Raw genomic sequence first — 57671 nt, forward strand, 5'->3', positions numbered from 1 at the left:
CACGCACCGAGTCCGCCGAGGAGCTCTTGTTGTCGTAGGTCACGATCTCGATCTTGCGGCCGAGAATGCCACCCTTGGCGTTGATCTCGTCGGCAGCGATCTGCGCGCCGCCGGGCGTCGCGGCCCCCGCGATCGACTGCACTTCGGCGATGACGCCGATCTTGATCGGGTCGTTCGACTGCGCGTAGGCGGGAGCGGCGAGGCACAGCGCCAGCGCGGAAGCGAGGAGGAAGCTGCTGCTCAAATTCGGGGATGGTCGCATGGTCGTTTTTCCCTTTGCTTGTTTTGTTGTTGGTATGGGCGAATCAGAGAAAATCGGCGCCAGCCTCCGCGGCGAAGCGGCCGGGATCGCCCTCCCAGACGATCCTTGCATGCTCGAGCACATAGACGCGGTCGGCATGTGGAAGCGCGAAGGTCACGTTCTGCTCGCCGAGCAGCACCGTGATCGACGTCGTCTGCCGCAGCCTCGTGAGGGCCTTGGACAAGAGTTCGAGGACGACGGGGGCGAGGCCCAGCGTCGGCTCGTCCAGGATCAGGATCTGCGGCTGCATCATCAGCGCGCGGCCGATCGCAAGCATCTGCTGCTCGCCGCCGGACAGCGTTTGCGCCATCTGGCCCTGACGCTCTTTCAGGATCGGGAACAGCTCGAACAGCCAGGCCAGCTGTGCCGCGCGCTTGTCGTCGGCCAGATGTTGCCCCCCGAGATCGAGGTTTTCCCGCACGCTCATCTCGCCGAACAGCTCGCGCGATTCCGGGCACTGCACGAGGCCGCTGCGGGCGATTTTCGCTGGGCTCGTGCCGCGCAGCTTCTCGCCGTTGCGTACGATCTCACCGGTATAGGGCAGGAAGCCAGAGATGGTGTTGAACAATGTGGTCTTGCCGGCGCCGTTGAGGCCGACGATCGAGACGAACTCGCCCTCGTGGACGTGGATCGAGACGTTCTCCAGCGCCTGCGCCTTGCCGTAGAACACGCTGACATTCTCGACCTGGAGCAGCGGCACCTTGTCCTTGAAGCTGGTCTCGGGCCGCGCATGGGTCTCGATGGCGCCGCCGAGATAGACCCGCCGCACCGTCTCGTTCTTCATGACGTCATCGGCCTTGCCGGTGACGATCTCCTCGCCGAGATACATCGCGAGCACGCGGTCGACCAGCGCCGCGACGCTCTTGACGTTGTGGTCGACCAGCATCACCGCGCGGCCCTCGTCGCGAAAACTGCGGATCAGGTCGGAGAAGATTTCAACCTCGGCCCGCGTCAGCCCCGCAAAGGGCTCGTCCACCAGCACCACCTTCGGATCGCGCGCGATCGCCTTGGCCAGCTCGAGCCGGCGCAGGTCGGCGAAGGGCAGCGTCGGCGGGCGGCGGTTCATCACGTTGCCGAGTCCGACGCGGTCCGCGATCCATTTGGCACGCTCGACCAGCGCCTTGTCCGGAAACAGCATGAACAGGCTGTCCGGCAGCAGCGCGACCATGATGTTCTCCAGCACGGTCTGCCGGTTCAGCGGCCGCGAATGCTGGAACACCATGCCAAAGCCTTTGCGCGCGATCTTGTGCGCGGGAAGGCCGGCAACGTCCTCGCCCTCGAAGATCACCTCGCCTGATGTCGGGCGCTCGATGCCCATCACGCTCTTCATCGCGGTCGACTTGCCCGAGCCGTTCGGCCCGATCAGGCCAAAAATCTCGCCGCTATTGACCTCGAAGCCGAGGTTCTTCACCGCCGTCAACCCGCCGAAGCGCTTGGTCAGGCCGCGGACTTCGAGCACGGCCCTGTTTGAAGTTCGCATATCCATCACGAGCGCGCCTCACGCGAGAGGGCCGCTCCGAGGAAGCCGCCGGGGAAGAACAGCACGACGAGGAGCGCGACCGCCGAGACGATGAAGGTTGCGAGCTCGCCGGTGGGGCGCAGGAATTCGCCGGCGACGATCAGGAAGATCGCGCCCAGCGCCGCACCGAGCACGGTGCGGCGGCCGCCGAGCACGGCCGAGACGATCACGTTGACGCCGACCGCGACGTCGACCACGGTGCCGACCGAGGCGGTGCCGAAATAGAACACCAGCAGCGCGCCTGATAACCCCGAGAAGAACGCGCTGACGATGAAGGCGGCGAGCTTGTGCTTGACGATGTTGAAGCCGAGCGCACCGGCCTGCACCGGGTCCTGGCCGCTGGCTTGCAGCACCAGGCCAACAGGCGATTGCGAGAGGCCATAGAGGATCGCCGCCGAGATCGTCATGAAGCCGAGCGCAATCCAGTAATTGACACCGGCGTTAATGGAGATGACGTCGGGAATGGTCAGGCCGATCTCGCCGCCGGTCAGGTCGGCAAACACCACGATGAAATTCTGCAGCATCAGCACCGCGACCAGCGTGGTCAGGCCGAAATACGGTCCGCGCACCCGCAGCGCCGGCAGCGCCAGCACGAGGCCGGCGATGACGGAGGCGAGCGCACCGAGCACGATGCAAGCGTAAACCGACCAGCCGAACTGGGCATTCAGGATGCCGGCGGTGTAGGCGCCGACGCCGATCAGGAAGGTCGGGCCGAAATTGACCTCGCCGGCGAAGCCGAACAGCAGGTCCCACGCCATCGCGAACACGCCGAAGTAAAAGGCGACGGTGAGCAAGCCGAGCACATAGCCCGAGACATAAAGCGGCAGCGTGGCTGCGATCACCACCAGCGCGAGCGAGATGAAGAACAGGCGGGTCGTAAAGAAGCTGGCCATCTCAGCGCCTCCCCAGAAGGCCCTGGGGCCGTATGTACATCACGAACACGAGCAGCAGCAGCGCCGGAATGGTGCGGTAGGCCGGCGAGACCAGATAGGCCGTGAGCGTTTCGAGATAACCGACCACAAAGGCCGCGATCAGCGAGCCGGAGACGCTGCCGAGGCCGCCGAGCACGACGATCGAGAACGCGCTCGCGGTCAGCGGTCCGACGCTGTAGGAGCTGACGCCGAGGAACATTCCGAGCAGCACGCCGGCGATGCCGGCGAGAATGCCGTAGATCGCCCACACCACGACGTAGATGTTGGTGAGCTCGAGGCCGAGCAGGGTGACGCCGCGTGGGTTCATCGAGGCCGCGAGCACCGCCTTGCCGGTGCGGGTGCGGTTCACCAGGAGCCACAACAGCGCGATGACGAAGCAGCACACGATCGCGGTAAAGATCTCGTTGCTGGGCGTGCGTACGCCGAGGATCTCGACGACGCCCTCGACGATCGGCAATACGGTCTTGGCGTTGTTGGTGAAGAAATAAGCGATCACCTCCTGGATCATGATCCCCCACAGCAGCGTGCCGGTGAGGACGAAGATCTCCTTCTCTTCATTCGGGATGCGACGGGAGTCCTGGATCGGCTTCACCACCGCGAAATAGGTCGCAAAGGATGTGAGGAGGGCGACACCGACCCCGATCAGCGCGCCGGCATAGGTGCCGACATTCAGGATGCTGGCGGCGGCCCAGGCGGCTACCGCTGCGGCCACCATGATGGCCCCATGAGAGAGGTTGAGGACGCCGGACACGCCGAAGATCAGCGTGAAGCCGGTGGCTCCGAGAGCATAGAGAGCGCTGATGGCAAAGCCATCGATCAGAATCTGGAAAGCACGCATCTAAGGTTGGCAATCTGATTTATGAGAGACGATGTTGCTGGGGCAACGTGCGGGGGCCGCATGTGGAAGCTCCCGGGAGCTGGTCCCGGGAGCGTGTCCTGCTAGTTCGAGAGCTTGATGAAGCTCGGGAACTTGATGTCGACCTTGGCGACTTCCTTGGGCCAGACCGCGCTCTGCTTGCCGCCCTGCCATTGCAGCATCAGCCCGGTGATCAGGCCCTTGCCGTATTTGATCGAGTGCGTGAACGGATCGTCCTTGCCGTAGAACTGGACGCGGCCGATCGTACCTTCCCAGTCGGTCGTCTCAAGCGCGGCGACCAGCTTGTCGGCGTCGGTCGAGCCCGCGCGCTTCACCGCGTCGGCGATGTAGTAGACCTCGTCATAGGCGGTGTAGCCGGCATACGAGGGATAATTGCCGAACTTCTTCTTGAAGGCTTCGGCGAACGGCACCGATTTGGGCGTCACCGCGACGCCCGGGCCGGAGACGCCCTGGTAGAGCACGCCTTCGGCCGCCTGATTGGTGTCCTTGCCAAAAGTCTCGTTGGTGGCCTGCGAGGCGATGCCGAACATCGGGATCGGCACCTGCTGGTTCTTCCACTGCACCGTCGGCTGCACGCCGACGTGGGAGATGCCGGTGATGATCACGTCGGGCTTGGAGCCTTCGATCTTGTTGAAGATTGGCGTGAAGTCGGTGGTATCGGGCGAGAAGCGGATGTGGTCGAGCACCTTCAGCCCGATCTTGGGCAGGCATTCCTCGTAGCCGATGTCGAGCGGCTTGGTCCAGGCGGCGTCCTCGCTCATGATGACGGCGGTCTTCATGTGCATCTTGTCGACCAGCAGGTCCTTGGCGCCGTCGCAGACCGAGAGCGCCAGCGCGGCGGAGGTCAGATAGCCGTGGAAGGTGTACTTGTTCTTCTCGTAGTCGGCATGCACGCTCTTGCTGATTTCGTTGGAGGCTGCACCGGGCGTGACGAACGGCGTCTTCAGCCGCGAGGCCCAGGGCTCCAGTGCCAGCACGACTTCGCTGATGTAGCTGGCGATGACCGCGTTGACTTTGTCCTCGTTTACCGCGCGCTGGAATGCGCGCACCGAATCTGCCGAGGACGAGTGATTGTCGTAAGAGACGATCTCGATCTTGCGGCCGTCGACGCCGCCATTGGCGTTGATCTCGTCGGCGGCGAGCTGTGCCGCCTGGGGGATGGAGGCGCCGGCAATCGCCTGCGCTTCCGCGATCACACCGATCTTGATCGGGTCGGCCGCAAGTGCCGCGCCTGACGTCATCAACACAGCGGCCGCGGCGGTACCGAGTGTTATCCGCAACGCAACAGAGAGCGGTTTCTTCATCTTGTTCTCTCCCTTAACAGGCCTCTTATGAGCCATTATGCGCGCGACTATACCGGCGGAGACATTCTCGGCAAGTGAAACCGCGTCCAGGATTGTGAGGCACGGACTAAAGTCTAGCGCTGCGCAAATAGCGGGCAGGAAAGCTGTCGGACCCGTTTCACGCGCAGGCATGCAGATTTCGTCGGTAGGCATGCGCAGCTATCGCAGGCGCACAGCAACCCGATCGCTGAATGGCGATGCCGTCGCGTCGGCTCAGCGCGCTTGCAGCAGCGACGGATCGAGCGGCGCGAGGCGGGCCGGATCGAATGCTGAGATGTCGACGTTGCGTGTCGCACCCTCCGCGATCAGTTGCGCCATGGCCTCGCCCGTGGCGGGCGCATTCAGGATGCCCCACACATTGTGCCCGGTCGCAACGTACAGACCTTCACTTTGCGGCACCTTGCCGATCAGCGGCAGGCCATCCTGTGTCACCGGCCGGAAGCAGGCTTGCCGCGCAATGATCCTCTCGGATCGGAACCGTGGCGACAGCCGCTCGGACATGGTTTGCAGGCGCGCGATCGCGTCGTGGTCCGGCGTCACGGCAGCCGGATCGAGCGGCAGCGGCGCGATGTCGGAGAGAGCGGTGATATGCGTGCTGCCGTCGGCGCGAGGAAAGACCTCGATCGATACGGCACTGCCATTCTCTTCAGACTCCAGGAACAGCGCATCGGTCGGCGCATCCGTGCCGGTGTCGTACACGATGCTCGGGCTGCGCTGGCCGTAGACGGCGGGCAGGCTCATCCATTGCGCGGCGAGCAGCGACCATGGTCCCATCGCGATCACGATGGCGTCCGCCTCGACGATGCGGCCGTCGACCTCGACGCCTGTCGCGGTCGTGCCATCTGCATCACGCATGATGCCGGTCACCTGGCCGGGACGAAACTCGGCGCCTTCCGCGAGCGCCGCGTTCATCACGGCTGAGGTGAATTTCTTGGGGTGAACGATCGCAGTGGACTCCATCGTGCCGATGCGCTGCGCGATGATGACGCCGTTGCTGAGCCAGCCGAGCGCGGACGGTGCATCCCGGCGCGGATGGCCATCGGCGGCAACGAAGCCGCTATAAGCGCTCATCGGGCGATAGCCCCAATCGCCTGCGATCTCGTCCGGCAGTTGCGCATGGATCGCGAAGCTCCGTCGCGCCAGCGCATCGAGCGGCGAGCCCTCGCACCAGTCGCGTGCGAGGAAGCCGCCCGCCTTGCCTGACGCCGCGGCCGCGACGTCCGCCCGCTCCACGACGACGACGTCGATGCCGCGGCGGCGGAGAAACCAGGCGGTGCAGGCGCCGATCACGCCGCCGCCGCAGATCACAACGCGCATGAATGCTCTCTTACACAATGAAATCCTTCGCATGGAGATCCGCGGTATGGACCCCTTGCAGCGTGATCGTATCGGTCGCCGTCAGGTGGATCACCGCATTTCCTGTGCTGTCATCGCTGATCAGGCTTTTTAGCGCCGCCCAGTCTGCGAAGCCGTAATCGTGCAAATTGATCACATCGTGCTCGCGCGCCGTGCTGCCGACAGCCTTGTTGCCCTGGTCGAAATCGTTGATCACGTCCAGGCCTGAACCTTTGTTGAAGACGAATCTGTCGTCGTTCGGTCCGCCCCAGAGCTCGTCATTTCCGCGACCGCCATTCAGCATGTCCTTGCCGCCCGTGATCGAGCCGGCCGTGAACGGAGCGTAGGTCTGTGCATCGCCATACAGCAGATCGTCGCGGCTGCTGCCGAGGAGGATATCATCTCCGCCGCGCGCATTGCCTGACATGTTCGAGGCATCCCCGACGAGCACGATGGACGTGGAGTCCGGGTTGCCGTCGACGGTAGCGATCAGGATATCGTTGCCGCCACGGGTATCGTCGCTCATGTAGCCGGCGTCTCCGACCAGAGACGCGCCCCCGGAATGGGCGGCGGCACCGACGGTGTAGATGAGGATGTCGTTGCCGCCGCGCGCATCGCCGCTCATGGAGACGAGGGCGTCGCCCGATATCGAAGCGCCGCCGTCACTGCCGACCTGGGTCACGCTGAGGATATCATTGCCGCCGCGCGCATGATCGCTCATGGAACTACCGGAGTCTCCGCTGAACGTGCCGGACGCTCTGTTTCCCATCGATGCAACGACGACATCATTGCCGCCCCTCGTGTCGGCCGACATGGCGGTTTCGGCGTCGCCAAAAACACCGAGGGTCGCGTAGATCGATGTCGATGCATCGACATGAAGTACATCGTTGCCGCCATGGGCGTCGCCGGACACCGCCTGCGCATCGCCGTCCAGGAACACGTAGTCCCCGAAGCCTGTGACGGTCGCAGCGAGCTGGTCGTTTCCGCCGTGAGAATGTCCTTGCAGGGTCTGGTCGTCCCCAACGAATATCAGGACCGCGTTGCTCCCATCGACGGTCGCGATCATCTTGTCGCTGCCGCCGCGGCCGTCGTTCGGCAGGCCCGGGTCCCCGAACTCAGTGACAAATTGCTGGTCCCCAACGCTGACGATGATGGTGTCGTTTGGCATACGGCGCATCGCGCAACTCCCGGTTCAAGTCGGACGCGAGAACGAAGAGCATCATGCCTTCGCACCGCGCTGCGGCTTTGCCGCGCGATTCAATCTTCGTTGGATTGATGGCGGAGATTTGCTCGGGGCGTAGCTTGATTGCGATCAGGGAACCGCGGGCGCCGGCGGTCCACGCCGACGCCCGTGCTTGCGATCGCGCGCGCGGGCTCAGCCCGGGCCTGCGCCTTGCGTGGCGGTATACACCGCGTAGAGCGATTGGCTCGCGGCCATGAACAGGCGATTGCGCTTGGGGCCGCCGAAGCAGATGTTGCCGCACACTTCGGGCAGCCGGATGCGGCCGAGGAGCTTGCCCTCCGGCGACCACGTCGTCACGCCGCTGTAGCCGACGGCGCGGCCGGCATTGCTGGAGGCCCAGACGTTGCCGTTGACGTCGCAGCGCACGCCGTCCGGCCCGCACTTCACACCGTCGATCACGCACTCGCTGAACCGCTTCTGGTTCGACAGCTTGTTGTCGCCGCCGACGTCGAAGACGAAAATCTCATCCTTGCCGCCGGGACCGGTGTCGCCGGGTCCCTTGCCGGTTGATACGACGTAGAGCTTCTTGAAGTCCGGCGAGAAGCACAGCCCGTTCGGGTCGGGCACCTGCTCCTCCGTGACGACGAGATCGACGCGGCCGCTAGGGTCGATGCGATAGCAATTGGTCGGCAGCTCGCGCTTGCCCGGCGCGAAGCCGGCGGGCTGGCCAATTCGCGGATTGAGCTTGCCGCCGGAATTGCTCGGACCGCTCGGGGCGTCGGGCTCACCTTCGTAGAGCTGGCCGCCATAGGGCGGATCGGTAAACCAGTAGCTGCCGTCAGGATGCGCGACGACGTCGTTCGGCGAGTTCAGCTTCTTGCCGTTGTAATTATCGCAAAGCACGGTCGCGGTGCCGTCATGTTCATAGCGCGTCACCCGCCGGGTCAAATGTTCGCAGGAGAGTTGACGGCCCTGGAAGTCGAACGAGTTGCCGTTGGAGTTGTTGGACGGCGAGCGGAACACGCTGACGCGACCGTCGTCTTCGCTCCAGCGCATCTGCCTGTTGTTGGGAATGTCGCTCCAGAGCAGATAGCGGCCCTGTGCACTCCACGCCGGGCCTTCAGCCCACAGCAGGCCCGTATAGAGACGCTTGATCGCCGTGTTAGGCTGCGCGAGATCGTTGAAGGACGGATCGACCGCGATCACGTCGGGGTCCCAGAAATAGGTGGTCGGCGCGCCGTGGGGACCGAAATCGCGTGGCGGGGTGGTGATCGTCGTCGGCGGCGCGGCAGGTCCGGTCTGGGCCAGCGCGGAGCCGGCGCCGGCAAGAGTGGCGGCGCCGAGCGCAAGTCCCTGAACGAGCGTTCGTCGTGAAAGCGCAGCATCCTGGTCACGCTGCTTTTGGCGTGTCATCGCATCCTCCCGGTCATGTTCGGCTAGCCGGTTGATCCGGCCGAGCAGGGCAAGGTTAGTCCGGTCCGATGACGGTTGCGAGGGGGAGGTACGCATCCTCAGCGAGAGCGGGGCGGCAAAAGCGCTGCAACGTCGAACATGGAAACGACAAATTCATCCGGCGTGACGGGGTTTACCGGAATTGCGTTCAGGGCATCGCCGAGCTGTGGAGCATGTCAAGCCTTGACCTCCTGCGCGATGCTGGCAGAACGTCATCCGGGGCGTAAGACGGAGTTTACTGTGGTCGCTGTCGTCGTACTCGTTTTGCTGCTCGGGATTGCATTTGCGGCCGGCTATTTCACCCGCGACTACGTCTCCCGCAAAAGGCGAGCCGAGGCGCGCCGCTGGCGTGAGTACAGCGAGCCGGATTGGCTCAGTGCCAACGCACCGGCCAACACGAACGATATCGCGATCGCTGGCAAGGCTACGCCGGTTGCCACCAGCGAGCTCGGTCAGATGCTGAACCGCTGGGAGAGCAGGGCTCGGGCTCGCCGTACGGCATAGCTCGACGGTCTCGCCTGGCTCCAATCGGCCAGACACACCGGCACCGGTCCTTCCACGCATCCGGCGGGGCGATCATGTCAGCCCTTCTGTCCATCTTTTGGCGTTGCAGTTGCGGCCATTTCTCGTCTAGAAACGGCGCATCGAGCCTCCCGGCAACCAACCGTCAACGGTTTTGACCGAGGATTTGAAGGCTCAAAGGGTCTGGCAATGCTGATTCGCGGCCAAATTGATGGGATTTCGGGGGAGGTGGCTCTGGCCGCCGCCACGATCCCGGCTGCGCTGCTGCCCACCCTCCTGATTGGCGGGCTTCTTCTTACCTGCCCCTGAGGGCCGGCTGGGCGCCATGCGCCTGGGCGCTCAGGGGTTGGTCGAGATCACCGGACACCTCAAGCGCCCAGAAGACTGACGGCGCAAAAGCTCAAAAGGAATTTTCGAAATGGCCTCCGTGAACAAGTCCGAGAAGGACCGCGTCATCATTTTCGACACCACCCTGCGCGACGGCGAGCAGTGCCCCGGCGCCACCATGACCTTCGAGGAGAAGCTCGAGGTCGCCGAGATGCTGGATGATATGGGCGTCGACGTCATCGAGGCCGGCTTCCCCATTACCTCGGAAGGCGACTTCCAGGCGGTCAGCGAGATCGCCCGCCGCTCCAAGAACGCCGTCATCGCCGGTCTGTCGCGCGCCCATCCGGCCGACATCGACCGCTGCGCAGAGGCGGTGAAATTCGCCAAGCGTGGCCGCGTCCACACCGTGATCGCGACTTCGCCGCTGCATATGCGGGTGAAGCTGAACAAGACTCCGGAGCAGGTGCTCGAGACCTCGGTTGCCATGGTCGCGCGCGCCCGCAACCAGATCGATGACGTCGAATGGTCGGCCGAAGACGGCACCCGCAGCGAGATGGACTATCTGTGCCGCATCGTCGAAGCCGTCATCAAGGCCGGCGCCACCACGGTGAACATTCCGGACACTGTCGGCTACACCACGCCCGACGAATACACCCAGTTCATGAAGACGCTGATCGAGCGCGTGCCGAACTCGGACAAGGCGGTGTTCTCCGTGCATTGCCATAATGATCTCGGCATGGCGGTGGCGAACTCGCTGGCCGGCGTCATCGGCGGCGCTCGCCAGGTCGAGTGCACCATCAACGGCATCGGCGAGCGTGCCGGCAACGCCGCGCTGGAAGAGATCGTGATGGCGATCAACGTCCGCAACGACAAATTCCCGTTCTGGAACAAGATCGACACCACGCAGCTGACCCGCGCCTCCAAGGTGGTGTCGGCGGCGACCTCGTTCCCGGTGCAGTACAACAAGGCGATCGTCGGCCGCAACGCGTTCGCGCATGAGAGCGGCATCCATCAGGACGGCGTGCTGAAGGACGCTTCGACCTACGAGATCATGCGGCCCGAGATGGTCGGCCTCAAGCAGTCCTCGCTGGTGCTGGGCAAGCATTCCGGCCGCCACGCCTTCGTGCACAAGCTGGAGGAGATGGGCTACAAGCTCGGGCCGAACCAGCTGGAAGATGCGTTCACGCGGATGAAGGCGCTGGCCGACCGCAAGAAGGACATCTACGACGAGGACATCGAGGCGCTGGTCGACGAGGAGATGGCGGCTTCGCACGACCGCATCAAGCTGACCTCGCTGACCGTGATCGCCGGCACCCATGGCCCGCAGCGCGCGACCATGAAGCTCGACGTCGACGGCCAGATCAAGATCGAGGAGGCTGAGGGCAACGGTCCGGTCGACGCGGTGTTCAACTGCATCAAGCGCCTGGTGCCGCACGAAGCCAAGCTCGAGCTGTACCAGGTCCACGCAGTGACCCAGGGCACCGACGCGCAAGCCGAAGTCTCGGTGCGGCTGTCGCAAGAGGGACGTGCGATGACCGCGCGCGCGGCGGATCCGGATACGCTGGTGGCCTCGGCAAAGGCCTATCTCGGCGCGCTGAACAAGATCGTCATGAAACGCCAGCGCGACACCGTGACGACCGCGGCGGCGAGCTGACGAACGAAGTTCGTCATTCCGGGGCTCGCGAAGCGAGATCCCGGAATCTCGAGATTCCGGGTTAGGTCCTAACGGACCTCCCCGGAATGACTCTGCATGTGGCGGCGAATAGCTGCCCTGCTAAGGGCCAATAGCGGCTCCGCCTTCCAGCCGCTATTGATGCAACCGGTATAGGATCGGCCGCCCGCGCGCCGGGTGGCCCAAACAACAACAGGGAGAGATTATGCGCACCTTCGCGATCGCTGCGTCCATGGCGGTCCTGGCACTTGGCTTGACCGGGCCGGCGTCGGCCCAAGCGCCTATCATCATCAAGTTCAGCCACGTGGTGGCCACCGACACGCCGAAGGGCAAGGCGTCGGAGAAATTCAAGGAGCTCGCCGAGAAGTATACCGGCGGCAAGGTCAAGGTTGAGATCTACCCGAACTCGACGCTCTACAAGGACAAGGAAGAGCTCGAGGCGCTCCAACTCGGCAGCGTGCAGATGCTGGCGCCGTCCAACTCCAAGTTCGGCCCGCTCGGCATCCGCGAGTTCGAGGTATTCGATCTGCCCTACATCCTCCCCGATCTGAAGACGCTGCGGAAGGTGACGGAAGGTCCGCTCGGTGCCAGGTTGCTCAAGCTGCTCGAACCGAAGGGTATCACCGGCCTTGCCTATTGGGACAACGGCTTCAAGGAGATGAGCGCCAACAAGAAGCTGGTGACGCCGGCCGACTATCAGGGCGTCAAGTTCCGCATCCAGTCCTCGCGCGTGCTCCAGGCCCAGTTCAAGGCGCTCGGCTCGCTGCCGCAGGTGATGGCGTTCGGCGAAGTCTACCAGGCGCTCCAGACCGGCGTCGTCGACGGGCAGGAGAACACCTGGTCGAACATCTATACCCAGAAGATGCATGAGGTGCAGAAGTACATCACCGAGAGCAATCACGGCTACATCGGCTACGTCGTGATCGTGAACAAGAAGTTCTGGGACGATCTGCCGGCCGACATCCGCGACCAGCTGACGAAGGCGATGAAGGAAGCGACCGACTTCAACAATACGCAGTCGCAGAAGGAGAACGAGGACGCGCTCGCCGAGATCAGGAAGAGCGGCAAGAGCGAGATCATCAAGCTCACGCCGGAGCAGGATGAGGCGATGCGTAAGGCCATGGAGCCGGTCTACAAGGACGCCGCAGGCCGCATCGGCCAACCGTTGATCGACGAGTTCCAGAAGGAAGCGAAGAGCACGACGAACTGATTTGAACGGACCATGAATGGGGCTTCCGTGCCGGGCGCGGAAGCCCCTTTTGTTGCGAATGATTTCCGATTGCGACTGAACTAAAATTCAGGAGCGTTACATCTTCGAAAGAACGCGCTCCCTGTCCAAGTTGTAAGTTGCGCGTAAGCCGCGCTGCGCCCATCCTCATGGCATCCTTCCAGAGGAGAGTTCGCATGAGGAAATTCACCATCGCCGCCATCGCCGTGCTCAGCATCGCCGGCTCGGGCGCGGTCTATGCCCACTATCATCGCCCGTGGATGCACGAGCACATGCGCCACATCCGCATGAACCCGGAAGACCGCGCCGCCATGGTCGACGCGCGGATCGCCGCCGTCCATGCCGGGCTGAAGCTCAACGCCGATCAGGAGAAGCTGTGGCCGCCGGTCGAGGCCGCCGTGCGCGACTTCGCCAAGCTGCGCATGGACCGCGCGAATGCGCGGATGAATGCCGGTCCCGGCGATGCCGGCAAGGACGCCAATAAGGACGCCAACAAGGATGCCGACAGGCCGGAAGATCCGGTCGCCCGCCTGCGCCAGCGCGCCGAGGACATGGGGGCGACGTCGGCGGCCCTGAAGAAGATCGCCGATGCCGCCGATCCGCTCTACAAGACTCTGGACGAGGGCCAGAAGCGGCGCCTCGCCGTGCTGACCCGCCACCGCGGCCCGTTCGGAGGCGGCGAAGACGGCCCGCGCCGCCACTTCATGGAGCGTGGCATGGACCGCATGATGGAGCGCGGTATGGACCACTTCCACCGTGACCGTTTCGACCGCGACGGCGGCCCGGACGGGGACCGCGAGGGCCGGCTCTGAGCCTGCAAGGGTGGCCCCGCTCAACCCTGGCGAAGCCGCTGGAATCCAGCGGCTTTTCGCTTTTTTGGGGGATGTGGGCACGCCCTTGGCATACCCTTGTCATAGCCTTGGAAAACTTACGTGCCATCGCTTGCCAGACCCGGATCGCTTTGCTAAACGACCGGCCTCGCAAGGCTTTAACCGCCTTTCGGGCGCATAGCTCAGTTGGTAGAGCAGCTGACTCTTAATCAGCGGGTCCCAGGTTCGAGCCCTGGTGCGCCCACCACTCTAAGATATTGGCCCGCAAGGGCTTTTTTAAATTCCTCCGCAGAACAAGCCGGGTCTCGTGCGACGCTTTTGATGGTCGCGCGCCGTGCGACGAGTCGGATAATTAGGACCGAAGCCCCTCCACCTGTAACACGAAATCTACCGGTCTGCGTTCAGCTCTTCATACCTTCCTTCAGCACCTGCAATTCAAGCCTATCGATACCGAAATCGGCGCGAGCCGCATTGCGGGCGCGGCAGTGCTTCACGATGGTCTGCGCGCTTCGGTATGAATGTCCAGTAGAAGGCGCGGAGCTTCGGTTTGCACCTGAAGCGAAGGTCGGTATCGGCTGTTGCGCCTCCCCGATGTGAATCTATCGGGGGCGCTTCGCGACGCTCCCCGGTCCGGTGGTCCGCCGAGGCTTCGGCCCATTTTTCCTGCCACAGGTCAAACAGTGGGTTTTGCTCTACCTACGAACCTCGAGAATGCCATATCCATTAATGAGGGCAAACCTACAATTTTGTACGTTCGCGCGCTTAAGGACGTTGCCGGCGAGTCTCTTTCCGGCGGAGACCCTCGTCAGCTTCTTCAGGTCGAGGCGACATCGGCAAAAACGACGGCTATTTTGTTGAGCCTATATGGCCAAATTGGCGAGAGCACATTAGTGACCTCAACCATTTCCGTGAATCGGCGCCAAGCCGTTGCCTGTAGAATAAGGGCGAGCACCGGCGTCGGAAACCAGCGCCGATCAACGATTTGCTTCTCAGCTCAGCTCAACGCGTGAGCGGCCAATCCGTAGACCCACGGCTCGTTTTCCTTTCGGTTCAGGAATCGCCGTCCCTTGGACATGGTTGTGACCGTCTCGCTTATAGCGAGGCGGCTCTGCTGAAGATAATCAGCAAATAGGCCCGTCTGCTCCCGAGTATCGACGCGGGCGAAACGGCCGGTGAGATCCTTAAGATGCACGGCCGTGAGATGGATCGCGTCATAATCATTGCTGGCGACAATGGGACCGATCACGTGACCACGCCCGAACTCGCGCTTCATGGAGTAGCCGACTGTCTTGCCGTCGCGGCGCAGTACACAGATTGACGCACCTTCCGAAAGCAGAGCAAGCAGCTCCCGGCGGCTCGTGCCGAACGCACGCTCATCCAGCGCTGCAATCTCATTGAGTGTTTCGGCTGACGCCGATCTCAATTCGCCATCCAGAACTGATATCGGTGGAAGGGGTGATACGACCTCTCCCTGCCACTGATACACGACCGCTTCCTTGGTGAAGCCCAGCGACAGATAAAGATGATAGGCAGCATCGGTCGAGTTCAGGGTAAGATTCCGATCCCCACACCGTTCGAATACCTGTTCCATAAGCCATCGGCCGGTACCTTGTGCTTGGGTGCGCGGCGATGTGAGTACCAGGCCGATGGTGGCGAATTCGCGTCCGTGCGGGAACCACATTGCGCTTCCGAAAACGCGCCCGATGCCGTCAACAGCGACGATGCCTTGACCGGCGCGGCGCAGGAAATCCCAGTCCTTTGGCCGATGCGGCCAGCCGACCGCAATCGAGAGCGCGTGGAGCAGCTTCACATCAACGTCTCGAATGTCGCGCGCGACCAATTCGAAGGACTTCAGGCGTACGGATCGTCCCATCTCAGTTCATTCCTTCGCGGAATGCCAAAGTCTATGGCTTGGCGTGCTTTATGAACCTGCTGCCCAGTTGCGACAGCAAACGTGTTTGCCGCAGCATTGCACGGAAGGCCAGCAGGTTTCACCTGTTTTGGTACAAGTGTTCGAAATGTTCGGCATATAGCGCACCGAGATTCGGCAGAGAAAGCTTCTGCTTGCCGCTAGGCTGTAGATGTCCGGCGAGGTCGCTGCGCGCCAACAAGTCATTGAGCATCTCGCCGCGTGACACGAAGGGTCCCTCGATGGGGTTTCTTTTCAATTCCGATGCCGCTCGGGGCGCAATATTCCGCCAGATATTTGCGCGCGAGCTCCCCGATCTGGAATTCTACCAGGGGAGGAAAAGCATCGACCCGGAAAAGGTGCGGTATCTGCTGACCTGGAAAGTGCCGGACGACGTCTCGCGTTATCGCAATTTGGAGGTGCTCTTTTCCATCGGTGCCGGAGTCGACCAGTTCGTGCCCGAGATCATACCCGACCATGTGATGCTGGTGCGTATGGTCGAGGATGGCATCATACGCATGATGCAGGAATACGTCGTGCTCGGCGTGCTGGCGCTCCATCGCGAGATGCTCGCATATCGGGAGCAGCAGAGAAGGGGCAGGTGGCAAGATCTTGTCACCCCACAGGCGACCGAACGCCGCGTGGGTTTCCTGGGCGTTGGGATGCTGGCGCAAGCGGCAATCGATCGCCTCAAGCCCTTTGGATTTCCCCTTGCCGCATGGAGCCGCAGCAAAAATGTGGTCGAGGGCGTCACCTGCTTTCATGGCGACGATCAGCTGGGCAGTTTCCTGAGAGGAACGGATATTCTCGTCTGTCTTCTGCCCCTGACGGAGCAAACCCGCGGCCTCCTGAACTCAAAACTCTTCTCGTTTTTGCCGATGGGAGCGCGACTGCTGCATGTCGGCCGCGGCCCGCAGCTCGACCAGGCCGCACTCATCGAGGCGCTCGACGGCGGCCGCCTTGCAGCAGCTATGCTCGATGTCACCGACCCCGAGCCGCTGCCGGAAGGCCATGCGCTCTGGTCGCACCCGAAGGTGATGATAACTCCGCACATCGCATCCGTGACGCAACCGCATTCGGCGGCACAATCCGTCGTAGAAAACATCCGGCGCCACCGCGCTGGAAAAAATCCGATCGGGCTTGTCGATCGAACACTCGGCTATTAACCAAGGATGATGTCATGTCCCTTCTGATTTCTATCGATCCCGATCCGGACTTCGCACCAAAGAACGCCTTGCCTGTTCCGGAACGGCTCATTTCGGGCAATCCATCCTTCAAGACCTGGGCGCAGGACGCCTCCAAAGCCGAGAAGGTGCTGACCGGCGTCTGGGAAGCAACGCCCGGCGAGACCCATTCCATTAAGGGCACCACTTACGAGTTCTGCCACATCATCTCGGGTCTCATCGAAATTGAGGAAAAGGGTGGTGAGACGAAGACTTACCGCGCCGGCGACAGCTTTGTGATGAAGCCGGGCTTTGTCGGCATCTGGCGCACGATCGAGACCGTGCGAAAGATCTACGTCTGCGCTTATGACTGAGCACAAAGCTCGAAGTGCGCTCCTAATATAGGCGCGCTGCCAGAATAATCGGCTTTTCGAGTCGCGTCTTATGCGATTCAACGCCGCCAGGCGCTTAATTCTCGATGAAAAATGCGGCGTTCGATCCTGTATTGCTCGGATGAGAAGATTCGATCTCACCGATGGCAAATCCAACAGCGTGCTTGTCGAACTCACGTCGAGCAGACTCGCTCGTGGACAAGGAACATGAGCCGATTACGCATCGCTGTGATGGCGGGGTTGGCCCCGAAGGGAAAAGAAGATGATCGCATTGAAGGACAAGGATCTGTTTCGCCAGCAGGCGTTGATCGGCGGCAACTGGCGGGATGCGAACGCGAAATCGACCGTTGATGTCATCGATCCTGCCAGCCAGAACGTCCTTGGCACTATCCCCGACATGGGGCGTGACGAGACTGCGGCTGCAATCAACGCTGCGGCTGATGCGTTCAAACGTTGGAAGAAGACTACTCACGCAGAACGCGCGGCACTTTTGGAGCGTTGGTATGAGCTCATGCGGCAGCATGAGCAGGATCTGGCGCTCTTGCTGACTTTGGAACAGGGCAAACCGCTTGCTGAATCGCTCGGAGAAATCCGCTATGGGGCATCCTTCGTAAAATGGTTTGCGGAAGAGGCTCGCCGGATCAACGGATCGACCATCCCGTCACCTACTGCCGATCGCCGCATTCTGGTGCTGAAAGAGCCGGTCGGCGTCTGCGGGATTATCACGCCCTGGAACTTTCCCAGCGCCATGATCACGCGCAAGGTGGCACCTGCGCTTGCTGCGGGCTGCACCGTGGTCATCAAGCCATCTGAATTTACGCCGTTTTCGGCACTCGCGATCGGCGTACTTGCGGAGCAGGCAGGGATCCCGGCGGGCGTCATTAATATAGTGACTGGCATGCCCGCGGAAATCGGCCAGGAATTGATGGCCAATGAAACTGTTCGCAAGATCTCGTTTACCGGGTCGACTCGCGTCGGCGCATTGCTGATGAAAGGCGCCGCCGACAACATCAAGAAGCTCAGCCTCGAGCTCGGCGGCAACGCGCCGTTCATCGTCTTTGATGATGCCGATCTCGACCGGGCCGTTGAGGGCGCGATTGCGTCGAAGTTTCGTAATGGTGGACAGACCTGCGTTTGCTGCAATCGCATTTTGGTACAATCGGGCATTTACGATGCCTTTGCAGAAAAGCTGGCCAGACGGGTTGCGAAAATGAAGGTCGGGGCCGGCACCGAAGAAGGCGTCGAAATCGGACCAATGATCAATGGCGCGGCGATAGAAAAGATCAAGCGGCACATCACAGACGCTCTGGACAAGGGCGCGAGGATCATCTCGCAGAGCGAATATATGCCGGAAGGTAGGCAATATGCCCGCCCCGTCGTGCTCGGTGAGGCAACGGCTGACATGCTCTTGGCCTCAGAAGAGACGTTCGGACCAGTCGCGCCGCTTTTCCGCTTCAAGACGGAGGACGAAGCGATCGCGATCGCGAACGGCACGCCCTTCGGTCTTGCCGCCTATTTCTATACGGAAAGCCTCAAGCGCTCATGGCGCGTTGCCGAGGCGCTGGAATTCGGCATGGTAGGCCTGAACACCGGCCTGATCTCGACCGAGGTCGCGCCTTTCGGCGGCGTAAAACAATCGGGGCTGGGGCGCGAAGGATCCCAGCTCGGGATAGATGAATATCTCGAGATCAAAACGCTTCATGTCGGCGGATTGGAATAAGGGGACGATTCCTGGTTTCAGGAGAGGAATCGAAGGGTTCTTCGATTTTGCGGCGGACCGCGTCCGCGCGATAAACAGCATGATGCCTCAACAGCGAAGTAACACAATTCTGTCGGATGAGTAGTTCAAACACAGAAAAAGGGGGCGGTTGAACCGCCCCCTTTATTCATCACGCAACAGTCTCTACTGAAATTTTCGAAGGTCTACGTGCCGCGAAAGAGCCCGAAAAGGATACGCCTTCACGCGCTTCTTCGAAGGGGCTCCAAGCCGACTGCGGCGGCGAGCCCGCCGATGTCCGCGACCTCAGTGTATTCATAGAAGGGGTTCGCGGGCTCGTGACCGCGGTTCACCCACACCTTGCTCTTGATGCCCAGGTCGTAGGCCGTCATCAGGTCGTACCGGAAGGACGAGGAGACGTGGGTAATATCTTCCGGGCCGCAGCCCAGCTTGTCGAGCATGTACTCGAAGCCCTTCATGTGCGGCTTGTAGGCGCCGGTCTCCTCGGCCGTGATGATCATGTGGAAGGGCGCGCCGAGCTTTTCGACGTTCGACATGATGAGGTTCTTCATGGAGTTCGACAGGATCACCAGCGGTAACTCCGTGGCGACTTTGGCCAGACCGGCCGGGACGTCGGGATGTGGACCCCATGTGTGGATCTCTTCATTGATGCGCTGGGCATCCTCCGGCCGAAATACGACACCGTTGCGCTTGCACGCGCGCTCTACCGAATTATGCACGACCTCGAAGTATGACTTCCACGCGCCAAGAACCTCGTCCAGGCGATAGGCAGCGAAATCCTTGATGAAACTTGCCATCGTCGTGGCAGAAAGCCGGGAGCCGTAGACTCGCCTTGCCGCACCGGCCATGTCGAAATTCGTCAGCGTGCCATAGCAATCGAAAGTGATATATTTCGGTCGGAACTTGGTCATGACGTGGAATCCTCCAATCTTCTCGGCACCGCGCGCCGGTACGACAAGCATCATAAGGAGCATCTCGTAAGATAAAGCGCCGCTTTCGCTGAAGCCGGAAGCAGATTGTGTCGTACCGGATCGAAGCTTTGGCAGAGAGTTGCGCCAAGCAACCGCTCGCGTTGAGCAGCACCGTCATGCGCCGGGCCTGCTCCGGCATAAGCTGCGGCATCGATCACCAACGAAAGTCAAAACTCCTGCGATCCGGGCGCGGCTTGGGAGGAACTGCCGTCCTGGATATCCTAATCTGCCTTCGGGTTGATATGGAGGACGACATGTTGAGCAATTCGCTGATCGAGCTGGATCGTGCGCATCTGGTTCACCCGGTCTCATCCTATCGCACTCACGAGGCCTTGGGTGTGCGGGTGTTAAGATCGGCGAAGGGCGCGACGCTGACCGACGTCTCGGGCCATCAATTGCTCGACGGCTTCGCCGGCCTGTGGTGTGTCAATGCCGGGTACGGACAAGACAGCATCGTTGATGCAGCCACGAGACAACTGCGCGAACTGCCCTATGCGACGGGCTATTTCGGGTTGGGCTCCGATCCAGCCATCCGGCTGGCCGCCAGGTTGGCCGAATTAGCGCCTGGCGATTTGAACCATGTTTACTTCACGCTGGGTGGCTCCGATGCCGTCGACAGCACGATCCGATTTATTCGGTACTATTATCATGCCAAGGGTACGCCGCAGAAGGATCAGTTCATTTCCGTCGAGCATGGCTACCATGGATCGTCGACGGCAGGGTCCGGCTTGACCGCGATCCCCTCCTTTCATGCGGGCTTTGGGGTACCTTATAGCTGGCAGCACAAAATTCCGTCGCACTATGCCTATCGTAATCCTGTCGGTTCCCATCCTCAGGCTATCATTGCTGCGTCGGTTGCGGCCCTGCGAGCCAAGATCGCCGAACTGGGCGCAGACCGCGTTGCGGCTTTTTACGTCGAGCCAATTCAGGGATCAGGGGGTGTCCTCGTGCCACCGCCGTCTTGGCTGAAAGCCATGCACGCTGTTTGCCGGGAGAACGATATTTTGTTCGTTGCCGATGAGGTCATCACTGGCTTTGGTCGTGTCGGCCCATTTTTCGCATGCGAAGAAGACGACGTCGTGCCGGATTTCATGACCACCGCAAAGGGTCTGACGTCGGGCTATGTGCCGATGGGAGCCGTTTTCATGTCCGACCGCGTCTACAATACGATTGCGGACGGAGCCGGCAGGACGGCGGTCGGCCACGGCTACACCTATTCCGCACATCCCGTCAGTGCAGCGGTCGGACTCGCGTGCCTGGATCTTTACGAAAGCGGCTTGTTGGCAAACGGCCGGAAGGCCGGGCACCGCCTGATGGAGGGCCTTCGCGCGCTTGCAGATCATCCACTTGTCGGCGATGTCCGTGGTCGCGGCATGCTGGCCGCAATCGAGCTCGTCACGGACAAGGAGCGCAAGACGCCCCTGCCGGCGGAAGCCGACGCGGCGCGCCGCATCTTCGACCGCGCATGGGACAACGGTCTCGTCATCCGCGCCTTTGCCCAGGGCGTGCTGGGTTTTGCGCCCCCGCTCTGCTGCACGGATGGGGACATCGACGGCATCATCGAACGAACTCGCATGACGCTCGACCAAACCCTCGAAGACAGCGACGTCCGCGCGGCGATGAAATGATGATCACTGCGCCTGTCATTCCGAGGCCAGCAAAAGCCTGAGCCGTAGCGCGACGCGACGATCTGTCCATGCCCCCCGAGGTGGAGGATTGTTCTTCAGCTATTGAATATGCTTTCGAGAGGCAGATGGGATTTCACGATCGGGGACTTCAGCACGACAAAACTGAAGTATTTGTCGATTCCGATATCCATCTCGACGAGACGTTCCATCAGCGCCTGATATTCGCTGATTCCCGCTGTGATAAACTTCACGAGGTAGTCATATCCGCCCGAAACCAGATGGCATTCGACGACTGAATCTATCTTTTCGATAGTCGTGAGAAAGCGCGCGAAATCGATCTGGCGATGATTTTTGAGCGTGATCTCGGCGAACACAGTCAGAGTTTGTCCGAGCTTGGAGACGTCGATCTGGGCGGAATAGCCGGTGATGAAGCCCTCCGTCTGGAGTCTCTTGACGCGCATCAGGCAGGGGCTCGGGGAAAGGTTTATAAGCTCTGCGAGCTCGACGTTGGAAGTCCGCCCGTTCTTCTGCAGTTCGCATAAAATCCTGATGTCGATCTTATCGAGCTTCATAAGCAATGCCATGAGATGGGAGCCATAGCGGCGTCAAGGCTTTGAGGCTTCAGCGTCATACGCACTGTCATAGCACCAACCAGCTTCCTTTCCCACCGGGCGGCGAGATTGCTTTTCAGAACTCGGCGACCTTGCCCCAGGCACCCGTTTTCAGCCGCTCCGGCCTGTATGGACGCGGGTCGACGATCGGCGCAGTACCCGTAATGATGTCGGCGATTAGGTGCCCCGCGCCGGGGCCAATCCCGAAACCGTGGCCGCTGAACCCTGCCGCGAGGATAAAGCCTGGAATCGCCCCCACCTCACCGATTGCGGGAACGCCATCCGGTGTGCTGTCAATATAACCGGCCCAGACATTGGAGATTGCGACGCGACGGAGTTCAGGCAGCAATTCGCAAGCTCGTTGATGTGTCAGCCGAATCTGCCGCATGTCGGGACGGGGACTAAGTGTCCGGTTCAGCTCCATCGGGGTCGTCTCATCGAGCGCCCACTTCGCCAAGGATTCATGACCTTGGCGCATGCCCTCGAATGCTCCAGGGGCGAGACTGCGCCAGCGTCGCGCGAACATAGGCACGAATTCGCGAGCGAACCTGAATTGCTGCGGCGTTGGATCGACGCGCGCACGCCCGCCGATCGCCGCAGTGTATCCGCCGTTGCTACGTCGCGTAAGCGACACGAGTGCGGTGTGCAGGGCATCAGGCAGGCCGGCTGCGCCAGGAGCCACGGCGAGAATGGACTGGCGCACGGACGCCTGCGGGAAGCGAATGCCGAGCTGGTTGCAGAACGAAGAGGCCCAGGCCCCTCCTGCCATGACCACCGTGTTGGTCCGGATTGTGCCTGTTTCGGTCACTACGCCGCTCACCCGGCCGGCACGGAGCTCTATGCCGCGAGCGGCGCAGTGCTGGTGCACCGTGCCGCCAGCCGTCATGATCGCACGCGCGACCACGGGCACAGCCTTCGAAGGGTCTGCCGTTCCGTCGGTTGGAGAGAATACGCCGCCTTTCCATTTGCGGCCCGTCGCTTTGCCTCTCTCGCTCGCTTCGTTCGTGCTCAACATCTGTGTCGTAACGCCGACCGTCTTTGCAAAATCGCGCCACTTCGCCCAGCCGGTCAGCTCATTTTCGTCATTCGACAGATAGAGAAGCCCGCAGCGGCGGAACCCCGTGTCTTCCCCGGTCTCCTGTGCTACTGTCTCCCAAAGATCGAGACTCTTGGTGGCAATCGGTAGCTCGCGCGCGTCGCGATTCTGTTGACGACACCATCCCCAATTGCGACTGGACTGCTCGGCGGCGACACGCCCCTTTTCGAGCAAGGCGACCTTAACGCCGCGGCGGGCGAGATAGTACGCCGTGAACACGCCCACCACGCCGCCGCCAATGACGACGACGTCAGCCTCTTGAGGCAGAGACGGGCTTGATTCAATATGGATGAGCGGCGCACTCATGAAGCGAGGACTCCCGGCGTTTGACCTATCGTAGCTGAGCATTCGCGGCAGGTGCTCTGCGGGAATTTGTGATTAGACGGAATATTCTGCGGTTTGCCGACTTCTGTTCAAGCTATTATTGTGAGAACACGTCGCTGGCGCCCACCTCATTCGCCAAAGCACCAGGGCATCAAGCTTTGAGCGCGTGCGGCCGTGCCGTGCACAACGATAGTGCGCTTGTGCGTAAAAGACAGGCCGCCTGAGAGTTCTCTCGTCGCGGCGGCAATCTCAATCTAGTCCGGTTCGGTAATTGATCTCCGACGTTTGGCGGCGCAGACTGAAATGCCAGATGGCACTTCGTTTTCAGAACTTCCTGCTGCCCATACGGCGCGTTTCGGCGACTCTGGGGTGATTGAAGCAGTCAAACTCGCGAATGCCGCGTCAATGTCGATCAATGGCAGAAGTTCTAAAGGGAAGCTGGATGAGCCTTGTCCAGGAACAGACCTCCACAAGAGCAATCAAGCTGGATGGGACTGTTAGCTCCAAGAACTTCGATTCAGTGATCGAGTTGGCCGCTCGTCCGATGTTTTGGCTTGAGCGACAGCTTTTTTTGCTGTTGAGCACCAAGCTTTGAATCATGTCGCACTCTCCGAACAGGGAATGGCAAAATGAGCGGCGAATTTTCGACCTGTCCGATCGTCGCGGCGGCAACAATGGCCGAAGAGCCAATCCGCAGCAGAACGACCCAACGCCGTTGAAAGGGGAGACTGTTCAAATGGCCTCTGCCTCTCAGGCTGTAGCTTCGGAAGATGTGGCACTCTCGGTGCGTGACCTGACCGTGAGCTTGCCGGCCGGGATGGAGCGGGCTCACGCCGTCGAGAACGTCTCCTTTGATCTGAAGCGTGGTCAGATACTGTGCATCATTGGAGAGTCCGGATCGGGCAAGTCGGTCACAGCCAATGCGATCATGGGGCTTCTGCCCAAGGCGATACGTGTTACCTCGGGTTCGATCGACCTGAATGGGACCAACATCGTAGCCATTTCGCCCGATAAGCTCCGCAACCTTCGCGGCCGCGTCGTCTCGATGATCTTTCAAGATCCGCTCTCAGCGCTCAATCCGCTGATGACCGTGGGCGCGCAGATCGAGGAAGTGATGGCAGCGCACGACGTTGGGACCGCGAAATCCCGTCGCAGCCGCGCCATAGACTTGTTGGTTGAAGTCGGTCTTCCCGATCCGCAACTCATGTATCACCAGTATCCATTCCGGCTTTCGGGCGGGCAACGGCAGCGGGTGATGATCGCCATGGCCCTGGCTCTTGAGCCCGCGATCCTGATTGCGGACGAGCCGACGACCGCACTCGACGTGACGACGCAGGCGCAGATCCTCAAACTGATCCGCGACATTCAGCGCCGCAAGGGAATGAGCGTGATGTTCATCACCCATGACTTTGGAGTCGTGGCGGAGATTGCCGATTCCGTTGTGGTGATGGAGAAGGGCCATTGCGTCGAGCAAGGCAGTGCCGAGCAAGTGCTCAAGTCGCCCAGTCACCTCTATACGCGCCGCCTGATCGCGGCCGTGCCGCACCTGACCGGCAAGGACCGCAATCCGTTGGAAGCCGCCGACAGGGCGTCAATCCTGAAGGTCGAGTGTCTGGTCAAGACCTATCGCAGCGGCAGTGCGCTTTTCCGCACGCAGCGCATCGTGACTGCGGTCAATGGTGTCTCGTTCGATCTCACGCAGGGCCGCACGCTAGGCGTTGTCGGAGAAAGCGGTTCGGGCAAATCGTCGCTCGGCCGGCTGCTGATCAAGCTCATGGAGAGCGACGGTGGCTCGATTCTGTTCGAAGGCCGCGACGTCGCCGGGCTTACCGAGGCCGAGTTTCGGCCGCTGCGGCCAAAAATCCAGATGATCTTCCAGGATCCTTTTGCGTCGCTCAACCCGCGCTCGACGGTCGGGCAAATTCTCACAGTAGGGCCGGTCGCGCACGGCGTGCCGCACAGAGAGGCTGGTGAGCGGGCGCGTGAGCTTCTGTCCCATGTGGGCCTGGATTCAGGCGCCTTTGAACGCTATCCGCACGAATTCTCCGGCGGGCAGCGCCAGCGCGTCGGCATCGCCCGGGCGCTGATGTTCAAACCAAAATTGCTGATCGCCGACGAAGCCGTCTCCGCGCTTGACGTGTCAATCCAGGCCCAGATCCTGAAGCTGCTGGACCAGATTCAGCGGGAGACTGGCGTCTCGATGATCTTCATCACGCATGATCTGCGCGTCGCCAGCCAGATCTGCGATGAAATTGCGGTTATGCATCGAGGACAGATCATCGAACGCGGACCGCCGTCGCAGATCTTCCTGGACCCGAAATCCGCCTACACGCGCGAGCTCGTCGCTGCCATCCCCGGCGAGCAGCCAAGGGGCGCTCGCGCGCTCGCGGGAGTCAATGAACACCGGCGGGACACAGCCAAGAACGAGGAGAGGTCATGACGGAAGCTTATTTTGACTCGAGCTATTCACGGCGCAATGCACTTCGATTGATGGTGGCCGGGGCTGCCGGCCTCGCTGCACCAGGCCTGTTGGGTACGCCCGCCTTCGCTCAGAAGGCTCCCGCCAAACCGAGCGGTCGCATCGTCGTCGGACTTGGACAAGAGCCGACAGTCTTCAATCCGCTGATGGTACACATTGAAGTCGATGATGGTGTCCATTTCTCGGTTTTTGACGCGCTGTTCCGGATCGACCCAAAAGGCGAGATTCAGCCCAACCTTGCCGTCGAAGTACCGAACCAGAAGAACGGCGGCATTTCGGAGGACGGTCTCAAATGGCACCTTCGTTTGCGTGATGATGTCCGCTGGCACGACGGCAAACCCTTCACGGCCGAGGATGTGAAGTTCACCCTCGAACTGATCACCAACCCGGACTTCCGGAGTTGGCGCACCGCCGGCCATGCCCTCGTGCGCGACATCACGGTGATCTCGCCCACGGAGATCTCGTGGCGAATGGAACAGGTTTTTGCGCCTTATCTGTCGTTCCTCACCGAAACCTTCATCGTGCCCAAGCACATCCTCGAGAAGGAGGCCAATCCAAACAACGCTGCCTTCAACCAGGCGCCTGTTGGCACCGGCGCGTTCAAGTGGGGCCAGCGGGTCGCAGGCGATCATCTCGAGCTCGTGGCTAACTCCGAATATTTCGGAGAAGGCCCTCACATCGAGAAGCTGATCTTCAAATACATTCCCGACCTCACCGTCCTCTACACTCAGTTCAAGAGCGGCGACGTGGACCTGATGGGGCAGCCGTACATCACAGCTGACCATTACGAGGAAGCCAAGGCGCTGGCGAACCGAGTTGTGACACTGGTCCCAAAGGCCTCATTCGAGTCCTTTTACCTGAATCTGGAGCGTCCACAGTTCAGGGAGCTTGCAGTCCGTGAGGCGCTCTATGCAGCCATCGACAAGGAATCGATTATCCAGGGGCTCTATTACGGCGTGCCGACTCCGACGGAGACCTTCATGCCGAGGCAGGCCATCTACTATAACCCCAATCTTCCAGCGCACGCATACAATCTGGACCGCGCGCGCCAGATCCTCGACCAAGCCGGCTGGATGCCCGGGCGGGATGGCATTCGGGCCAAAAGCGGCGTCCGCCTGTCCTTTGCCAGCTCGACCACTTCAGGCGATCCGCTTCGCGAGCAGGTGCAGCAGTTCTTGCAGCAGACATTTTCTCAGTTGGGCGTCGAGATGAAGATATCGAACTTGCCCGCCGCCGTGATGTGGGGCGAGTTCTGGCAGCAATCGCAATTCGATTCCGTGATCGTCGGTAGCACGTATCTGATCGGTGCTGACCCGGACGTGACCAATCGCTTGCACTCGCGTTCGATTAGAACGAAGGGCGGGCGTGGTTCGAATAATGCGCAGTATTCAAATCTAGAGGTCGATGCCTTGCTCGATCAAGGGGTTCGCAGCTTCGATCCGGACGCGCGGCGCACGATCTACCGTCGGGTACAAGAGCTTGTTCGTCGCGACCTGCCCTTCCTTCCGCTGTACCAGATCAATGCGGTCCAGGGTAACAAGAAAGGCATTTCCGGGGTCGCGCCGAACGTCAACACGCGCACTGAATCCTGGAACGCGCTGGCTTGGTCTTGGGCGAGTTGACGTATCGCCGCCCGGGGCCCGGATAGGCGCAGGGCGGCGACCGACTAGCCGCTGTCAAGTTAATATGGAGACTCGAATGCCCGGGTTCCTGCTCAATCGTTTTTCGCAGAGCATCGTGCTGTTGGTGATCGTCTCGATCATCGGCTTCACGGTGCTCAACTTCATGCCGGGCGGTCCTCTCGCGCAGTTCGGGCTGGATCCCGGCATGACTCAGAAGGACATTGAGCGACTGGCAGAGCAGCTCGGGCTGAACCGGCCGCTGTGGATTCAGTATTTTGATTGGGCTTGGCGGCTGGTTCAAGGCGACTGGGGACACTCTTTCCGCGACGGCACGCCGGTGCTGGCGGTGATTGGGCGTCACCTCTTCGCGACGTTGCTGCTCATGGGCACCTCCACGGCACTGGCCATTGCCATTGGTTCCTGGATCGGGATCCGCGGTGCCACCCACCGCTATTCCCTGTTCGATTATTGCGCGACGATCGGCGCCATGGTCGCGCTGTCGGTCCCGACCTTCTGGTTCGGCCTCGTCGGCATCTATATCTTCACGTTGAAGCTCGGTTGGGTGCCTGCAGGGAACATGTACACGATCGGCGACGGATCGGTGCTGGATTACTTGCATCACCTGATCTTGCCAAGCTTGGTGCTGTCTCTGGTCCATGTCGCGGTCTGGAGCCGCTACATGCGCACGGCGACTCTCGATGCGCTGAGCCAGGATTTCGTCAAGACGGCTCGCGCCAAGGGCCTGAGTGAGCGCCGCATCCTGCTGAAGCATGTCGTCGGCAACGCGCTGTTGCCGATGATCACGCTGGCTGGGGTGCAGTTGCCGAGCATTCTGACCGGCGCGTTGGTCACTGAGACCATCTTTACCTGGCCGGGAATGGGGCGGCTGTTTCTCGACAGCCTCGGCTACAGTGATTATCCGATGGTCATGGGGCTGTTGATATTCTCAGCCATCCTTGTCGTGCTTGGCAATCTCGTCGCAGACATCCTTGTCGCACTCGTCGATCCGCGCATTCGTCTCAGCTGAAGACGCAGGCTCGTGCCGTCAACAGGAGTCCCAATTATGACTGACATCGCCGCCCACCTCCCTCCAATTCGCTGGTGGCACAGCCGCGGGGTGCGCCGCTTCATGCGCCACCACCTGGCGCTGCTCGGATTCGCGATGATCGCCCTGCTCGTGTTGGCGTGCGTCTTGGGCCCCTATGCCTTGCCTTACGACTCGCTCCACATTGATATGCGCGCCCGTTTCGCTCCTCCGTTGAGTGGTCATCATTATTTCGGCACTGACCCGTTGGGGCGAGACTTGGCTGTGCGGCTGTTGATGGCTGGGCGCGTCTCACTGCTGGTGGGATTCTCCGCGATGTTGTTGTCAACGCTGATCGGAACGCTCGTTGGCGTGACCGCAGGCTATCGCGGCGGCTGGATCGGAGCGGCGCTGATGCGCACGGTGGATGGCTTTCTTTCCTTCCCCTCGATTTTCCTCGTGCTGGCGTTGGCGGCGACGCTCCGGCCCAGTCCGATGATGATCACTGTCATCATCGCTGTCACGAGCTGGATGGAGGTTGCCAGGATCGTCGAAGCCGAGGTCCGTTCGCTGCGCGAGCGCGAGTTTGTCCAGGCCGCGCGCATGGTCGGTCTGAGCGGCAGGCATATCATGCTTCGCGAAATTCTGCCCAATGCCACCGGTCCGATCATTGTGGCCGCAAGCCTCACCGTCGCCCGTGCGATTCTTCTGGAGGCCTATATCAGTTTCCTCGGTTACGGCATCCAACCACCGCTGCCCAGCTGGGGCAATCTGCTCAACGGCGCCCAGCAATATCTGGCCAGCGCTCCCTGGCTTGCCATCATTCCAGGCGCGGCGATTACGATCGCAGTGACCAGCTTCAACTTCATCGGCGACGGGTTGCGCGATGCGCTTGACGTTAGAGATGACCACATTTGACGGCTTGAGCCCAGGTGGCAGGCAGCGGACAGCGTTGAAGGCTATCCGGCAGAACCTCCTGATAGCGTAGACGTCGCAAGCACCGCGTTGGCTGATCAGAATCCGTCTTGTCAGTAATCCAAGGCCACCTTTAACACCCGAGAAGTCAGCGACATGCACGAGCCCAGAGCCGCAGAGAAGGACACGCCCTATTGGTGGGAAGCCGCACCACTTAGGTCGCTGCCTCAACAGACTCTTCCCAAGAAACTTGACGTACTGATCGTGGGCGCTGGCTATGCCTCTCTTTCGGCCGGGCTGGTGCTGGCGCGCGAGGGACGCTCGGTTGCGGCCTTTGACGCGATGACTCCGGGCGAGGGCGCCTCGACGCGCAACGGTGGAATAACCAGCGCAAGCATACGGCCGGATTACGCGGCGATCTCCCGACGCTTCGGCGAAGACAAGGCGTTGGCAATCGAGGCCGAAGGCAAGATCGCCCGCGAATTCCTTTACGATTTCATCAAGACTGAAGGGCTCGCCTGTGATTTCCGACTGGTCGGGCAGTTCAAGGGCGCGTTCGGATATGAGCAGTACGACACGATGGCGCGTAGCGCGGAAGTATTAGCGAAGAGGCTGCGGATCGAGTCTCACGCCGTACCCTATGCCGAGCAGCGCAGTTACATCGGCACCGATGTCTACCGGGGTGGAACAGTCCGGATGGATATCGGTGGGCTACAACCGGCGAAGTTTCACGCTGAACTGCTTCGCGTGGCGCTCGCTTCGGGCGTCGCGGTTCATGCGGACACGCCCGTCATCTCAATTGAGAGGGACGGCTCCGGATTCCGCATCGTGACCTCGGCCGGTTCGGTGCAGGCGCGTCAGGTTCTGGTTTGCACGAATGGCTATACTGATAGCGCCGTTCCCTTCCTGCGCCGCAGGCTGGTCCCGGTTCGCAGCCGGATCATTGCAACCGAGGAGCTCGCACCTGACGTCATGGCGCGGCTGATGCCCAAACGCATGATGATGACCGAGAACCGCCAGATCGGGTTCTATTACCGCCCATCGCCCGACGGCAAACGTATCCTGTTAGGGGGGCGCGACAGCTCTCGTGTCGGTAACCCGGTGGCTCCAAAGCTCCTGCTGCGCAAGGGGCTGGTGAACCTTTTCCCCGAACTCGAGAATGTTCGCCTTTCGCACAGCTGGTTCGGCAATGTGGCGATGAATCGCGACATGCTCCCGCGCATCTTCGAAGAGGACGGTGTGGTTTATGCCACTGGCTTCTGCGGTTCAGGCGTCGTCTGGGCGCCTTGGATCGGGATGCACGCGGCCCACAAGCTGATGGGAAACCACGAACGGGCGCGCACCGCCTTTGACTTCCGTCCGCCGGACTCCATCCCGCTCTATCGTGGCGATCCCTGGTTCATGCCCGCCATGATCTGGGGATATCGGATGCAGGATCATTTCGCGCTGTGGCGCGACCGCCGCTGACGGCTGGAAGCTCCATCGGGCATTCTCAAAGGTACAACCCGGGTCATGGAGCTGGCGGCACTGCCGCCTCTCGAAAGAAGAGCATCGATGCACTACGTATCCACGCGCGGACATTCAGGTCGCAGACAGTTCTGCGAGACATTGCTTGAAGGCCTCGCCGAGGACGGCGGGCTGTACGTACCTGAGACCTACCCGCGTGTGGACGCCGCTACATTGGATGCATGGCGTTCCTTGTCCTATCCCAGCCTCGCCTTCGAGGTCCTGTCGCTCTACGTCAGCGATATTCCGCCCGCTGACCTGAAGGCAATCTGCGAAAAGACCTACACGCCCGAGATATTTGGAGCCTCGAGCATCGTTTTGCTTCGAAAGCTGGAGACGCGGCTTTACCTCCAGGAATTGTCGAACGGTCCTACGCTGGCGTTCAAGGACATGGCCATGCAGTTGCTCGGCAATCTGCTCGAGTACGAACTGGCACGCCGGCACGACGAATTGAACATTCTTGGGGCCACCAGTGGCGACACCGGGAGCGCTGCGGAATACGCAATGCGCGGCAAGAAGGGGGTGCGGATCTTCATGATGTCGCCCCTCGGACGGATGAGCTCCTTTCAGCAAGCTCAGATGTTCAGCCTGCAGGACGCCAACATCCACAACATCGCCATAGATGGCGTGTTCGACGATTGCCAAGACATCGTCAAATGTGTGTCCAGCGATCTGGAATTCAAACGACGATATAAGATAGGTGCAGTGAATTCGATCAACTGGGCCCGACTGGTCGCGCAGGTCGTCTATTACTTCTCCGGCTATTTTCAAGTCTCCGAAGGGAGGTCAGCAGGCGTTGACTTTTCCGTGCCTTCAGGAAACTTCGGAAACATCTGCGCTGGTCATGTTGCGCGCATGATGGGACTTCCAATATCCCGTCTCGTCCTTGCGACCAACGAAAACGACGTGCTCGACGAGTTTTTCCGCACCGGCGTTTATCGCGCCAGAAGCCGAGCTGACACGCTTGAAACATCGAGCCCTTCCATGGATATTTCCAAGGCATCAAATCTCGAGCGGTTCATCTTCGATTTACTCGGTCGCAACGCCAGTCGGACGAAATCGCTGTTTGAGAACCAACTTCGGAAATGCGGTTCGTTCGACCTCAGCGGTGATCCCAGCTTCGTAACGGCGGCGGCGCGTTTTGGATTCCGCAGCGGCAGGAGCACCCATGCCGATCGACTGGCGACGATCCGTGACACGTGGGACCGCTACAACACAATGATCGATCCTCACACTGCGGATGGTGTGACGGTCGGGCGCATGCATGCGAACCCCGAGACGCCGATGCTTGTGCTCGAAACTGCACAGCCAATCAAATTCGCTTCGACGATCAAGGAAGCGTTAGGCCGGCAGCCAGATCGTCCGCAACGGTTCGATGGACTAGAAGGGCTGCCGAGGCGAGTCAAAGTCCTTCCCCCGGATGGACGGGCCGTGAAGAACTACATCGCCGACGTCGTGCAGGGTGCGACGTGCCGAAGGGTCGGTTTCGGATCGAGGAGTGTTTCAGCCTCGGCCATATCTACGGAGTTGTCATGCGACGAGGTTCGCAACGCAAAAGCGACCGCGACGTTGCAAGCACGCCTGAGGATGGCGACCGGTGTCAGCGGACGCGAGTAAAGTTGCGGTCGGCCCTCACGGGTTCGGCGGGTCTTGGCGCGAAGCTGACCTTGGCGCACGAGCCGCTGACAGCAGATTGTCTCTTCTACCGTATCATCAATGCAATACCCTGCCGAACTTTGCGTCAGTCTGATCGCGTAATGCTGTCGGAGCCAAGGTACGCTGCAATTCGTGTGAACATCGTCAGACGGACCTCGCCGTGTCAGGCACTGACGATTAGTCCGGTAACCCAAGCGAGAGACGTCGACGCATCATGGCAACCGCAGCTACCCAGGCCGGAGATCGCGCGAACGAAGACGTGGCCCTGATCCCTTTCGCGAGAGCGCACCTGAAAGGTGCGCTGAAGCTCTCGCAGGAGATGTCTTGGCCGTATCTGCTCAAGGATTGGGAATTTGCGCTGCAGCTTGGCCGCGGTTTCGTGGTGACGAGTGCGGGTGCTGTGGTAGGGACCGCGCTGTGGTGGCCTTACGGCGACACCCATGCTTCCGCCGGAATGATCATCGTCTCGAAAGCCGTTCAGGGACGGGGTTACGGGGCCCGGCTGATGGACGCGCTGCTCGCGGCGGCACGACCACGGATCATCACGCTGAATTCGACGGCAGAGGGCCTTGCGCTTTACGCACGCCGCGGCTTCGCGAGCATCGGCATGCTGCACCAGCATCATGGCGTTCCTCGCCAGCGCCGCGACACGCCGCCGCTCGCAAACGTCAGATTGATGGTTCCATCGGACTTCGGGGCGATCGTGGAGCTCGATCACGAGGCCTCCGGCTGGACGAGGCGCGAGATGCTGAACCGGCTGATCGAGGTCGGCGACGGCTACGTCCTCTTGCGTGACGGCACGCCCCGCGGCTACGCCATTTCCCGTCTCTTCGGCCGCGGGCATGTCATCGGCCCTGTGGTTGCCGAGAGCCCGACTGATGCGCGCGCATTGATCGAGGCCGCGCTCGCGCCCCTCGGGAGTGTCTTCGTCCGGATCGACACCTCTGCCTCCTCGCAGCTCGGGGACTGGCTCGAAAGCATCGGGCTGCAGCAGGTCAGCGACGCCACCACCATGGTCCTGGGGGCGCAGACGCCATCGACCGGGCCAGCGCGCAGGTTCGCGGTCGCCAACCAGTCGTTCGGCTAGGAGACCTTGAGATGCAACGCTGGGATATGCGCGGGATCGATGTCCACAACGCCGCGCCATGCGAAATAGCCGCGACGGTCGGCGCGTTGGCGACGCCGGCCCTCCTGCTCGACAAAGACCGGCTGGATCGCAATCTCGCCCGTCTGTCCTCTCGTATGGCCGCGGCTGGCGTCGTGCTGCGCCCCCATATGAAAACCGCGAAATCCATTGAGGTCGCCCGGCGCGCCTATCCCTCCGGGCCCGGGCCGATCACCGTCTCCACCTTGGCGGAGGCTGAGTACTTCGCGCAGTACGGTTTCCGTGACGTGACATATGCCGTCGGCGTGGCACCGCACACCGCTGAAAGGGCGATCCGTCTCCGCAAAGCCGGCGTTGACCTTAAGGTGCTGCTCGATTCCCCTGAACAGGCGGCGATGTTGGGCACGGCCGCGCACGCCGCCGGCGTGACGCCCTCCGCCTTCATCGAGATCGACTGCGACGGCCATCGCGGGGGGCTGACCGCCACCGATCCCAAACTCATCGCCGTCGCGGCGGCCCTGGCCGAGGCCGGCGTCACGCTCGCCGGCATTCTCACCCATGCCGGCGAATCCTACAGCCTTTACACGTCCGATGCTCTCGTCGCGGCAGCAGAGAACGAAAGGGCCGTGGCCGTGGCGGCCGCGGAGACATTGCGGGCGGCGGGGCATGAATGCCCGGTCGTGAGTGTCGGTTCGACGCCGACCGCCCATTTCGCCGATGACCTGACCGGTGTCACGGAGATGCGGGCCGGCGTCTACATGTTCTTCGATCTGGTGATGCACGGCGTCGGTGTTTGCACGACCGACGACATCGCGATCTCGGTTCTCGCCACCATCATCGGCACGAAGCCGGAGAAGGGATGGATCTTGGTCGATGCGGGCTGGATGGCACTGTCACGCGATCGCGGCACCGCGGCGCAGCGGGTTGACCAAGGTTACGGTCTCGTCTGCGATCTGTCCGGCCAACTCTATCCGAACCTGATCGTCGCGCAGGCGAGCCAGGAGCACGGCATCCTCGCCGTCAGGTCCGGATCGGCTGCAGCCCTCCCGCATATCCCGATCGGCGCGAAGGTCAGGATTCTGCCCAATCATGCCTGCGCGATGGCGTCACAGCACGAACTGTACAATGTCATCTCGGCGGGAAGTGACGCAATCGAAGCTCAGTGGCCGCGGATGCGCGGCTGGTAAACCTGAAACAGAATCGGGCGGCGATTTGCGCATGCCCAGCTTCCGCTGGTCGGCGCCTATTACCGGATCAAGGATCGCTTCCAATGACCTCGGCCGTTCGACACCTGACGGAAGCCGGCTTCCTCGGCAAATTCTACATCGACGGAGAATGGCGCAAGCCCAGCGGATCGGCGATGGCGGTCGTCGTCAACCCGGCGGCCGAGCAGCCAATCGCCGAAGTCGCGCTCGGAAACGACGAGGACGTGGAATACGCGGTCGCCGCGGCCAGACGAGCCTTCGCGGGCTGGTCTTGCAAGCCGGCTCCGGAGCGTGCAGCGCTGCTCGACCGGATCCATGGTTTGCTCCTGGAGCGGCTCGAGCTGTTCGCGCAGGCGATCACGAGCGAGATGGGGGCCGCTATCACCTATGCGCGCCGCGCCCAGGTGCCGCTGGCCGCCGAACATATCCGCGTCGCGCGTGACAATCTCGCGACCTATTCTTTCATCAGCCCGCGCGGCAGCACCGCCCTCATGCGCGAGGCGATCGGCGTCTGTGGTCTCATCACCCCTTGGAATTGGCCTCTCTACCAGATCACAGCCAAGGTCGGTCCGGCGCTCGCGGCGGGCTGCACGGTGGTGTTGAAGCCAAGCGAATTGTCGCCCCTGAGCGCCTTGCTGTTCGCCGAGGTGATGGACGATGCCGGTTGTCCGCCCGGCGTATTCAACCTCGTCAATGGGACCGGTCCCGTCGTGGGCACCGGTCTGGCGTCGCATCCGCAGGTCGACATGGTCTCGATCACCGGCTCGACCCGTGCCGGAGTTCTCGTTGCGCAGGCGGCTGCGCCCACCGTCAAGCGCGTCGCCCAGGAACTCGGTGGCAAGTCGCCAAATATCATTCTGCCGGATGCCGAGCTGAGCCGGGCCGTTCCACTCGGCGTCGGCGCCGCTTTCCGCAATCTCGGCCAATCCTGCAGCGCGCCGACGCGCATGCTTGTGTCCCGTTCGCAGATGGCGGAGGTTGAGGCTCTCGCTGCGGCGGCTGCTTCCGAAATAGTGGTCGGCGATCCGCTTTCGGAATGCACGACCCATGGTCCGATCGCCAACCGGCCGCAGTTCGAGCGCGTCCAGACTATGATCGACGTCGGCCTGGAGGAACGCGCCAAGCTTGTCATTGGCGGGCCGGGGCGGCCCGACGACCTTCAGATCGGCCTCTATGCGCGGCCGACGATCTTCTCGAACGTCCGTCGCGACATGAGGATAGCTCAGGAGGAGATCTTCGGCCCGGTGTTGTCTATCATTCCATACGATTCGGTTGACGAGGCGATCGAGATCGCCAACGACACGGTCTACGGCCTCGGCGCGCATGTGCAGGGCACTGATATGGACACCGCGAGGAAAGTGGCTGGGCAGATCCAGTCCGGTCAGGTCCATCTCAACTATCCCGACTGGGATCCGAACGCACCTTTTGGCGGATACAAGCGTTCCGGGAACGGCAGGGAATACGGCTGCGAAGGCATGGAAGAATATCTCGAGACCAAAGCCGTTCTCGGATTTTATCAATGAAACGCTACCTCTAGGGCGAGCCGTTCAAAACTAAGATGCTGCATGCAAGGTAGCGCCGAGCCCTTGAGGAGCGCGAAGTTAAATCATTAGATCAGATTGCACTGTTCCTGCAGCCATGAAGCAAGATAGTTCGCTTTCCCAGACAGTTCAGTTTCTCCCGCCCAGATAAGGCCATAGTGGCTTTCGTCAGGATCGAAACCGGCAGGTGCGATGAGCCGCCCTCTATCTACGTCGTCCGTTGCAAGGACCCGCGGGCTGAGGGCACCGCCCAATCCGGCCAATGCTGCTTCAACGATGAGGAAGTGGTGATCGTAGAAGCGTATCTCCGTGGGGCGCCGCACCGACGGGTGGGTGGAAAGCCACCGCGACCAAGCGTCCGCCCGAGTCTTCGAACCTAGGGCGATGTAGTTTCCTGAGGCAAACACCGGCGCGAGCTGAGGGCTCATGACCGGTCCTACCCTTTCAGGAAAAAGGCGCCGGACGTGCCACGCCTCTGGGAACGCAAAGTCGAGCCGACGTATAGCAAGATCGATCCGATCGCGGCGAAACTCGACGGGGCCGCCGGCGACTGAGAGATGTAGAGCGATGTTAGGATGGACGGCCTGAAAGTTTGCAAGCCGTGGAATAAGCCAGCGCATAGCGACTGAAGGCTCGCATGAGAGAACGAGGGAATTCTGCTGTGCGTTGGCAGCACGCAAGCTCTCAACGGTTGTCGCCAGCTCGGTGAAGAAACGGCCGAGGGTGAGGTTGAGCACTTCTCCAGAAGCCGTGAGGCGCAAGCCACGTCCGCTTTTTTCAAAGAGTTTGAAGCCAAGGTCTTCCGAGAGTTTGGTGATACGGCGGCTCACAGCCCCATGGGTCAAGGCAAGGCTGTTCGCGGCAAGCCGAACCGACCCCAGCCGCGCAGTGGTCTCGAACGCACGTAAGTCGTCCAACGAAGGTATTTCTGATCGCCTCATTGGTGACCTGATATCACTGATGTAGCGCAAAAACTATCGCTTTTCATGCTGGATTAGCTTGGCATAATTGATCCATGCGAACCAATGGCGAATACACAATCGGTATTCTGGCCGATGACCTGACCAGCGCCGCCGATGGGGCCGGTCCGTTTGTCGAGCGGTGCCTGCGAGCCGTTGTCGGCCGACGTCGGAGGCCGCTAGAGGATGCAAAGATCATCGCCGTCGATAGCGGATCGCGATCGGTACCAGCTTCGCAAGCGGCACAGCGGGTGTCGGAACTTGCCGAGCAGCTCGCTTCACGGGATGTCCTCTACAAGACCGTGGACTCGACTCTTCGCGGGCATGTGACGGCCGAGATGGAAGCGGCCTTCGTGGCAAGCGGCCGCAAGATGCTGGTCTTTGCACCGGCGTTCCCCGGCGCTGGGCGTACAACCGTCAGCGGCATTCAGCTTGTGGGCGGCATTCCTGTCGCGGAGACCGAATACGGTCGCGACCCCGTCCATCCTGCGCGACATTCTCGGCTGGCTGAGCTCGTTCCGGCCTCCATTGGAAGCGTCGTCATCCTTGATGCTGCGACACAGGCCGATCTCGACAAACAAGTTGCCGCCCTGCCGGATCCGGAGTCGATCCTATGGGTGGGCTCTCCGGGCATGGCCCTTGCTCTGGCGAAGCGTCTTGCGCCGCTTGCGGTGGCGTCGAACGTGACCGTCACGGTTTGTGGCGACATTCTTGTTGCTATCGGCAGCGCCAATCCGCGCAGCCATCGTCAGGCCGACTGCATTGCAATGGAGCCTGGAATCGCTCTGCTGCGGGCTCCGATCGAACGGATGAATGATCCCGGATCCGTCCTGCACGACATTGCCCAAACTGCGGCTCGACGGTTGGCCGACGAGCGTTTCGACATGGTGATCGCCACAGGCGGGGACACCATGGAGGCGATCCTGGATGGCCTGGACATTTATGAGTTCGAGATCCTGCAAGAGCTCGAGCCGGGCTTTCCGCTTGGCCGCACGTCCCTCGGAGATGGACGAGAGCTACTGATCGCCATGAAGGCAGGCGGCTTTGGCGACGACGATACGCTGCGTCGTGCGATCACGCAGCTCCGCCTCGGCACCTCGGTATCAGAACTGGTTGTATCATGACCCAATCCGCTCCCCTCGCCATCACAATGGGCGATGCCTCCGGCATCGGCCCGGAGATCGTGGCGAAGACATTGGCCAAAGCCGGCGAAGGCACGGTCGTATTCGGCAGCTACGTCGTGATGGAGAATATCGTCCACCGTCTGGGCCTCGAGCTGACGGTCAGGCGTATCGCCGGACCTGAAGAGGCGCGCTCTGAGCCGCGGTCCATTGAGGTTGTCGAGGCGACGCAAATCATCGCGCCGCCTCCGCTCGGGAGCGTCAGCGCCATGTCCGGCCAAGCTTCCTTCGATGCCATCGTCGCCGCCGTCGCGGCAGCCAAGGCCGGCAAGGTCAGCGGCATCGTCACCGCACCGATCAACAAGGAAGCGATGGCAAACGCGGGCATTCGCTATCCCGGGCACACCGAAATCCTCGCCGACTATGGTGGTGCGAAGCGCGTTGCGATGATGCTGGCGAACGACGATATCCGCACGGTTCTCGTCACCATCCACACGTCGCTGCGCAAGGCCATCGACCAAGCGGATTTCGATGCCCAGATGTCAGCGATCCGGCTCGCAAATGAGGGCGGCAAGGCCCTCGGGATCGCGGCGCCGCGCATTGCGGTCGCAGGGCTCAACCCCCATGCCGGCGAAGGTGGTCTCTTCGGCGACGAAGAAATCCAGATCATACGGCCTGCGATCGAAGCAGCCCGCGCCGAGGGCGTCGACGCCAGTGGCCCCTGGCCCGGGGACACTGTCTACATGCAGGCCCGCAAGGGCCGCTTCGATGTGGTCGTGGCCCAATATCACGATCAGGGCCTGATCCCGGTGAAATATCTCGGCCTCGAAAAGGGTGTGAACATCACGCTCGGCCTGCCGTTCGTCCGTACAAGCCCTGATCACGGCACGGCATTCGACATTGCAGGCCGAGGCATCGCCGACACCGGCAGTCTCGAGACCGCCCTGACTTACGCGCGAAGGCTCGTCGCCGCGCAAATTAAGACCAAAGAAGGGGTAGTCTAATGGGCCTTCGCTTCATCTTCATGCTCACGCGCAACGATCGCACCGTCGAGGACGCCTCTGAACAACTCAAGACCGCCCTCAGCCTTGGCGTTCGCCACATCGGTTTCAAGGACATCGGCCTGCCGATCGATCGACTCAAAGTTCTCAACCAGGTCATCAAGGCAGACGGCGCCACCTCCTATCTCGAAGTCGTCTCACTCGACCGGCAAAGTGAGATCGTTTCGGCGAAAGCGGCGGTTGAAATCGGCGTCGACGTCTTGCTCGGCGGCACACGTCTTGACGACGTGCTGCCGATCCTTGCTGGCACCGGCATTCAATACTGCCCCTTCCCGGGTCGCATTACCGGTCACCCGAGCGTGCTCGAAGGGAGCATCGAGGAGATCGTTGAGAGCGCCAAGGCGCTCGCCCTGCGGGAGGGCGTGTATGGCCTCGACCTGCTCGCCTATCGCTCCAAGGAAGACGTCCCGGCCCTCATCAAAGCGGTGTGCGCGGCGGTGCCCAAGCCCGTCTATGTGGCCGGCTCGATTGATACGCCTGAGCGGATCGCCATCCTGAAGGACGCAGGAGCCGCCGGCTTCACTATCGGCACGGCCGCGTTGGACGGCAAGTATCCGGCCGACGACAAGGACGTCGCTCGCCAGCTTGGGGCCATCATTCGTGACGTGGCCTCCCTGAACCGACATCTCTCCCCACTCCACAAGAGGAACCTGGCCAACTCGTTCGGGCAGCTCAAGGAGACTTGGTCTTCGAAGATCGCGGGTCAGATTAACGACATGCAGATCAAGCTCGCCAAGTTCGCGGGCGAGTTCGCCTGGCGCTTTCACAGGAGCGGTGACGAACTCTTCCTCGTGCACAAGGGCCGCCTGCTGATGAAGTTCCGTGATCGGGACGAGATCATCGAGCAAGGCGAGTTCATCGTGGTCCCGCATGGGGTAGAGCATTGCCCTGTCGCGCTGGACGACATCTGCGAGGTCGTGCTGCTCGAACCCGGCACATCCATGGATGCCGGCACCGCTCACGACCTCGAAGGCTAGACCGTCTGCCTGCGATCGGAACAAACGCCCGACGCTCGTGGTTCAGGACATCACTCGTCCCGGTGTCGCCGACCCAATCGCGACGGTCTGGGTCCATTTTGCTGGGGCATCGAAAAGCGGTCCGGTCTCCGTGGACAAGCAGGTCGCGTCGCCATTGCGCCGAACTGGGACGATCGCGCTTGAGCAGCTCGTATCGCACAAGCGCTCAAAAACCCGAACATCTTGCGAAGTTCTAGGTGATTTCAGCACATTCTATCGCGCGCACGATGCGATGAAGGGCTGATCGGAACTTTGCTTCCGCATTCTTGGCAGCTGAGGTTCGTTGGAACATGTCGCCCCAAGTCGAGCGCATTCACAGCGATGAGCGTCTCCCGGTCGAGGCCGACGTCGTCATCGTCGGCGGCGGCATCCTCGGCTCTACGGCCGCCTATTACCTGGCGAAGCGTGGCCTCTCTGTGGCGCTGCTCGAGAAGGGCCACGTCGCCTGTGAACAATCGAGCCGAAACTGGGGTTGGTGCCGCCAGCAGAACCGCGACCGGCGCGAACTGCCGCTCTCGGTGCTCTCCATGCGGCTGTGGGACGAGCTCACGCGCGATATCAATCGGGACCTAGGATTTCGGCGCTGCGGTCTCGTCTATGCGACCCACGACGAGGCTGTGCTCGCGGGCTGGGAAAAGTGGCGCGAGCTCGCCAGGGAGTACGACGTCGACACCCGGGTGCTGAGCCGGGCGGAGGTGGCCGAGCGCGTCCCCGAAGCGCGCGGCAAATGGGTCGGTGGGACCTATTCGGAGCGGGACGGCAAGGCCGAACCTGCGCTGGCCGCGCCGGCTATCGCCGAGGGGGCCAGAACTCTGGGCGCCACGATCCACCAGGGATGCGCCGCGCGGGCGCTCGACTTGGCCAATGGCAAGATTGCAGGCGTGCACACGGAGAAGGGCTATATCAGAACCAGCGCGGTGCTGTGCGCCGCCGGCGCCTGGTCCTCGCGCTTCCTTCGGCCGCTCGGAATCAGTTTCCCCCAAGCGAGCATCCGGCAGACCGCGCTGCGTTCTACCCCGACAATCAACATCGGCGAGGCGGTCTCAACACCCTACTGCACGATCACGCGCCGACTGGACGGCAGCTATACGCTTGCGATCAGCGGCAAGGCGAACCTCGAAATCACGCCCCAGGCGATCAGGTACAGCCGGGAATTCATGCCGCAGTTCTTGCGTCGCCTGAAGAACGTCAGGATTGGTGTCGGCCAATCGTTCGTTTCGGGGCCGGATTCAATGGCGGCGTTGCTGACCAACGATCGGATCTTCGAGCAGAATCGCGTGCTGGATCCTCCGCCCTTGAAATGGCTGGTGAACCAAGTGGTGAAGAGTGTCCGGAAAACCTTCCCCCAACTCGGCGAAATCAAGATCGATAGCGCCTGGGGCGGCTTCGTCGATTGCACGCCTGATGCAGTGCCTGTCGTGTCGAAGGTGGACGGGGTGGAAGGCCTCGTCCTCGCGGCGGGCTGCTCGGGTCACGGCTTCGGTTTGGGCCCGGGGCTCGGCTATCTGGCCGCACAGCTTCTCGTCAACGACACGCCTTGCGTCGATCCCGCACCGTTCCGGCTGTCGCGTCTGACCGACGGCTCGAAGCTGAACATCTCCGCCATCTGAAGATCGAGCCGGAAGTCAGGCTGACGCGTACCGAGCGAAGCCAAGGTTCCGGCAGACGAGTGAGCGGGACTCCATGTTTCCGCGCCGTCAAGTCCGCCGGCTTATGGACGCAAAACGGTAGGAGTTGGTCGAGTTCGTCAGGTTCTACGAAGAAACCTCAAGCTGCTCACGCGACGGCATCAGGAATTCCTCCCCAACCTGAGCCACTCCTTCGGAGTGGCTCTTTCTTTAAGGACAAGGCGATTTGGGCAATCGAGGTACCCCAGCCGACGATGCACCGTTCGACCCGCGACGAAAGATCGCCAGCGCGCCGCCGATGATTCAAGAGGCAGACGTCTCGCCCAGCGGACGAACGATTGCGCCGGCGTTCATGATATCAGCCGGATCAAAGGCGGTCTTGATCCGGCGCATCGCCGCGATACGCCCAACATCGCCGTATCGCTCCAGAAGGTGCTTTTTGAAACGACCGACGCCGTGCTCCGCGCTGAACGTGCCGCCGAGCGCCGCGGCCGTGTCGTAGAGTTGCAGCGACAGGCTGCCTTCGATCCGCTCGGTGAACTCCAGTCGGTCGACATCGGGAGGAACGAGCACGTTATAGTGCAGATTACCGTCGCCGACATGGCCATAGACGGACAGCTCAAGGTCGGCGTCATACGATCGCACCTGCGAACCGGCCAAATCCAGAAAGTGTTGAATAGACGAAAGCGGCACCGAGATGTCGTGCTTGACCGATCCGTTCCGGCATTTCTCGCCCTCGGGGATGGTCTCGCGGAGCCGCCACATCGCGGTCCGCTGCGATCCGCTCTGCGCCAGCAATGCGTCCTCGATCCATCCGGACTCTATCGCCTCGGCCAGAACGGCTTCCATCAGTTCGTCGAGATCGAGATGACGTGAGGAAGAGGCGAACTCGACGAGGACGGCGCCTGCTGGGCCCGCTCCAAGCGAGGGGGGGTCGGTCATTGCTGCGGTTGCGAGCGCGATGGATCGGGCCGCCATGAATTCGAAAGTGGTCAGCAGATCCGCGGACTCGCGACGGACCAGGGCGAGAAGCTCAGCGAGCGGGGCGCCGCTCGCGAGCTTCAGCCAGGCAGTAGCGCGGCGGGTCGGCAAGGGCGCGAGACGCAACACTGCGCCGGTGACGATGCCGAGAGTCCCCTCGCTTCCGACGAAGCACTGTTTGACGTCATAGCCGGTATTGTTCTTCCGCAGCTTGCGCATGTCGGACACCACCGTCCCGTCCGGCAGCACCGCCTCGATTCCGAGCAGCAGATCGCGCGTCATCCCGTACCTGACGACCGACAGCCCGCCCGCGTTCGTGCCGATGTTGCCGCCGATCCTGCAACTGCCTTCCGCGCCGAGGCTGAGCGGCAACAGAAGTCCGGCAGCCGCCGCGGCGTCCTGTATGTTCTTCAGGATGACGCCGGCATCGACAGAGATGCTCATGGAGACGGGATCGATTTCGCGGATCCGGTCCATCCGCTCGAGGCTCACGACAATCTGGCGCCCGGAGGCATCCGGCGTCGCGCCGCCGCAATAGCTGGTGTTGCCGCCTTGTGGAACAATTCCGATACCGTGGTGCGCCGCCAGCCGTACAATGTCGGCGACCTGCTTTGTCGTCGCCGGCTTCAGCACGGCAAACGTCGAGCCCGTGAAGAGCTGGCGCTGATCCGTTGTGTAGGCCGCGATCCGCCCTGGATCGTCAACGACGCCCCTGTCGTCCAGAAGATCGCGAAAGGCGTGAACGTGGACCGACTGAGACATGCTCCAGCTTCCAATGGGCGTTATCGGATCATTTTCGCGCGTTTGTGCGGCATTGTTTGCCGTTCGGTCGCGGTTCCGAAGACACCAATGCCGAAATGCCACGATGTTCGGCAGTTTGCGCCGGTGCAGCCTCGTATTGAACGCCTTCATCGCGAGTCCCTTCGGATTTCGGAGGAGGCAATCGATGACTCGGCAGACAATCTATCGGAGGCCAGTATTTCGAAAAAGCGCGCCAGTTCGACCGCGTCGCCACCTACTCAACCTGTCGTTCGACGAGAGCGACCGGCTGCGGCTCCGTCGGAATCGTGAATTTCACGTGGACGCATGGACGTGCGTGGACCGCGCGAGAACGGCGGCTTCTGGCGGGCTATCAAGGTGCGAGGCCGGGAGTTAAGCTGCCCTCCGGTAAGAGAACAGCGCCTCCACAGTAGTGGGCCCAGCCATGTAGCGGTCTCCTGACTCGAACCCCCGACGCCTCGTCCTGTCGCGTGCTGCGCGTATTTGGTACCGGGACATTCCGACAAATGGAAATCCAATTGTGGATTTAATGCACGTTCAACGAGTCTTTTGTCGGAATGGCCATTGATCTTACAGATAAATCATACGCCTCTTAATCAGCGGGTCCCAGGTTCGAGCCCTGGTGCGCCGACCACTCTCAAGCGATGGGCCCGCAAGCACGCTTTCCTCCTAAAACCGAAACCGCGTGGCACCGATTTGGCACCGCCAAACGGGAGGCCGTGACGCGCCAAAATATTTCTTGCGTCATGCGTTGGGTTCTTACTCCGTGCTTGTGGTGGATAGTAATACCATGCGGTGGATCAAGGTATTTCGTCCTAAGAGAACAGAATGAGATCGCTGCGACAGCAGATTGAATCTAACAGCGGCCCGATTCGAGCATAAGGTTCCCGAGCGTGCATCGGCGCATGCGGGGCGCGGGGCTATGCCAGGCCCTGTGAGTGGGTTAAGCCACGACTGACAGGATGCTGCGTAGCACGCTTGGCCGGTTGCTCTAGCTAGGGAGCGCCATTGCCGTTTCGCTGACGACGTCGCCAATCGATCATCGCCATTGCTGCGCTTCCCGTGGCTTAGCGGATACTCGCCACAATTTCGAGCCGGTTCTTCTCGAGCCAGGCCACGGCGTCGGGTCCATCGACGACGCATTCGAAAGTTTCCCAGGTTGGGTGCTCCTGGGATTCCGGTTGCAGTCGCTTTGCTGCATACTCAACGAGGTCGTGCAAGCGTTCGTATCCTCGTCGGCGCTCAAGGGACTCTGCAATCGCCGTGCTGACCCATCCTCGTTGGGCCAAATCGATAATGCTCGGAGCGTCAGCCTCGTTGAACCAAGTTGTGGCATCGAACTCGATGCAGCGGAGATTATCGGCGGTATGGCAAGTCGCGTGGATCATGGGAGTCCTCCGTTTCGCCGGCCAAATTTCACATCCCTGCCTCGCACGCCCTCAGGCTTTGACCAGATCCCCCAGCAAGTTCGCGGCCACAGTCAGCTTGGCGAGCGTCAGTCCGGTGGCGGCAATTTCCTCGACCGAGCGGCGGATGCGCGTCGCTTCGGGGTGAGCCGCGAGCCAGGTCTCGACGGCCTGCTGGCCGGACTGGCCGGTTGCCAGCATATGCGCTGCCAGTCTTCTTTCGGCGCAAGCGATCTGCTCAACGGCGCGATCGATGGCCATACGTTCGAAATAATCGTTTGCCAGCACGCTGCGCGCGGCGGCAATGATCCGGTCGAGCCGGAAATTCGCCTCGGCGGCAAAGAATGTCGCGGCGGCATCGCTGATGCTGCGGCTGGTGCGCTCCGCCACGGTCACGATATCCGGTGCCGAGACCAGGAAGTCGAGATCGGCGAGTTCGCAGGCGAGGCCGGCCGGGACGCCGGCATCAGTCAGGTCCTGCCGACGCTTGGCACGTGCGGGCTGCAAGTCCGTCGGCAGGGTGGTGTCGAGCCCGGCGACGATCTGGCGGATAGCTTGGCCGAAGCGCGCGACAACGGCCTCCAGCCCGTCCTTGAAATCGACATTGCGCACGTACCAGACCATGCGGGAGAGCAGGAGGTCCTGGATCGCCGCGTAGAGGCTGAGCTGCAACTGCCCGTCGATACGTGTGTCGAGCGCGTCGATCTCGTCATTGAGCCGCCTGAGCTCGTAGATCGCGTCCACCGCCACCTGCGCCATGACGATGGTCCAGATATCGGCGTCGGTCTCGTCGGTCAGGCGCACGACGCAGGCCGGGCCCCCGCGGTTGATCACGGCATTGACGAGACTGGTTGCGATGATCTCGCGTCGGAGACGATGGAGCTCGACCGCGCTCGGGAACTTGTCGGGAACCTCGCGCGGGAAGTAAAGGGTCAGTCTGCGGGCGAGATAAGGATCGTCCGGCACGCTGGTGAGGAGCAGGTCCTCGTAGAGCGTCAGCTTGGCGTAGGCGAGCAATACGGCAAGCTCCGGCCGTGTCAGGGCTTGGCCGCGCCGCGTGCGCTCGGTGAGCGCTGCGTCGTCCGGCAAGAACTCGACGGAGCGGCTCAGCAAACCGCGCTGCTCGAGCGACTGCATCAGGCGGGTGAGGAAGCCGGTCTCGGCCACGCCTTTGCGCTCGGCGAGCGAGAGCGCCAGCGTCTGCAGGTAGTTGTTGCGCAGCACCAGCGTGCCGACCTCGTCGGTCATCGTAGCTAGCAGGCTGTTGCGGTCGGCGGGGCTGAGGCGTCCCTCGCGTTCGGGGCGCGCCAGCGCGATCTTGATATTGACCTCGAGGTCGGACGTGTTCACACCGGCCGAGTTGTCGATGGCGTCGGTGTTGAGCTTGACGCCCTTCTGCGCCGCTTCGATGCGGCCGCGCTGGGTGACGCCGAGATTGGCGCCTTCGCCGATCACCCGGGCGCGAACATCGGCGCCCGCGATGCGGATCGGATCGTTGGCGCGGTCACCGGCCTGATCGTCGCTCTCTCCCGATGCGCGTATATAGGTGCCGATGCCGCCAAACCATAGAAGGTCGGCGCGCGCTTTCAGGATCGCGGTCATCACCTCGAACGGCGTAGCCTGCGGCTTGTCGAGATCGAGCAGGCTCCGCACTTCCGGTGCGAGCGGGACCGCCTTGAGCGTGCGCGAGAACACGCCGCCGCCTTGCGAGATCAGCGACTTGTTGTAGTCCTGCCAGCTTGATCGCGTCAGGTCGAACAGGCGCTTGCGTTCGGCGAAGCTGATCGTCGGATCGGGGGAGGGATCGATGAAGATGTCGCGGTGGTCGAAAGCCGCCACGAGCTTTGTCGCCGGCGAGAGCAGCATGCCATTGCCGAAGACATCGCCGGACATGTCGCCGACGCCGACCACGGTGAAAGGCATGGTCTGAATATCGGTGCCGAGCTCGCGGAAGTGGCGCTTGACCGCTTCCCAAGCGCCGCGCGCTGTGATCCCCATCTTCTTGTGGTCGTAGCCCTGGCTGCCGCCGGAGGCGAAGGCATCGCCGAGCCAATGGTTCTTTTCGGCCGAAATCGCATTGGCGATGTCGGAGAAGGTCGCGGTGCCTTTGTCGGCGGCGACGACCAGATAGGGGTCGTCGCCGTCATGCCGCACGGTCGAACCGGGCGGCACGATGATGTCGCCGTCGAGATTGTCGGTGAGTTCGAGCAGCGAGCGAACGAAGATGCGATAGGCTTCGGTGCCCTCCGCGAGCCAGGCGTCGCGATTGGAAGGCGGCGGCAGGCGCTTGGGCACGAAGCCGCCCTTGGCGCCGACCGGCACGATCACGGCGTTCTTGACCTGCTGGGCCTTGACCAGGCCGAGGATCTCGGTGCGGAAATCCTGCGGCCGATCGGACCAGCGCAAGCCACCGCGCGCAACCTTGCCGAAGCGCAGGTGAATGCCTTCGACACGAGGCGAATAGACGAAGATCTCGTAGAGAGGTCGCGGCGCCGGCAAATCGTCGATCCGCCGCGCGTCGAACTTGAAGGAGATTACCGGACGCGGATGCCCATCCTCGCCGATCTGCCACAGATTGGTGCGGATGGTCGACTGCACCAGATTGGTGAAACGGCGCAGGATGCGGTCTTCGTCGAGCGAGGCGACGGATTTGAGCTGCTCCTCGATCTCGGCAAGGAGAGTTGTCTCGCGCGCCGAACGCTCGCGATCGGTAAGGTCAAGGCGCGGATCGCAGCGGGACTGGAACAGCGCGACGAGGTTGGCTGTGATCCCGGCGTTCTTGCGCAAGGTCTCCCACATATAGTCCTGGGTGAAGGGGGCGCGGATCTGGTGCAAATAGCGCGACAGTGCCCGGATGGTCGAGACTTCCCGCCAGCCGAGGGGCGTGCGCAGTATCAGGGCGTTGTATCCGTCGGATTCGGCGCGATCAGCGACCACCGCCATGATCGAGGCTTCCAGGCGATGGCTGAAGTCCGGGCTGATCTCGATCGGCTCGCCGTCGCTGGTCTCGATCGTCATGTCGTGCAGCCAGACCGGCTCGGGCCTGTTACCGGGCACGATCTGATAAGTGCGTTCGTTGACCACGCGCAGGCCGTGGTTTTCGATCACCGGTACGCGATAGGATAGCGATAGCGGTGCGGCGTCGGAGAACACCTTCAGCCCGAAGCGCCTGGGATCGTCCTCGCCCTTGTCCCGGTGCACCGAAATCGTCACCGGGCGGGCTGGGGTCAGCCTTTCGATGGTCGCGATATCGGCGATGGCCTGCTCCGCTGTGAAAACCTCGGTATAACCGCCGCTAAAGGATTGGGCATAGCGGTTGGCGAGCATGCGCGCCCGCATGCCGTCGGTCGACGCGGTGAGCGCGGCTTTCAGCTTGTCGGCCCAGGTCGCGGCAATGGCGCTGATCCCGGCTTCGAGCGTGGCGCGCTCGACGACGGGCGTCTTGCCTTCATAGCGCCCGATGATGAAGTGGACGCGCGCAAGCGCGCCTTCAGGGAACGATACGTAGGAAGCCGACAGGGTCCCCTTGTAGACCTGCGACAGGAAGGCTCCGACGCGCGTGCGGACGTCGGTGTCGTATTTGTCGCGCGGAATGAAGGTGAGGATGGAGACGAAGCGATCGAACTTGTCTACGCGCGCTAGCGCCCGGACGCGTGGGCGCTCGTAGAGGATCAGGACCTCGATGACGAAATTGTAGAGCGAGTCGACGTCGATCTGGAACAGCTCGTCACGCGGATAATCTTCGAGGATATGCATGAGCGCCTTGCCCGAATGGCCGTTCGGGTCGAAGCCGGCGCGCTGCAGCACCCGCGAAACCTTGTGGCGCACATAAGGGATCTGCCGCACCGAGCGGGTATAGGCCCCTGATGTAAACAGGCCGACGACGCGCAATTCGCCCTCGAGCCGGCCGTCGGGTGCATAGAGCTTGATGCCGACATAATCCATCCGGATGCGGCGATGGACGAGGCTTGAGACATTGGCCTTGATGACGATCAGCAGCGTCGGCTCGTGCATGAACTCGCGAATTTCCGATGTCATCACCACCATTTCGTTGCCGCGTCGCAGGACCTTCGTATCCGGATCGCGGAGGATGCCGAGGCCTTCGCCGGTCGTGATGTCGTCCGACGCATCGCTGTCGGGCGAGAAGCGATATTCGCGCACGCCGAGGAAAGTGAAATTGTCCGCGCAGAGCCATTGCAGGAACTGGTTGGCTTCGGCGACCTCGTCGATCGGCAGCGGCGGCGGATTGGAAGAGAACGTCTTGATCGCTTCCTCGACGCGGTCACGCATGGCGCGCCAGTCGGTGACGCAGGCGCGGACGTTGTTCAACGCCCTGGCGAGTCCGTCGATCAGCTTCTGGCGATCGGCGTCGGCGTCCAGGCGGGTGATATGGAGGTGAATCAGGCTTTCGCGTGCGCCCCTTGCTCCCTCTGGCAGTGCTTCGCCGTAGAAGCGCAGCAGCTTGCCCTCAGCATCGCGCTCCACTGCGATGATCGGGTGGGCGACGAGTGTGACTTCGATACCCTGCTCGGCGAGCTCTGCCATCGTGGAGTCGTACAGGAAAGGCATGTTGTCGTTGAGAATCTCGAGCACGGAAATCTCGCGCCCGTTCGGCAACGTCGGATTGACCACGCGGATATCGGCGCAGCCCGACGTGCGCCGCTGTACATGCTCCCAGGCGTGCTCCGCCAGGAGGGCGAGCGAGGCGGCATCGTAATTGTCGAGATCCTCGATATTGCTGTAGCCGAACAGAGGCTCGGCAAAGGCCCGGGAGCTCTTTCCCGGCGGCACGCTGCCTGCTGCGTCGCGGATCAGGGTTGCGCGGGCCTTGTCGTCACGCCACGCCATCGCGTCCTCCATTTGCCGCGCCGTGTCCGCATTATTATCATTTTGCGGTCACACCGACGCAAAGTAGAGCACGTCGGGCCGCCGCTTTCGCGCCGGGCGATGGGTCCTTGTTAAACGCATGGCTCGGGCTCAGCTCAACGTCGGACCGAGCGGTGATCGCGAGAGGGGCCCTGGCCCTACTTCAGTGATGCGCCGCAACACTCCTGACGGTGTCGGTCAGCACATCACCGGACGCGGAATGGCTGGCGTCACCCAGACTGATGATGCCGACCATCCGCTTGCTCTTGTTGATCACCGGCAGCCTGCGGACCTGCAGCTTCTCCATATGATGCATCGCCTTCGCGAGGTCATCGTCCTCCCGGCAGCAATGGATGCCTTCGGTCATCACATCGCGCGCTGTCGCGCGGCCGGCATCGAAGTTGTGGCTTGCGAGCCCTTTGCAGACGATGTCGCGGTCGGTCACCATCCCGACCAGCTTGTCGTCCTCGCCAACCGGAATGCAGCCGATGTCGTGCGCCCGCATTAATTTGGCAAGTTCGGTGATAGGGGTGTCAGGGCTGACCCAGTCGACACCCTTGTGCATCACGTCTTTGACCTTCATGGCGAGTCTCCGTTCCTGGGTTTCAGGTGCGTTGATGCAATGCAGCAGCGCCCCCATTTTCTGAACTGTACAACCGATCGGGTGCGGTGTCGCAGGAGAAAGCATCACTCCTTGGCGATCCGGCAGACAAACGCCGACGCTGTCGCCGTCACCCTTCCCAACGATTTAACAGCGACGTCGCGAACCGCGTTCCCGCCCAGGATTGCAAAGGCATTGGGCGGTGCGCAAATTCCTCAGTCGTGCGCGCTAAAACGCCCGTGCGGTGCGTTGCTCGTCAGGCGCGCAAACTGCGCGTGACCCATATGAAGCAGCGTCTCATGATCGCCGGCTTCCATATAGATGTCCGGCTGTGCCTCGATGCTGTCGTCGACGATGATATCCAACCCGTAGCATTTGCCGACGGCAGGAACGGCACCGTGTGCACAGTCACTGAACAGCCGATTGATCTCGCTTGCATCGGCCATGTGGACATTGTCGCCGAGACTTGTCCTCAGGTCCGACAGGCGAAGGTGATGCGATGCGGGCAAGATGGCCAGCATGTATTCGCCGTTGCGCCGCAACACGATGCCTTTGGCGAGGCGGTCGCCCGAGATATGGCAGGTCTCAGCCGTTCGCGTGGACGTCATGCTGAGTTCGTGCGGGATCAGCTCGTATTGGATGTTTTCAGCGGCCAGGTATTTCTGGAGCGTGGGAGCAATGGCCATGACATCACCTCCGATGCAGGATGCAAACCATCCACCCCCGGCAGACTCTCGCCATAGGATGGGCGGCTGCCTATAGACCCAACACGGGTCTTCCATCCGCAATTATATACGGGTTCGCAATTTTATACAGGGTGGCGAACCAAGTTGCGCTATTTCACGATATGATGCGGTGCGGCGCGGCTTCGAGAGCGCCATGTTGCCTGACGACCGACTGGCAGCGCCGGCTGCTTCAGCCGACCTCGCCCCTTTGCGCTGCCGCGATGGCGGCGATGCAGGTTCTGGCAGCCCTGTCGTCGCCTCGAGGCGCTAATCCCGAATCGGGCGGGCGGGCGTCTCTCATTTCCGCTATAATGAAACCATGACGATCGGGATTACTGGACCCGGAGGCAAGATACCGAGGCAAAGTGCCATGGTCGGGTTGATTGTTGCGGCCGTCGTCATTGGGATTTGCCTCGTCCTGCTTGCGCTCGCGAGCGACCTCCTGGTCGGCTGGCTGTGGTTTGCCTCGATCGGTTATCTCCAGGTCTTTTGGACCACAATCGGCGCCGAAGCCGTCGTCTTTCTTGCAGTCTGGATCGGAACCACCGTCATCCTCTGGCTGAACGGATGGCTCGCGCTACGCTCTGCCCGACAGCGGCCGACGCAGTTCGTCGCCGCTCCGTCGTGGAGCGCCGCGGGCAACGCGCCGCCGGATCTGCTTGTGCTTGCGCGCGATCGATTGTCGTGGCCCTGGTTGATCACAGGCGTTGCGGCTTTGCTCGCTCTTCTTGTTGCGGCAGCCCAGGCCGGCAACTGGGGCGTCTTCCTGCGATTTGTCTATCAGGTGCCCTACGGCGCAGACGATCCGCTCTACAACAAGGACATCGGCTTCTACCTCTTCTCACTGCCCGCCTATATCCTCATCAAGAACTGGATGATCCTCGCGCTCGTTCTGAGCGGGCTTTTCGCCGCGGCGATCTACTGGGTGCACGGCGACATCGAATACGACGTTCACCGTCGATCAATATCGCCGACAGCGATCGCTCATGGTTCCGCTCTGCTTGGTTTTCTCTTCGCGGTAAAAGCCTGGTCCTGTGTTCTCGACCGCTATCTGCTGCTCTACGGCGACAATAGCGTCGTCGTCGGCGCAAGTTACACCGACGTGCATGTGGGGCTGCCGGCGTTGTGGCTAATGATCGGACTTTCGATCATCGCGGCGCTTACCGCCTGGGCGAACATCCGGGTTCGCACCTACCGGCTTCCGGCCGTGGCGATTGTGCTCGTCAGCGCCGGTACGTTCGTGCTGTCCGGCGTCGTCCCTGGGCTGTTCCGGCAGTTCTTCGTCAAACCAAGCGAGTTGGAGCTGGAGAAGCCCTACATTGAACACAACATCGCGCTCACCCGGCAGGCATACAATCTCGATCAGATCGCAGCCAGGCCGTTTACCGCCGAGCAGAAGCTTACCCCCGGGGCGCTCGAAGCCAACAAGGCGACAATTGAAAATATCAGGCTGTGGGACTGGCTGCCGCTGTCGGATACCTACGCGCAACTGCAGGAAATCCGCACCTACTACAAATTCCATGACCTCGACGTCGATCGTTACTGGCTCGATGGCTCCTACCAGAGCGTGATGCTCTCGGCCCGCGAACTGCGGTCCTCCCTGCTGCCGCCGAACGCCCAGACTTGGGTCAATCGCCACGTGCTGTTCACCCACGGCAATGGCGCGGTGATGAGTCCGGTCACACGCAAGAGCGCCGAAGGACTGCCGATCTTCTATCTGCGGAATATTCCTCCTGTCGCAGACGTCGGCCCCAGGATCGACGAGCCGCGCATCTACTTCGGCGAGCAGACCGACGACTACGTCGTCGTCAAGAGCAGCATCCCGGAGTTCGATTATCCGAAGGGGAAAGAGAACGCCTATGCGGCCTATGGCGGCACCGGTGGCATCTCGATCGGGGCAATGGCCACGCGAATGCTGTTTGCTTACTATTTCAACGATCCGAACCTGCTTCTCTCAGGCTACATTACGATCGACAGCCGGATCATGATCCGGCGCAATATCAAGGAGCGGGTGAGCACGATCGCGCCCTTCCTCAGGCTCGATCATGATCCTTATCTGGTCGTCAGCAGTGGGCGCATGTTCTGGATGCAGGACGCCTACACGACGAACGCCTATTTCCCGTATGCAGAGCCCGCACAGGGGCTCGATCTCAACTACATTCGCAATTCGGTGAAGGTTGTCATTGATGCTTATAATGGGACTGTCGACTTCTACCTTATTGATTCAGGCGACCCGATTGCAGCGACCTACCAGCGCATCTTTCCGAACTTGTTCAAGCCGTTCACGACGATGCCGCCGGACTTACGTAAGCACGTTCGCTATCCGGAAGACCTGTTCATGATTCAGGCCCGACTGTACCAAGCCTACCACATGGAGGCGGCCGACGTTTTTTACAACCGCGAGGATCTCTGGCAATTCCCGCGCCAGCCGGGCGGCGACGGCATCTCGACGATGACACCCTATTACATCATCATGCGCTTGCCCGGCGAACCGCAGGCCGAATTTTTCCTCATGCTTCCCATGGTACCGAGCCGCCGCGACAACATGATCGCGTGGCTCGCCGCGCGCTGCGACGCGCCCGACTATGGCAAATTGATTGTCTACGAATTCCCCAAGGAGAAGCTCGTCTACGGACCGTTCCAGATCGAGGCGCGGATCAATCAGAATACGGAGATCTCGCAACAGCTCACGCTGTGGAATCAGATGGGCTCGCGGGTGATCCGCGGTGCCAATTTGCTTGCGATTCCGATCGAGAACTCGATCCTTTACGTATCGCCGCTCTATCTGCGGGCACAGCAAGGACACCTGCCTGAGCTGAAACGCGTGATCGCAGCCTACGGTGAACATGTGGTGATGAAGGAGACGCTCGACGAGGCCTTGTCAGCGCTGTTCATCGAGCCTGGCGCGATGCGGCCGGTGTCTAGCTCGAAGGAGGAAATGCTTGTCACACGCCCGTCGGCAAGTCAGGCCCGGGAGGCGCTCGATCGCTACAATCAGGCCGTTGAACGATTGAAGTCCGGCGACTGGAAAGGCTTTGGCACGCGGTTCGACGCGATGCGCGAGCTTCTGGAGGACATGAGCCGGCACTCCACGGGCCATTAGCGCCGCGGCTCCTTTGGCGCCGGAAATGACGAACGCGACGCCGCGCTTGGGCTCTGCTCGAAATCATGGCGTGATTTCAATCGCATAAGAGTTCGCAGTTTTGTTCTGGGTGGCGCGCCATTTTCCCAAACACGTGCCCGTCTCATGTTTTCCGCATCACCGAAGTCGACCGCCTCCGCGACGCGTTCGACCGGTTCTGCAGTTGTCTCTATGTGGCCTCGCGCCAGATCGGCGCGGAGGCGTTCAACCATGCGCGCGGGTGTGGCGCCGGTCCGCGCCCGGAATGCGCGGCCGGCCGAACTGGCGGCGGCTCATGCCGGCCGCTTCCGCCAGATGCTCGAGTGTCAGTGCTTCGAATATGTGATCACAGGCATAGCCGAGGGCAGCGCAATACGGTCGTTCTCGGGTGCCAGATCGACCGAGGCTGCGAATTGTGATGTCCGCCATAGCGACGATGGTAGACGACGAGGTGCTGTGCAACGCACTTGGCGATGGCGAAACCATGGTCCTCCTCGATCAAGGCCAGCGCGAGATCGATTCCGGCCGTAGTGCCTGCCGAAGTTGATATGTTGGCGTCCCGACAGTAGATGCGATCCGCCTCGACCCGGATGGATGGATAGTCTCGCTGAAGGCGAGCCGCAAATCGCCAGTGCGTCGTCGCTCGACGTCCATCCAACAGCCCAGCTGCCGCGAGCGTGAATGCGCCCGTGCAGACGCGCGCCACGCGCCGTTAAAGCTGGATTAGCCGGGACGCTTCTCTCATCTTCGATTCGATAGCATCCCCTGAAGGATTTCCTCGATCGAATGTGGCGAGATGCCAAGCTCGGCAAATCCAGACATCTCCGGTGATGACACCGAGTCGATCCGCATCAGCTCCACTTGGTTACGCGTAAGGGGCAGGCCAGGGAGTATCTCGGAGGCCCAGGCCAGCGCGTGCCAAACGGCAAACGGGATTGGAATCAGGCGTGGCGAGAGGCCAGCCTGTTGCGCGATCGCTCTGAGCAGTTGCTCGTAGGAATAGCGGGTCGGGCCGCCGAACTCAAAGACCGTCGGGTGGGGCTCGGCTCGCTCGATGATTCGGACAACCGCCTCCGCAACATCTTCGACATGGGCCGGTTGCAATCTGGTGCGGCCGCGGCCGAACATTGGATAGATCGGAAGCCGACGAAGGAGCTTGAGGACGGTGCCGAGAAACGCGTCATCCGGTCCGAACATCACAGCTGGGCGGACGATAAACGCACCGGCGAATTCCGCGCGGACCGCCCGTTCACCTTCACCGCGCTTTCTGATGTAGAGGGATGGCGAGGCGGCGTCGGCCCCGATCCCCGAAACGTGAACAAGCCGCTCGACTCCCGCCCGGCGGGCCTGGGCTGCTACAATTTGGGCCGCCTCGACGTGAACAGAGTGAAATGTCTCCCCTCCGCGCTCGCGATAAAGGCTGACCGCGTTCACGGCGCCGTAGGCGCCGACCAACGCATTCGCGACGGATCGCTCGTCATGAACGTTGGCCGCTACGGATTGAAGTTGCACGTCCGGATGCCGTGACGCGATCCGGACGGGAAATTTATGACTGCACAGATGGCGAGCGATGCGGCTGCCGAGAAAGCCGGTTCCGCCGAACACAGTGATGGTGCGACCGTTCGTTGCTGCCTCCGGCTAGCGTTCGCGGCTCCACGGGAAGAGTGAGGCCGGGAAATCCGCCGCATAGCGGTGACCAATCGGCGGGCGCGGCTGTTCTTCCGGCGGGTTCGGGTCAGGCTCGATGACCTTCCGATAAAGATGCCAGGTGGCATGACCGAGCACCGGCAGAACGACGGCGAGACCGACGAAGAACGGTAGCGAACCGATCGCCAGCAGTGCCGCAACAACCAGACCCCATACCGCCATCTCAATTGGATTTTCCCTCACGGCCCGCAGCGACGTCCGGATTGCGTCGATCGCAGTCGCATGCCGGTCGAGCATCAGCGGAAACGACACGACACTGACGCACAGGGCCACGACGGCGAACAGGAAGCCGACGCCACAGCCGACGATGATAAGCGACCATCCTTCCGGCGTCGTCAAAACACGCGTTGCGAAGTCAGGGATGCTTGCAGCCGGGGCGTGGCCAAAGGTTGCAACGTAGATCGCGTTAGCGGCGCCGATCCACACCCCGAACAGAACCAGCAGGAGGATGCCGAGTTCGAGCATGGCGCCGAAAGACGGTGCGCGCAGCACCTGCATGGCATCCCAAGCCGCTGCTTCCTCTCCGCGCTCGCGGCGGCGGCTGAGCTCGTACAGGCCGAGCGCGGCAAAGGGACCGATCAGCGTAAAGCCCGCAGCCAGCGGAAACAGCAGCGGCAGCACCGAATAGCCGATGACAAGTCTAAATAGGACAATTCCGAGGACGGGATAAATCACGCAGAGGACGATGGCGTGAGATGGGATGGCGTTGAAGTCTTCCCAGCCCAGTCGCAACGCGTTGCCCAAATCGGAAAGGCTGATCTTGCGTACGACAAACGGGGTGGAGACGCCAAACACTTGCAGTCTGGGTCTTGCGAATACGGTGGTCATGGCGCCGGTCTCCTTGCTTCTGATCGCAGGGGAAATGGCGCGCCTTCAAGTCGCGCACATTCGCCTCATGCGCGAAAATCGCGATTGAGCCCGGCAAACCAGATTCAACGAGAAGGAGCTTTGCCGGACGACACCCGTCGCGACCGGTGCACCCAGCTTAGCGCGATGGGTGGAAGAAACAAGACAGCGCTTGCGGCTGGGTGAATTGTGCATCTGCACAGTTCGTTTTGTTGCGTTGCGTCACCAAGCGATCGCTGCCGGCCTCCACCGCCGGCTTGAAATGATGCCGGAGACCTCGCGGTGCGACACACTCCACTATTGACGCCCGGCTCGACGCGTACCATGTTGAATCCAACGCCCCCAGCTCCGTTGAGACTTGTGCGGTCGTAACGTGCACTCGGCGTCGCGACCGGTTGAATGGGCGAGGCAAGAGGCATGACGGCGGCGGATGTGATTCCGCCATCG

Annotated in this window: 44 protein-coding genes and 1 tRNA gene (1 of these 45 cut by a window edge); 23 read left to right on the forward strand and 22 right to left on the reverse strand. The window is 61.6% G+C overall.

The annotated features are described in order from the left end of the window. The 8 genes from ABIB80_RS18935 to ABIB80_RS18970 all read right to left on the reverse strand — a co-directional run. A protein-coding gene (locus tag ABIB80_RS18935) for an ABC transporter substrate-binding protein (protein ID WP_007601098.1) crosses the window boundary here: on the reverse strand, nt 1–262 show its 5' portion. The gene continues 980 nt to the left of window position 1, outside the view; the window shows 262 of its 1242 coding nt (coding positions 1–262); the start codon lies at nt 260–262; its stop codon lies beyond the left edge, outside the window. A gap of 43 nt (nt 263–305) precedes the next feature. Beyond that, complete coding sequence (locus ABIB80_RS18940) at nt 306–1787, reverse strand: ATP-binding cassette domain-containing protein (protein WP_007601100.1); 1482 nt, start codon at nt 1785–1787, stop codon at nt 306–308. Then, nucleotides 1787–2713, reverse strand: a complete 927-nt coding sequence (locus tag ABIB80_RS18945) for a branched-chain amino acid ABC transporter permease (protein ID WP_219683503.1) — start codon at nt 2711–2713, stop codon at nt 1787–1789. The genes ABIB80_RS18940 and ABIB80_RS18945 overlap by 1 nt, the downstream gene beginning before the upstream one ends. Before the next feature lies 1 nt (nt 2714). Continuing rightward, nucleotides 2715–3590, reverse strand: a complete 876-nt coding sequence (locus ABIB80_RS18950; protein WP_007601104.1) for a branched-chain amino acid ABC transporter permease — start codon at nt 3588–3590, stop codon at nt 2715–2717. Between the two features lie 101 nt (nt 3591–3691). Beyond that, nucleotides 3692–4933 (reverse strand): ABC transporter substrate-binding protein, encoded by a 1242-nt coding sequence (locus ABIB80_RS18955; RefSeq protein ID WP_007601105.1) that lies wholly within the window; start codon nt 4931–4933, stop codon nt 3692–3694. Nucleotides 4934–5185: 252 nt separating this feature from the next. Continuing rightward, nucleotides 5186–6289: an NAD(P)/FAD-dependent oxidoreductase gene (locus ABIB80_RS18960; protein WP_007601107.1), complete on the reverse strand. Its 1104-nt coding sequence runs from the start codon at nt 6287–6289 to the stop codon at nt 5186–5188. A gap of 10 nt (nt 6290–6299) precedes the next feature. Then, the gene (locus ABIB80_RS18965) at nt 6300–7484 is read right to left on the reverse strand and encodes a calcium-binding protein (RefSeq protein WP_354128129.1); all 1185 of its coding nucleotides are present in this window, start codon (nt 7482–7484) and stop codon (nt 6300–6302) included. Nucleotides 7485–7682: 198 nt separating this feature from the next. Beyond that, nucleotides 7683–8903, reverse strand: coding sequence for an SMP-30/gluconolactonase/LRE family protein (locus tag ABIB80_RS18970; protein WP_007601110.1), 1221 nt, complete (start codon nt 8901–8903; stop codon nt 7683–7685). Nucleotides 8904–9182: 279 nt separating this feature from the next. Here ABIB80_RS18970 and ABIB80_RS18975 point away from each other — a divergent pair, with 279 nt between their 5' ends. From ABIB80_RS18975 to ABIB80_RS18995, 5 genes are all read left to right on the forward strand, one after another. Then, the gene (locus ABIB80_RS18975) at nt 9183–9446 is read left to right on the forward strand and encodes a hypothetical protein (protein WP_354128130.1); all 264 of its coding nucleotides are present in this window, start codon (nt 9183–9185) and stop codon (nt 9444–9446) included. A 436-nt stretch (nt 9447–9882) separates the two neighbouring features. After that, nucleotides 9883–11445, forward strand: a complete 1563-nt coding sequence (locus ABIB80_RS18980; protein WP_354128131.1) for a 2-isopropylmalate synthase — start codon at nt 9883–9885, stop codon at nt 11443–11445. A gap of 223 nt (nt 11446–11668) precedes the next feature. Continuing rightward, complete coding sequence (locus tag ABIB80_RS18985; protein WP_354128132.1) at nt 11669–12673, forward strand: TRAP transporter substrate-binding protein; 1005 nt, start codon at nt 11669–11671, stop codon at nt 12671–12673. Nucleotides 12674–12867: 194 nt separating this feature from the next. Next, nucleotides 12868–13503, forward strand: a complete 636-nt coding sequence (locus ABIB80_RS18990; protein ID WP_219684611.1) for a Spy/CpxP family protein refolding chaperone — start codon at nt 12868–12870, stop codon at nt 13501–13503. Between the two features lie 189 nt (nt 13504–13692). After that, nucleotides 13693–13768 (forward strand) — tRNA-Lys (locus ABIB80_RS18995). Nucleotides 13769–14515: 747 nt separating this feature from the next. On the opposite strand, the gene ABIB80_RS19000 is transcribed toward ABIB80_RS18995, so the two are convergent. Beyond that, nucleotides 14516–15394 (reverse strand): GNAT family N-acetyltransferase, encoded by an 879-nt coding sequence (locus ABIB80_RS19000; protein ID WP_007601115.1) that lies wholly within the window; start codon nt 15392–15394, stop codon nt 14516–14518. Nucleotides 15395–15672: 278 nt separating this feature from the next. On the opposite strand from ABIB80_RS19000, the gene ABIB80_RS19005 reads away from it, so the two are divergent. From ABIB80_RS19005 to ABIB80_RS19015, 3 genes are all read left to right on the forward strand, one after another. Then, nucleotides 15673–16596, forward strand: coding sequence for a 2-hydroxyacid dehydrogenase (locus ABIB80_RS19005; RefSeq protein WP_007601116.1), 924 nt, complete (start codon nt 15673–15675; stop codon nt 16594–16596). A gap of 14 nt (nt 16597–16610) precedes the next feature. After that, nucleotides 16611–16967, forward strand: coding sequence for a cupin domain-containing protein (locus ABIB80_RS19010; protein WP_007601117.1), 357 nt, complete (start codon nt 16611–16613; stop codon nt 16965–16967). A gap of 280 nt (nt 16968–17247) precedes the next feature. Continuing rightward, nucleotides 17248–18705, forward strand: a complete 1458-nt coding sequence (locus ABIB80_RS19015; RefSeq protein WP_007601118.1) for an NAD-dependent succinate-semialdehyde dehydrogenase — start codon at nt 17248–17250, stop codon at nt 18703–18705. Nucleotides 18706–18944: 239 nt separating this feature from the next. Here ABIB80_RS19015 and ABIB80_RS19020 read toward each other — a convergent pair whose 3' ends face one another. Further along, complete coding sequence (locus ABIB80_RS19020; RefSeq protein ID WP_007601119.1) at nt 18945–19634, reverse strand: haloacid dehalogenase type II; 690 nt, start codon at nt 19632–19634, stop codon at nt 18945–18947. Nucleotides 19635–19948: 314 nt separating this feature from the next. Here ABIB80_RS19020 and ABIB80_RS19025 point away from each other — a divergent pair, with 314 nt between their 5' ends. After that, a complete protein-coding gene (locus tag ABIB80_RS19025) occupies nt 19949–21322 on the forward strand; it encodes an aspartate aminotransferase family protein (RefSeq protein WP_007601121.1) in 1374 nt (457 codons plus the stop codon). A 95-nt stretch (nt 21323–21417) separates the two neighbouring features. Here ABIB80_RS19025 and ABIB80_RS19030 read toward each other — a convergent pair whose 3' ends face one another. Both ABIB80_RS19030 and ABIB80_RS19035 read right to left on the reverse strand, forming a co-directional pair. Then, entirely contained in the window at nt 21418–21894 is a 477-nt protein-coding gene (locus ABIB80_RS19030; RefSeq protein WP_018453188.1) for an Lrp/AsnC family transcriptional regulator, read from the reverse strand. Nucleotides 21895–22009: 115 nt separating this feature from the next. Next, nucleotides 22010–23335 (reverse strand): NAD(P)/FAD-dependent oxidoreductase, encoded by a 1326-nt coding sequence (locus ABIB80_RS19035; RefSeq protein ID WP_007601123.1) that lies wholly within the window; start codon nt 23333–23335, stop codon nt 22010–22012. Nucleotides 23336–24089: 754 nt separating this feature from the next. On the opposite strand from ABIB80_RS19035, the gene ABIB80_RS19040 reads away from it, so the two are divergent. The 9 genes from ABIB80_RS19040 to ABIB80_RS19080 all read left to right on the forward strand — a co-directional run bounded on the left by ABIB80_RS19040 (nt 24090) and on the right by ABIB80_RS19080 (nt 36388). After that, nucleotides 24090–25793 carry an ABC transporter ATP-binding protein gene (locus ABIB80_RS19040; protein ID WP_007601126.1) on the forward strand — a complete coding sequence of 568 codons (1704 nt, stop codon included), beginning with the start codon at nt 24090–24092 and terminating at the stop codon, nt 25791–25793. Beyond that, entirely contained in the window at nt 25790–27454 is a 1665-nt protein-coding gene (locus tag ABIB80_RS19045) for a peptide ABC transporter substrate-binding protein (RefSeq protein WP_007601127.1), read from the forward strand. Before ABIB80_RS19040 ends, ABIB80_RS19045 begins: the two co-directional genes overlap by 4 nt. Before the next feature lie 76 nt (nt 27455–27530). Then, entirely contained in the window at nt 27531–28481 is a 951-nt protein-coding gene (locus tag ABIB80_RS19050) for an ABC transporter permease (RefSeq protein ID WP_007601128.1), read from the forward strand. Nucleotides 28482–28517: 36 nt separating this feature from the next. Continuing rightward, on the forward strand, nt 28518–29396 hold the full coding sequence (locus ABIB80_RS19055; RefSeq protein WP_007601129.1) for an ABC transporter permease: 879 nt from the start codon (nt 28518–28520) through the stop codon (nt 29394–29396). A gap of 153 nt (nt 29397–29549) precedes the next feature. Then, the gene (locus tag ABIB80_RS19060) at nt 29550–30860 is read left to right on the forward strand and encodes an NAD(P)/FAD-dependent oxidoreductase (protein ID WP_007601130.1); all 1311 of its coding nucleotides are present in this window, start codon (nt 29550–29552) and stop codon (nt 30858–30860) included. Between the two features lie 87 nt (nt 30861–30947). Further along, complete coding sequence (gene thrC / locus ABIB80_RS19065) at nt 30948–32516, forward strand: threonine synthase (protein ID WP_354128133.1); 1569 nt, start codon at nt 30948–30950, stop codon at nt 32514–32516. Between the two features lie 253 nt (nt 32517–32769). Beyond that, entirely contained in the window at nt 32770–33642 is an 873-nt protein-coding gene (locus tag ABIB80_RS19070) for a GNAT family N-acetyltransferase (RefSeq protein WP_007601132.1), read from the forward strand. Nucleotides 33643–33653: 11 nt separating this feature from the next. Next, the gene (locus tag ABIB80_RS19075) at nt 33654–34847 is read left to right on the forward strand and encodes an alanine racemase (RefSeq protein WP_354128134.1); all 1194 of its coding nucleotides are present in this window, start codon (nt 33654–33656) and stop codon (nt 34845–34847) included. Between the two features lie 83 nt (nt 34848–34930). Beyond that, complete coding sequence (locus ABIB80_RS19080) at nt 34931–36388, forward strand: aldehyde dehydrogenase family protein (protein ID WP_007601134.1); 1458 nt, start codon at nt 34931–34933, stop codon at nt 36386–36388. Between the two features lie 86 nt (nt 36389–36474). Here ABIB80_RS19080 and ABIB80_RS19085 read toward each other — a convergent pair whose 3' ends face one another. Continuing rightward, a complete protein-coding gene (locus ABIB80_RS19085) occupies nt 36475–37377 on the reverse strand; it encodes a LysR family transcriptional regulator (RefSeq protein WP_354128135.1) in 903 nt (300 codons plus the stop codon). Between the two features lie 44 nt (nt 37378–37421). Between ABIB80_RS19085 and ABIB80_RS19090 the strand changes: the two genes are divergently transcribed. The 4 genes from ABIB80_RS19090 (at nt 37422) to ABIB80_RS19105 (ending at nt 42173) form a co-directional block, all read left to right on the forward strand. After that, nucleotides 37422–38489: a four-carbon acid sugar kinase family protein gene (locus ABIB80_RS19090; RefSeq protein WP_007601136.1), complete on the forward strand. Its 1068-nt coding sequence runs from the start codon at nt 37422–37424 to the stop codon at nt 38487–38489. Beyond that, on the forward strand, nt 38486–39490 hold the full coding sequence (gene pdxA, locus ABIB80_RS19095) for a 4-hydroxythreonine-4-phosphate dehydrogenase PdxA (protein ID WP_007601137.1): 1005 nt from the start codon (nt 38486–38488) through the stop codon (nt 39488–39490). The genes ABIB80_RS19090 and pdxA overlap by 4 nt, the downstream gene beginning before the upstream one ends. After that, entirely contained in the window at nt 39490–40524 is a 1035-nt protein-coding gene (locus ABIB80_RS19100; RefSeq protein WP_354128136.1) for a cupin domain-containing protein, read from the forward strand. The genes pdxA and ABIB80_RS19100 overlap by 1 nt, the downstream gene beginning before the upstream one ends. A 329-nt stretch (nt 40525–40853) precedes the next feature. Next, nucleotides 40854–42173 carry an NAD(P)/FAD-dependent oxidoreductase gene (locus tag ABIB80_RS19105; RefSeq protein WP_219684600.1) on the forward strand — a complete coding sequence of 440 codons (1320 nt, stop codon included), beginning with the start codon at nt 40854–40856 and terminating at the stop codon, nt 42171–42173. Nucleotides 42174–42494: 321 nt separating this feature from the next. On the opposite strand, the gene ABIB80_RS19110 is transcribed toward ABIB80_RS19105, so the two are convergent. The 5 genes from ABIB80_RS19110 to ABIB80_RS19130 all read right to left on the reverse strand — a co-directional run bounded on the left by ABIB80_RS19110 (nt 42495) and on the right by ABIB80_RS19130 (nt 51511). Next, a complete protein-coding gene (locus tag ABIB80_RS19110; RefSeq protein WP_354128137.1) occupies nt 42495–43934 on the reverse strand; it encodes an FAD-binding oxidoreductase in 1440 nt (479 codons plus the stop codon). Between the two features lie 1085 nt (nt 43935–45019). Then, nucleotides 45020–45340, reverse strand: coding sequence for a hypothetical protein (locus ABIB80_RS19115; protein WP_007601140.1), 321 nt, complete (start codon nt 45338–45340; stop codon nt 45020–45022). A 51-nt stretch (nt 45341–45391) separates the two neighbouring features. Next, the gene (locus ABIB80_RS19120) at nt 45392–50218 is read right to left on the reverse strand and encodes an NAD-glutamate dehydrogenase (RefSeq protein ID WP_219684599.1); all 4827 of its coding nucleotides are present in this window, start codon (nt 50216–50218) and stop codon (nt 45392–45394) included. A gap of 169 nt (nt 50219–50387) precedes the next feature. Continuing rightward, nucleotides 50388–50807, reverse strand: a complete 420-nt coding sequence (locus tag ABIB80_RS19125; protein ID WP_007601143.1) for a CBS domain-containing protein — start codon at nt 50805–50807, stop codon at nt 50388–50390. A gap of 233 nt (nt 50808–51040) precedes the next feature. After that, nucleotides 51041–51511, reverse strand: coding sequence for an aminoacyl-tRNA deacylase (locus ABIB80_RS19130; protein WP_007601145.1), 471 nt, complete (start codon nt 51509–51511; stop codon nt 51041–51043). A gap of 409 nt (nt 51512–51920) precedes the next feature. On the opposite strand from ABIB80_RS19130, the gene ABIB80_RS19135 reads away from it, so the two are divergent. Next, nucleotides 51921–54653: a UPF0182 family membrane protein gene (locus ABIB80_RS19135; RefSeq protein WP_473256077.1), complete on the forward strand. Its 2733-nt coding sequence runs from the start codon at nt 51921–51923 to the stop codon at nt 54651–54653. On the opposite strand, the gene ABIB80_RS19140 is transcribed toward ABIB80_RS19135, so the two are convergent. The 4 genes from ABIB80_RS19140 to ABIB80_RS19155 form a co-directional block, all read right to left on the reverse strand. Continuing rightward, on the reverse strand, nt 54650–54904 hold the full coding sequence (locus ABIB80_RS19140; RefSeq protein ID WP_198288325.1) for a hypothetical protein: 255 nt from the start codon (nt 54902–54904) through the stop codon (nt 54650–54652). The two genes, ABIB80_RS19135 and ABIB80_RS19140, sit on opposite strands and share 4 nt — an antisense overlap. Before the next feature lie 113 nt (nt 54905–55017). Continuing rightward, entirely contained in the window at nt 55018–55377 is a 360-nt protein-coding gene (locus tag ABIB80_RS19145) for a DJ-1/PfpI family protein (protein ID WP_219684596.1), read from the reverse strand. A 35-nt stretch (nt 55378–55412) separates the two neighbouring features. Continuing rightward, nucleotides 55413–56276 carry a complex I NDUFA9 subunit family protein gene (locus tag ABIB80_RS19150; RefSeq protein ID WP_007601150.1) on the reverse strand — a complete coding sequence of 288 codons (864 nt, stop codon included), beginning with the start codon at nt 56274–56276 and terminating at the stop codon, nt 55413–55415. A gap of 33 nt (nt 56277–56309) precedes the next feature. Then, entirely contained in the window at nt 56310–57206 is an 897-nt protein-coding gene (locus ABIB80_RS19155; RefSeq protein WP_007601152.1) for a DUF2189 domain-containing protein, read from the reverse strand. Nucleotides 57207–57671: the final 465 nt, after the last annotated feature.

This window comes from Bradyrhizobium sp. i1.15.2 (assembly GCF_040548425.1).
Lineage (GTDB): Bacteria > Pseudomonadota > Alphaproteobacteria > Rhizobiales > Xanthobacteraceae > Bradyrhizobium > Bradyrhizobium canariense.

Excerpts from the sequence above, each read along its gene's own strand:
- ABIB80_RS19060 (WP_007601130.1), top strand. The coding sequence starts at position 29,550 with ATGCACGAGCCCAGAGCCGCAGAGAAGGACACGCCCTATTGGTGGGAA.
- ABIB80_RS19075 (WP_354128134.1), top strand. The coding sequence starts at position 33,654 with ATGCAACGCTGGGATATGCGCGGGATCGATGTCCACAACGCCGCGCCA.
- ABIB80_RS19090 (WP_007601136.1), top strand. The coding sequence starts at position 37,422 with ATGCGAACCAATGGCGAATACACAATCGGTATTCTGGCCGATGACCTG.
- pdxA (WP_007601137.1), top strand. The coding sequence starts at position 38,486 with ATGACCCAATCCGCTCCCCTCGCCATCACAATGGGCGATGCCTCCGGC.
- ABIB80_RS19030 (WP_018453188.1), bottom strand. The coding sequence starts at position 21,894 with ATGAAGCTCGATAAGATCGACATCAGGATTTTATGCGAACTGCAGAAG.
- ABIB80_RS19010 (WP_007601117.1), top strand. The coding sequence starts at position 16,611 with ATGTCCCTTCTGATTTCTATCGATCCCGATCCGGACTTCGCACCAAAG.
- ABIB80_RS19135 (WP_473256077.1), top strand. The coding sequence starts at position 51,921 with ATGGTCGGGTTGATTGTTGCGGCCGTCGTCATTGGGATTTGCCTCGTC.
- ABIB80_RS19045 (WP_007601127.1), top strand. The coding sequence starts at position 25,790 with ATGACGGAAGCTTATTTTGACTCGAGCTATTCACGGCGCAATGCACTT.
- ABIB80_RS19130 (WP_007601145.1), bottom strand. The coding sequence starts at position 51,511 with ATGGCCATTGCTCCCACGCTCCAGAAATACCTGGCCGCTGAAAACATC.
- ABIB80_RS18955 (WP_007601105.1), bottom strand. The coding sequence starts at position 4,933 with ATGAAGAAACCGCTCTCTGTTGCGTTGCGGATAACACTCGGTACCGCC.
- ABIB80_RS18985 (WP_354128132.1), top strand. The coding sequence starts at position 11,669 with ATGCGCACCTTCGCGATCGCTGCGTCCATGGCGGTCCTGGCACTTGGC.
- ABIB80_RS18990 (WP_219684611.1), top strand. The coding sequence starts at position 12,868 with ATGAGGAAATTCACCATCGCCGCCATCGCCGTGCTCAGCATCGCCGGC.
- ABIB80_RS19015 (WP_007601118.1), top strand. The coding sequence starts at position 17,248 with ATGATCGCATTGAAGGACAAGGATCTGTTTCGCCAGCAGGCGTTGATC.
- ABIB80_RS18970 (WP_007601110.1), bottom strand. The coding sequence starts at position 8,903 with ATGACACGCCAAAAGCAGCGTGACCAGGATGCTGCGCTTTCACGACGA.
- ABIB80_RS18965 (WP_354128129.1), bottom strand. The coding sequence starts at position 7,484 with ATGCGCCGTATGCCAAACGACACCATCATCGTCAGCGTTGGGGACCAG.
- ABIB80_RS18960 (WP_007601107.1), bottom strand. The coding sequence starts at position 6,289 with ATGCGCGTTGTGATCTGCGGCGGCGGCGTGATCGGCGCCTGCACCGCC.
- ABIB80_RS19035 (WP_007601123.1), bottom strand. The coding sequence starts at position 23,335 with ATGAGTGCGCCGCTCATCCATATTGAATCAAGCCCGTCTCTGCCTCAA.
- ABIB80_RS19055 (WP_007601129.1), top strand. The coding sequence starts at position 28,518 with ATGACTGACATCGCCGCCCACCTCCCTCCAATTCGCTGGTGGCACAGC.
- ABIB80_RS19140 (WP_198288325.1), bottom strand. The coding sequence starts at position 54,904 with ATGGTTGAACGCCTCCGCGCCGATCTGGCGCGAGGCCACATAGAGACA.
- ABIB80_RS19120 (WP_219684599.1), bottom strand. The coding sequence starts at position 50,218 with ATGGAGGACGCGATGGCGTGGCGTGACGACAAGGCCCGCGCAACCCTG.
- ABIB80_RS19110 (WP_354128137.1), bottom strand. The coding sequence starts at position 43,934 with ATGTCTCAGTCGGTCCACGTTCACGCCTTTCGCGATCTTCTGGACGAC.
- ABIB80_RS19115 (WP_007601140.1), bottom strand. The coding sequence starts at position 45,340 with ATGATCCACGCGACTTGCCATACCGCCGATAATCTCCGCTGCATCGAG.
- ABIB80_RS18940 (WP_007601100.1), bottom strand. The coding sequence starts at position 1,787 with ATGGATATGCGAACTTCAAACAGGGCCGTGCTCGAAGTCCGCGGCCTG.
- ABIB80_RS19080 (WP_007601134.1), top strand. The coding sequence starts at position 34,931 with ATGACCTCGGCCGTTCGACACCTGACGGAAGCCGGCTTCCTCGGCAAA.
- ABIB80_RS18980 (WP_354128131.1), top strand. The coding sequence starts at position 9,883 with ATGGCCTCCGTGAACAAGTCCGAGAAGGACCGCGTCATCATTTTCGAC.
- ABIB80_RS18945 (WP_219683503.1), bottom strand. The coding sequence starts at position 2,713 with ATGGCCAGCTTCTTTACGACCCGCCTGTTCTTCATCTCGCTCGCGCTG.
- ABIB80_RS19020 (WP_007601119.1), bottom strand. The coding sequence starts at position 19,634 with ATGACCAAGTTCCGACCGAAATATATCACTTTCGATTGCTATGGCACG.
- ABIB80_RS19070 (WP_007601132.1), top strand. The coding sequence starts at position 32,770 with ATGGCAACCGCAGCTACCCAGGCCGGAGATCGCGCGAACGAAGACGTG.
- ABIB80_RS18950 (WP_007601104.1), bottom strand. The coding sequence starts at position 3,590 with ATGCGTGCTTTCCAGATTCTGATCGATGGCTTTGCCATCAGCGCTCTC.
- ABIB80_RS19105 (WP_219684600.1), top strand. The coding sequence starts at position 40,854 with ATGTCGCCCCAAGTCGAGCGCATTCACAGCGATGAGCGTCTCCCGGTC.
- ABIB80_RS19005 (WP_007601116.1), top strand. The coding sequence starts at position 15,673 with ATGGGGTTTCTTTTCAATTCCGATGCCGCTCGGGGCGCAATATTCCGC.
- ABIB80_RS19155 (WP_007601152.1), bottom strand. The coding sequence starts at position 57,206 with ATGACCACCGTATTCGCAAGACCCAGACTGCAAGTGTTTGGCGTCTCC.
- ABIB80_RS19125 (WP_007601143.1), bottom strand. The coding sequence starts at position 50,807 with ATGAAGGTCAAAGACGTGATGCACAAGGGTGTCGACTGGGTCAGCCCT.
- ABIB80_RS19025 (WP_007601121.1), top strand. The coding sequence starts at position 19,949 with ATGTTGAGCAATTCGCTGATCGAGCTGGATCGTGCGCATCTGGTTCAC.
- ABIB80_RS19000 (WP_007601115.1), bottom strand. The coding sequence starts at position 15,394 with ATGGGACGATCCGTACGCCTGAAGTCCTTCGAATTGGTCGCGCGCGAC.
- ABIB80_RS19040 (WP_007601126.1), top strand. The coding sequence starts at position 24,090 with ATGGCCTCTGCCTCTCAGGCTGTAGCTTCGGAAGATGTGGCACTCTCG.
- ABIB80_RS19100 (WP_354128136.1), top strand. The coding sequence starts at position 39,490 with ATGGGCCTTCGCTTCATCTTCATGCTCACGCGCAACGATCGCACCGTC.
- ABIB80_RS19050 (WP_007601128.1), top strand. The coding sequence starts at position 27,531 with ATGCCCGGGTTCCTGCTCAATCGTTTTTCGCAGAGCATCGTGCTGTTG.
- thrC (WP_354128133.1), top strand. The coding sequence starts at position 30,948 with ATGCACTACGTATCCACGCGCGGACATTCAGGTCGCAGACAGTTCTGC.